Source organism: Desulforegula conservatrix Mb1Pa (assembly GCF_000426225.1).
In the GTDB taxonomy this organism is placed as follows: domain Bacteria; phylum Desulfobacterota; class Desulfobacteria; order Desulfobacterales; family Desulforegulaceae; genus Desulforegula; species Desulforegula conservatrix.
The window spans coordinates 1-57671 of the sequence record NZ_AUEY01000021.1; the positions used below are offsets into that span (position 1 = coordinate 1).

Annotated in this window: 45 protein-coding genes (1 of these 45 running past the window's edge); 20 read left to right on the forward strand and 25 right to left on the reverse strand. The window is 43.2% G+C overall.

Annotation, left to right across the window (positions count from 1 at the left end; translation table 11 throughout):
* A partial coding sequence (locus K245_RS23815; protein ID WP_035276903.1) for a transposase occupies positions 1–204 on the forward strand: 204 nt, incomplete at its 5' end.
* Positions 205–239: 35 nt separating this feature from the next.
* On the opposite strand, the gene K245_RS0109595 is transcribed toward K245_RS23815, so the two are convergent.
* The 6 genes from K245_RS0109595 to K245_RS0109630 form a co-directional block, all read right to left on the reverse strand.
* A complete protein-coding gene (locus tag K245_RS0109595) occupies positions 240–1259 on the reverse strand; it encodes a hypothetical protein (RefSeq protein ID WP_027359118.1) in 1020 nt (339 codons plus the stop codon).
* Between the two features lie 553 nt (positions 1260–1812).
* On the reverse strand, positions 1813–5247 hold the full coding sequence (locus K245_RS23820; protein ID WP_051284016.1) for a DEAD/DEAH box helicase family protein: 3435 nt from the start codon (positions 5245–5247) through the stop codon (positions 1813–1815).
* Positions 5248–5484: 237 nt separating this feature from the next.
* Entirely contained in the window at positions 5485–6627 is a 1143-nt protein-coding gene (locus K245_RS23825; RefSeq protein WP_027359119.1) for a restriction endonuclease subunit S, read from the reverse strand.
* Between the two features lie 235 nt (positions 6628–6862).
* The gene (locus K245_RS0109615) at positions 6863–7141 is read right to left on the reverse strand and encodes a DUF1016 N-terminal domain-containing protein (protein ID WP_027359121.1); all 279 of its coding nucleotides are present in this window, start codon (positions 7139–7141) and stop codon (positions 6863–6865) included.
* A complete protein-coding gene (locus tag K245_RS23830) occupies positions 7138–8787 on the reverse strand; it encodes a type I restriction-modification system subunit M (protein ID WP_084156191.1) in 1650 nt (549 codons plus the stop codon). Before K245_RS23830 ends, K245_RS0109615 begins: the two co-directional genes overlap by 4 nt.
* 565 nt (positions 8788–9352) lie before the next feature.
* A complete protein-coding gene (locus K245_RS0109630) occupies positions 9353–9841 on the reverse strand; it encodes a GNAT family N-acetyltransferase (protein ID WP_027359122.1) in 489 nt (162 codons plus the stop codon).
* Positions 9842–10470: 629 nt separating this feature from the next.
* On the opposite strand from K245_RS0109630, the gene rsgA reads away from it, so the two are divergent.
* From rsgA to K245_RS0109660, 3 genes are all read left to right on the forward strand, one after another.
* Positions 10471–11577: a ribosome small subunit-dependent GTPase A gene (gene rsgA / locus K245_RS0109640; protein WP_027359123.1), complete on the forward strand. Its 1107-nt coding sequence runs from the start codon at positions 10471–10473 to the stop codon at positions 11575–11577.
* Between the two features lie 827 nt (positions 11578–12404).
* A complete protein-coding gene (locus tag K245_RS0109655) occupies positions 12405–12878 on the forward strand; it encodes a GNAT family N-acetyltransferase (protein WP_027359124.1) in 474 nt (157 codons plus the stop codon).
* A 107-nt stretch (positions 12879–12985) separates the two neighbouring features.
* Entirely contained in the window at positions 12986–13795 is an 810-nt protein-coding gene (locus K245_RS0109660; protein ID WP_027359125.1) for a 4Fe-4S binding protein, read from the forward strand.
* A 698-nt stretch (positions 13796–14493) separates the two neighbouring features.
* Here the strand turns inward: K245_RS0109660 and K245_RS0109665 are convergent.
* Positions 14494–15366, reverse strand: a complete 873-nt coding sequence (locus tag K245_RS0109665; RefSeq protein ID WP_027359126.1) for a restriction endonuclease — start codon at positions 15364–15366, stop codon at positions 14494–14496.
* 483 nt (positions 15367–15849) lie between these two features.
* Here K245_RS0109665 and mqnE point away from each other — a divergent pair, with 483 nt between their 5' ends.
* Genes mqnE through K245_RS0109685 form a run of 4 tightly spaced genes read left to right on the forward strand, consistent with a single transcriptional unit; the run spans position 15850 to position 20069 of the window.
* Positions 15850–16956, forward strand: a complete 1107-nt coding sequence (gene mqnE / locus K245_RS0109670) for an aminofutalosine synthase MqnE (RefSeq protein WP_027359127.1) — start codon at positions 15850–15852, stop codon at positions 16954–16956.
* Positions 16956–18026 (forward strand): cyclic dehypoxanthinyl futalosine synthase, encoded by a 1071-nt coding sequence (gene mqnC / locus K245_RS0109675; RefSeq protein ID WP_027359128.1) that lies wholly within the window; start codon positions 16956–16958, stop codon positions 18024–18026. Before mqnE ends, mqnC begins: the two co-directional genes overlap by 1 nt.
* Positions 18026–19204 (forward strand): amidohydrolase family protein, encoded by a 1179-nt coding sequence (locus K245_RS0109680; protein WP_027359129.1) that lies wholly within the window; start codon positions 18026–18028, stop codon positions 19202–19204. The genes mqnC and K245_RS0109680 overlap by 1 nt, the downstream gene beginning before the upstream one ends.
* Positions 19205–19217: 13 nt before the next feature.
* On the forward strand, positions 19218–20069 hold the full coding sequence (locus tag K245_RS0109685; protein WP_027359130.1) for a menaquinone biosynthetic enzyme MqnA/MqnD family protein: 852 nt from the start codon (positions 19218–19220) through the stop codon (positions 20067–20069).
* Between the two features lie 253 nt (positions 20070–20322).
* On the opposite strand, the gene K245_RS26535 is transcribed toward K245_RS0109685, so the two are convergent.
* On the reverse strand, positions 20323–20877 hold the full coding sequence (locus tag K245_RS26535) for a hypothetical protein (RefSeq protein WP_027359131.1): 555 nt from the start codon (positions 20875–20877) through the stop codon (positions 20323–20325).
* A 331-nt stretch (positions 20878–21208) separates the two neighbouring features.
* On the opposite strand from K245_RS26535, the gene K245_RS0109695 reads away from it, so the two are divergent.
* Positions 21209–21973, forward strand: coding sequence for a glucose 1-dehydrogenase (locus K245_RS0109695; RefSeq protein WP_027359132.1), 765 nt, complete (start codon positions 21209–21211; stop codon positions 21971–21973).
* Between the two features lie 238 nt (positions 21974–22211).
* Here K245_RS0109695 and K245_RS0109700 read toward each other — a convergent pair whose 3' ends face one another.
* The 5 genes from K245_RS0109700 to K245_RS0109725 form a co-directional block, all read right to left on the reverse strand.
* A complete protein-coding gene (locus K245_RS0109700; RefSeq protein ID WP_027359133.1) occupies positions 22212–23318 on the reverse strand; it encodes an amidohydrolase in 1107 nt (368 codons plus the stop codon).
* A gap of 84 nt (positions 23319–23402) precedes the next feature.
* Complete coding sequence (locus K245_RS26540; RefSeq protein WP_027359134.1) at positions 23403–24032, reverse strand: TetR/AcrR family transcriptional regulator; 630 nt, start codon at positions 24030–24032, stop codon at positions 23403–23405.
* Positions 24033–24457: 425 nt separating this feature from the next.
* Entirely contained in the window at positions 24458–25588 is a 1131-nt protein-coding gene (locus tag K245_RS0109710; RefSeq protein WP_084156192.1) for a GGDEF domain-containing protein, read from the reverse strand.
* Positions 25589–25955: 367 nt separating this feature from the next.
* The gene (locus K245_RS0109720; RefSeq protein ID WP_027359136.1) at positions 25956–27659 is read right to left on the reverse strand and encodes an FAD-binding oxidoreductase; all 1704 of its coding nucleotides are present in this window, start codon (positions 27657–27659) and stop codon (positions 25956–25958) included.
* A 9-nt stretch (positions 27660–27668) separates the two neighbouring features.
* Complete coding sequence (locus K245_RS0109725) at positions 27669–29225, reverse strand: FGGY-family carbohydrate kinase (protein WP_027359137.1); 1557 nt, start codon at positions 29223–29225, stop codon at positions 27669–27671.
* Positions 29226–29498: 273 nt separating this feature from the next.
* Here K245_RS0109725 and K245_RS26545 point away from each other — a divergent pair, with 273 nt between their 5' ends.
* The 3 genes from K245_RS26545 to ychF all read left to right on the forward strand — a co-directional run bounded on the left by K245_RS26545 (position 29499) and on the right by ychF (position 32204).
* Positions 29499–30260, forward strand: a complete 762-nt coding sequence (locus K245_RS26545; protein WP_051284017.1) for a DUF1573 domain-containing protein — start codon at positions 29499–29501, stop codon at positions 30258–30260.
* Positions 30257–30880: an HAD family hydrolase gene (locus K245_RS0109735; RefSeq protein WP_027359138.1), complete on the forward strand. Its 624-nt coding sequence runs from the start codon at positions 30257–30259 to the stop codon at positions 30878–30880. The genes K245_RS26545 and K245_RS0109735 overlap by 4 nt, the downstream gene beginning before the upstream one ends.
* A 256-nt stretch (positions 30881–31136) precedes the next feature.
* Positions 31137–32204, forward strand: coding sequence for a redox-regulated ATPase YchF (ychF, locus tag K245_RS0109740; protein WP_027359139.1), 1068 nt, complete (start codon positions 31137–31139; stop codon positions 32202–32204).
* A 251-nt stretch (positions 32205–32455) separates the two neighbouring features.
* Here ychF and K245_RS0109745 read toward each other — a convergent pair whose 3' ends face one another.
* From K245_RS0109745 to K245_RS0109775, 6 genes are all read right to left on the reverse strand, one after another.
* Positions 32456–34006 carry a DHA2 family efflux MFS transporter permease subunit gene (locus K245_RS0109745; RefSeq protein WP_035276908.1) on the reverse strand — a complete coding sequence of 517 codons (1551 nt, stop codon included), beginning with the start codon at positions 34004–34006 and terminating at the stop codon, positions 32456–32458.
* A 309-nt stretch (positions 34007–34315) separates the two neighbouring features.
* Positions 34316–35329, reverse strand: coding sequence for an HlyD family secretion protein (locus K245_RS23850; RefSeq protein ID WP_035276910.1), 1014 nt, complete (start codon positions 35327–35329; stop codon positions 34316–34318).
* A 100-nt stretch (positions 35330–35429) separates the two neighbouring features.
* Positions 35430–36698 carry a TolC family protein gene (locus tag K245_RS0109755; protein WP_027359141.1) on the reverse strand — a complete coding sequence of 423 codons (1269 nt, stop codon included), beginning with the start codon at positions 36696–36698 and terminating at the stop codon, positions 35430–35432.
* A 152-nt stretch (positions 36699–36850) separates the two neighbouring features.
* Positions 36851–37315: a MarR family winged helix-turn-helix transcriptional regulator gene (locus tag K245_RS0109760; RefSeq protein ID WP_198013867.1), complete on the reverse strand. Its 465-nt coding sequence runs from the start codon at positions 37313–37315 to the stop codon at positions 36851–36853.
* A 480-nt stretch (positions 37316–37795) separates the two neighbouring features.
* A complete protein-coding gene (locus K245_RS0109770; RefSeq protein WP_027359144.1) occupies positions 37796–38026 on the reverse strand; it encodes a hypothetical protein in 231 nt (76 codons plus the stop codon).
* Entirely contained in the window at positions 38007–38429 is a 423-nt protein-coding gene (locus K245_RS0109775) for a CoA-binding protein (RefSeq protein ID WP_035276911.1), read from the reverse strand. The genes K245_RS0109770 and K245_RS0109775 overlap by 20 nt, the downstream gene beginning before the upstream one ends.
* A 139-nt stretch (positions 38430–38568) precedes the next feature.
* Between K245_RS0109775 and polA the strand changes: the two genes are divergently transcribed.
* From polA to K245_RS27700, 3 genes are all read left to right on the forward strand, one after another.
* Positions 38569–41244, forward strand: coding sequence for a DNA polymerase I (polA, locus tag K245_RS0109780; RefSeq protein ID WP_027359146.1), 2676 nt, complete (start codon positions 38569–38571; stop codon positions 41242–41244).
* A gap of 506 nt (positions 41245–41750) precedes the next feature.
* Positions 41751–43103 carry an acetyl-CoA hydrolase/transferase family protein gene (locus K245_RS0109785; RefSeq protein ID WP_035276912.1) on the forward strand — a complete coding sequence of 451 codons (1353 nt, stop codon included), beginning with the start codon at positions 41751–41753 and terminating at the stop codon, positions 43101–43103.
* 70 nt (positions 43104–43173) lie between these two features.
* Positions 43174–43329, forward strand: a complete 156-nt coding sequence (locus K245_RS27700; RefSeq protein WP_156906760.1) for a hypothetical protein — start codon at positions 43174–43176, stop codon at positions 43327–43329.
* Between the two features lie 68 nt (positions 43330–43397).
* Here K245_RS27700 and K245_RS0109795 read toward each other — a convergent pair whose 3' ends face one another.
* From K245_RS0109795 to K245_RS0109810, 3 genes are all read right to left on the reverse strand, one after another.
* Positions 43398–44513 carry a DUF3617 domain-containing protein gene (locus tag K245_RS0109795; protein ID WP_027359148.1) on the reverse strand — a complete coding sequence of 372 codons (1116 nt, stop codon included), beginning with the start codon at positions 44511–44513 and terminating at the stop codon, positions 43398–43400.
* Between the two features lie 872 nt (positions 44514–45385).
* Entirely contained in the window at positions 45386–45853 is a 468-nt protein-coding gene (locus K245_RS0109805; RefSeq protein ID WP_027359150.1) for a thioesterase family protein, read from the reverse strand.
* Positions 45854–46216: 363 nt separating this feature from the next.
* Complete coding sequence (locus K245_RS0109810) at positions 46217–46399, reverse strand: hypothetical protein (protein ID WP_035276913.1); 183 nt, start codon at positions 46397–46399, stop codon at positions 46217–46219.
* 383 nt (positions 46400–46782) lie between these two features.
* Here K245_RS0109810 and K245_RS0109815 point away from each other — a divergent pair, with 383 nt between their 5' ends.
* The 4 genes from K245_RS0109815 (at position 46783) to K245_RS23855 (ending at position 51186) form a co-directional block, all read left to right on the forward strand.
* Entirely contained in the window at positions 46783–47181 is a 399-nt protein-coding gene (locus K245_RS0109815; RefSeq protein WP_027359152.1) for a response regulator, read from the forward strand.
* A 62-nt stretch (positions 47182–47243) separates the two neighbouring features.
* The gene (locus K245_RS0109820) at positions 47244–49250 is read left to right on the forward strand and encodes an ATP-binding response regulator (protein WP_027359153.1); all 2007 of its coding nucleotides are present in this window, start codon (positions 47244–47246) and stop codon (positions 49248–49250) included.
* A gap of 982 nt (positions 49251–50232) precedes the next feature.
* Positions 50233–50880, forward strand: coding sequence for a flagellar brake protein (locus K245_RS0109835; protein ID WP_027359155.1), 648 nt, complete (start codon positions 50233–50235; stop codon positions 50878–50880).
* A 33-nt stretch (positions 50881–50913) separates the two neighbouring features.
* A complete protein-coding gene (locus K245_RS23855; RefSeq protein WP_035276914.1) occupies positions 50914–51186 on the forward strand; it encodes a hypothetical protein in 273 nt (90 codons plus the stop codon).
* 156 nt (positions 51187–51342) lie between these two features.
* Here K245_RS23855 and K245_RS26550 read toward each other — a convergent pair whose 3' ends face one another.
* Both K245_RS26550 and K245_RS0109850 read right to left on the reverse strand, forming a co-directional pair.
* Positions 51343–54873, reverse strand: a complete 3531-nt coding sequence (locus K245_RS26550; RefSeq protein WP_027359157.1) for a PAS domain-containing hybrid sensor histidine kinase/response regulator — start codon at positions 54871–54873, stop codon at positions 51343–51345.
* Between the two features lie 26 nt (positions 54874–54899).
* Positions 54900–56027: an HD domain-containing phosphohydrolase gene (locus K245_RS0109850; protein ID WP_035276915.1), complete on the reverse strand. Its 1128-nt coding sequence runs from the start codon at positions 56025–56027 to the stop codon at positions 54900–54902.
* Between the two features lie 555 nt (positions 56028–56582).
* Between K245_RS0109850 and K245_RS0109860 the strand changes: the two genes are divergently transcribed.
* A complete protein-coding gene (locus tag K245_RS0109860; protein ID WP_027359160.1) occupies positions 56583–57245 on the forward strand; it encodes a nitroreductase in 663 nt (220 codons plus the stop codon).
* 195 nt (positions 57246–57440) lie between these two features.
* Here the strand turns inward: K245_RS0109860 and K245_RS0109865 are convergent, their stop codons facing one another.
* Positions 57441–57671 carry the 3' end of a PAS domain-containing hybrid sensor histidine kinase/response regulator gene (locus tag K245_RS0109865; RefSeq protein WP_027359161.1) on the reverse strand. Its footprint extends 2220 nt past the window's final position, so 231 of the gene's 2451 nt are visible here — the last part of the coding sequence; its start codon lies off the right edge, out of view; its stop codon occupies positions 57441–57443.

Here is a 57671-nt window from a genome sequence, read left to right on the forward strand (position 1 = left end):
ATACTTGGTAACTTAAAAAATGCGCTCAAAGGTACTTATCATGCAATTAATCGCAAGCATGTTCCGCGGTACCTGGCAGAATTTCAGTACAGATTCAATCGCCGATATGATCTGCCGTCCATGATTCACAGACTGATTTATGTTGCTCTTAGGACTCCACCCATGCCATCAACCATGCTTTCTATGGCTGAAGCAGAGTGGTAATCAGATTACATTTTAGCCTTTACGGCGACTATACTTTAATTGAAGACAATAGTGGCATCTCCAAGAAGCCGGGTACTTCTCCCTGAAACTACATGCTGGGAAGCCACCACACTGGCACCCTTGGGAAATCCTGAAGCACCTGCGTATATGGAAACCGACAAGGCCGATTTAAATCCAGCAGGAAGAGTAACCTCTGTACTGGTCGAAAACTCGCTGCCAGTGACGTGAGTCTTCGGAATAGCTACTGCTGCTCCATCAGAACCTCCGCTTAAAGAAACATAAGATCCTGACGGCAGGCCCGAACTCGTAATTTTGAAAAGAAACCGAGAGTCTTTCTGATCAGGATTCGAAAAATTAAATGTTTCCATGACAACGGGCGCCGTAGTCGCTGCATTCACCATGGTGCGAAATGCAATTTTTGATTGTGCGGCAAAGCTGATGTATTCATCAGAGGTTAAAGGATCAATAATAGAACCCGGATGTTCTGGATCCACAAGGAAAGCGACGAGACTTAGATGCCCTGATGATTCCGGCGGAATGAAATAAAAAGGTTCGTCTGTAACCGCTATTCCACCTTGAGAGGACGCGCTCAGAGATATATGGTCGCTGCCACTTACGGTTGTAATAAGGTTGTTTTTCCATTGGTCAGGGGTAAGAACAAGCCCTGCCGGAGCGTAGTAAAGATAAACATTTGCCCTGACAGGAAAAGAGCTTAAATTTTTAGCGCGGACGTAGATATAATTAATCTGTCCATTTATAAGGGATGCTCCCGGGGAACCGCTTTCGTAGGAAGAATTTGTACCGAACTCGCCCGAAGGATCTGAAACCGGATGATTTCCACTCAGGATAATATCAGGGGACTGTGCCGAAGTCGCCAGGGAAGCATTATACTGCCCGTTATCAGAAGGAGTTCGGCGCAGATAAATACCAGAAAAGCTGGAAGCACCTAAATCATCCTGGGAATTGGCAACAGATGAGGAATCATCATCACAACCTGACACAAAAAGCACCAAGCCAATAAATAGCAGAACCTTTCCCAAACCTCTAATAGACATATCTTCTCCCCCGGATTACCGATTCTTCAAAATAGGATTGATGGACTCGCAAAAAGCAAAAAAAATGTAGCTCTGCCTGATTTTCAGTCAAGCATTGCCTTGTATGTTTAAATTGCCGTCAAAAAAGGCCAATTCGTAGGTCGGATTAGAGCGTCCTTTGCTCGTAATCCGACGTTAAACAGGGTGCCTTGTATGGTTAATTTGCGTTTAAAAACCAATTCGTAGGGTGCTCAAGCTCTAAGGCTTGCGCACCAGATTCGTGTGCCGATCGTGTCGCTTTTTGGAAAAAGCTCCGCAAAAACTTCATGGTTTTGTTATTTGGCAAAAACATTGATATTTTAAGAGTTTAAAAAATGATCGGGCCATGACTTTTAAAATATCACTGGGAGTTGAGCATAACCACAAAAAAATGACTTCGGCGTCATGCCGGGCTTGAATCATACCTGACTTAATCCGGCATCCAGTATTTTCAGGTAGTTCTGGATTCAGCCTGCGCCGGAATGACGGGAATCGTACTTTTTACGACTTTCCCAAGCATAAAGGCATCAAAAATTCACCCTGCCTCTTTTCCAAGCCATGAATGAACGGTCTCAAGCGTATCAAATATGCCTTCTATGACATTTTCCCTGCCGACAAAAAGAGCATCAGGCCCACCAGCGTGCAGACTTGTGAAAGGAGCCTCGTAAAGCGCAGATGCCTCCATTACACCCCTTGAGGTGAGTTGATCTATTATCAGCTCAACGAAACGGATCTGCTGGGGCGTAAGACTGCGGTCATTTAGAAATCTGGAAAAAGCTTCATATGCCGCGCTGCGATCCATACCCACAAGACTTCTCACAAACCAGGGCACAGATGGGGAGCCACTCCTTTCAATCAGACTTCCAAGAAGGGTCTCGCCTTCATCTTCTCCTATCTCCGCAAGGGTCTGCCCAAGTCCCTTTAGGTCGATTTCCGTAAGAGGCTGGTTGCTCCTCAGACGGTGAATGACGATGTGATCCAGATGGCTTTTCAGATAGTCCTTCACCTTTTTCTCATACTGGGTTCCTGTCATCTTAGGCATATATATGCCGCTTTCCTCGCGCACTCCCAGAACCTCATCCTTGAAGTCAGTGTAAACGATTTTTCGTTTCGTCCTGTCCAGAAAAGCAACAAGGCCGCGCAATCTAAGCCTCATTTCTTCAAGCCCGTCAAGATTGATCCCTTCCCAGAATCCTGTCTCCTCCATTGCTGAAAGATAAGCAAGCTGATCCCTTACAGAAGGAATTGCCGCCTTCTCACCCAGAAGCATGGCAATATCCACCACCTGCTGCCTCAGCCTTTCAAGCAGTGCAGACTCATTTTCCACAAGCGCCAGCTGCATGCGAAGGGCAGTATTGTCAAACTGGCGGGCCTCGATGTCGTCCGTCTCTATTTCACTCGGAAGACCAGCGACCTCCCTCTGAAGAATCGCCCTGTCGTCCTCGCCCAGACTCTCCCATGCCTCACGCTTCTTAAAACGCTCCACAGTCTCAAGATGCATTCTCACAATGAAATTTTCTGGATTCATTGCGCTGACTTCCCTAAAAAGCTCTGTGGTCAAAGCGTCCCGCAATCCCGAGTCTTTGGAAATATCAGGTGCAGCCTGAAGATAGCCAAGCAGCTTAACCCTCGATCTGAAAAGCCTTGTTCCAAGCGAGACTCCGCCTCCGGCCTCTATGCCTTTGGGATTTTCCCTGAAAAAGTCGAAGTTGAAGCAAAAATCAAATATGCGGAAATCTTCCTTGTCCTGTCCAGGCCCGAAAAGATCAGGACACAGACGTGTACCGCGCCCGATCATCTGCCAGAATTTAATCTTTGAAAAAACCGGCTTGAAAAAGACCAGATTGGCAACTTCGGGCACGTCTATGCCCGTATCCATCATATCAACTGAAATGGCTATGTGCGGAGCCTTGTCTTTTATGGAAAAATCATCGATCAGGCTCTGGGGATATTTGGCGTAATTGTCTATGATCCTTGCAAAATGCCCTGCGTAATGAGGATAATGGTGATTGAACCGCTCTTCCAGAAATTTGGCGTGTTCATGGTTTCTTGCAAAGATAATGGTCTTTCCGAGCCTGTCTCCGCCTTCCACCTTATGCCCGTTTTCCATCAGATGCCGAAGAACCATGTCCACAGTATTCTTGTTGAACAGCCAGTTGTTTATGGCAGATGCATTTACCTGGGACGGCAGGCCGTTCTCATCCGCATCATCGCCCCAGTCCAGGCTTTCCCACTGCTCTTTTTCCTCGTCGCTCAAAGATTCGTAGTCTATGCCCTCTCGCGGGAACTTAAGATCCACCTGCTGAACCTTCGGAGGAACAAGAAAGCCGTCCAAAATAGCCTTTTCAAGTTCGTATGCGTCGGTCGGCACTCCAGGCTCAAGCTCGAAAAGATCGTATGTATTCCTGTCAACTTCCTCGCTCGGTGTTGCTGTAAGCCCTACAAGAAGGGAATCGAAATACCTGAAAATGGCCCCGTATTTCTGATAAACGGATCTGTGGGCCTCGTCTATTATCACAAGGTCGAAATAGCCGGAACCGAAACGGGCCTCGCCCCCGTCTGTCTGGTCTATCAGATTGAGCATAGTGGGATATGTGCATACATAGACCCTTGCGTCAGCATCTTTTTCAGTCACAAGATTCACAGGGCTTGATTCAGGAAGATGGGCCTTGAAAGCGCTGGCAGCCTGCTTGACAAGGGATACTCTGTCAGCCAGAAAAAGCGCCCTTTTCACCCAGCCAGACCTTTGAAGAACATCCACGAGCGAAATAGCGGTTCTGGTCTTGCCTGTTCCCGTAGCCATCACAAGAAGAGCCTTTCGCCTTCCAGAAGCAAAATGGGAAAATATGCTGCCAATGGCGCGTTTCTGGTAATAGCGCCCTGAGATTGCATCCTTTATCTGGGCAACGTCCAGTTTTGATCTTTGTGAACGCCTGATTATAAGGCGGTGAAGCTCGTCCTTTTTATAAAAGCCACTAACCCTTCTCTGCGGATAGAAAACATCGTCCCAGAGCCAGGTCTCATACCCGTTTGTCATAAAAATAATAGGCCTCTGGCCGTGCATATTCTCAAGGCAGTCTGCGTAAAGTTTGGCCTGCTGCTTGCCAACCGCAGGGTCAGCAGTCGTTTTCTTGGCCTCAAGCACTGCAAGAGGCCTGCCATCATCCCCCCAGAGAACATAGTCAGCATAGCCAATACCCTTTTCATTGGGCATGCCCCTTACTTCGTATTCCCTGTCCCTCTCATCTTCCAGAGACCAGCCAGCCCTTCTAAGGTCAACGTCTATGAGATAATGCCTTGTATCTGCCTCTGAATAGTCGTGGGTGTCAGGAACAGCCTCAGCCTTTGCCCTTGCTTCAGCAAGCTGGGCCTTAAGCTTCTGAAGTTCCGCGTCGAGGGCGTCCTTCTCCTGCTGTTCCTTCAGTCTGGCCCTGCTCTCTTCGGCAAGCTCTGTCTTTAGTGCCTCAAGATCCTTTCTCGCCACAGCCTCGGCAGGGTGAACAGATTTTGGAACAAGCCCGTCCTGCCATTCCGAAAGCGTCGCTCCGCCAGAATAAGTCCTAACCAGCCAGTAGCAGATATGGTGAAGCTCCTTGACCACCTGCATCGCGTCGTACTGGAGAACAGGCTTCTGGCTGTGAACCGCCTGGTTCCCGAGTTTCTGGATCACCCTCGCCTTCTGGAAAACAGCCTGGGGAAGATGATTCTGGAAGCTCGGCTCGTGCAGAAGAGCGCCAAGGCTGGTGTCGTAGGGCATGCGAAGAGCCGGATCATGGCGGTAAAGCCAGTGAACCAGAGACTCGAGCGAGAATCTGGCATGGAAACACGCGGCCCTGGGATCACCCATTATATAGCCTTCGGCCCTGATTGCAGACTCCGATATCGTATCGAATCCCCTGGGAAGAAAGGAGAAATTGGAAGAACGCTCTTTTTTGAAACCTGAACCAGGAAAACCTGTATCTTGAGCCATGTTTATCCTTTTCTGCAAAGTCATGCCTGACTGCCAAAATGCTGAAACAAGAAAAAACTGGTCTGGCGTTTAATCTGAAACATCCCTATTCTTAAGGAGATTTTCGTGAAATGACATATTCTGCCAAAAAAGGCGATAAGTAATACGTCTTAAATCTGCTAAGAGGTCGCTTTTTGAAAAAAGCTCAGCAAAAACTTCATGATTTTGGAAAAACTATCTAAAGCCCCAGTTCCTATATCACAGCTCTCCATTAAAAGCCCTCGACTGCAAGGACGCGAACAAAGCATCCAGCTCGACAAGATGCGCCCCCACCTTCTCCTTCTGCTTCTCCACAGATTCGACGATACTGGCGAAGCGGCGTTGGAGGCTTATGGGAGCACATGGGAATGGCAAAATTTTCAAACTTACACCGGTTAAATGAGCAATAGTTGCAGAATTTATAAAATCTTTAAATCCTCCATTTGAAGCCATGAACCACATGTAGTACAGAACATATTCTGGAATTGCAAAGTCAGGATATAGGCGAACACGATGAAGAGCCTTTTGGAAGTATATGGAATTATGTTCATCTTGCCAGATTGCGGCTCTTCCTACTTCACCTCCTTCACAAATAAGCAAATCACCTTTCTGAAGCTCAAATTCTTTTCTGTCAGCTTCAGTAAAATCCATATAACGCAGCTCTTTTAATTCAATTTTAAACCACTGAACGTTAAAGTTTGCAAGGTAAGGGAATAGACAATCTCCTTTTTGTTTACCTTTGTCGAGCATTTTGCCTAACCGACTCTTACCTATTTTTTGAAATTGAATTACCTCCCACCCCTTCGGATTGGTTACAGGATCACCAAACATGTCAAGGAAGGTGGATTGGAGCAAGTTGTCGAGCTGGGCAAGCGACTCGCGGCGCTTGGCCCTCAAAGCATCCGCCGCATCCAGAATCTCCGCAATCCGCTTCTGCTCGGCGAGGGGTGGGAGGGGGATTTCGAGGGACTCAATATCTTTCCTGTTTACCTGTAAAAAAGTTGCCCCTCTGGCATTTGACAAAAGAATGTGTTTTGCAGAATCAAGCCAATGCCACAAGTATTGTGGATGAAGTTCTGATTTCGGACGGAGCCCTACAACACCTCGGCCTAAACAATACGCGCGATCACTCCAGACTTTTTCTCCTATGGAAGCTCTTATCCCGAGAATAATGTCTCCAGGTGTTGATATTTTAGAAGGAGACGTTGTAAATTTTTTTACATTTGGAATGTTTCCATCAAAGTCACCTGCCCCGGCAATCAAAGGAACACCTTCCCCAATTTCGTTGTATGATTTTCCTGGTGGAGCTTGACCCATTTCAATGTTGCAAACAGTAATTAATGAATTCAATTGCCATTTCATTTAACTCCCCCCTCCAACACATGCTGCCGCTCCAGTTCCCGAGCCAGTTCCGCCTCGTTGGGCAGCACCGGAAGATACTTGGAGGCAAAAAGCTGCCCGTTCAATTCGCTATGCAGTGCGTAGTTTTTTTCAAGTCGCTGAAATGGCATGTAAATTGACGTAAATTTACCAACTTGGGTAATAAAAACCCCTTGTTCTGGCTCCACACAATTTACAACACAGTGTGTAGCATTTTTCAAAATCCGGCCAAGGCAGGTAGAACTGTCTGAAATTCCGAAGGTTTTGCATAGGAAAACCCTTTTCCGAACTCATCGGTCAGGGCGCGGGGCAGACATAGAAGCAGGCCTTCGCCATACCCGGCCTTAATGCTTCCCTTCTGTTCCTCTTCCACAATGCGCCGCCCGATTTTCCAGTAAGCCTCGACCATCACCCGGTTTACCTGGGAATAGGCGTGCTTCCGGGCTTCCCTTAAAATGCCGCGCACCGAATCATGAAAACCCACCGTCACAGTCATTCCGCGTTCTCCGTTCCGAGTTCCGAGATCCCAGCTCCGCGTTCCCCTCTCTCCGTTCCGCGTTCCGAGCTCCCAGTTCCGAGTTTCCCCTTCTCCGTTCCGAGTTCCGAGCTCCCAGTTCCGAGTTTCCCCTTCTCCGTTCCGAGTTCCCCGTTAAGCAGCGCCTCAAGTGTCTTCCGTCCCTCGGCAATCTCATCTTCCAGCTTCCCAAGCCGTTCCAGAATCACCCTGGGCGGATCATACGCCACTGCCTCGTATTCCACTTCCTTGTACCTGTTTATGGAAAGGTCGTAATCGTTTCCCCTTATTTCTGAAACAGGCACATAAAAAGACTGGTCAGTGCGTTTGCGATCAGCCTCGTTATCAAGATTCCGCCAGCGTTCGAGTATGTCCTTGAGATCGCTTTTATCCGGCTGGGGCGTGCGTTTGTCATCCAGGCTGTAACCGTCGGCCTTCATGTCGTAGAACCAGACTCTGTCTGTTCCGCCTGAATCTGTCTTTGTGAAAAATAATATGGCCGTGCTCACCCCGGCGTATGGTTTGAAAACACCGGACGGCATGGATATGATGGCGTCTAATTTCTGATCATCCACAATAATTTTTCTTATGGACTTGTGGGCATTGCTGGAGCCGAAGAGAACGCCGTCGGGCACGATTACGGCAGCGCGGCCGCCGCTCGAAAGAAGTCGCAGGAAAAGGGCTATAAAAAGCAGTTCTGTCTTTTTGGTCTTTACGGTTCTCTGGAGATCCCTGGCTGTGGATTCATGGTCAAGGCTTCCGGCAAAGGGCGGATTCGCCAGGATAAGGGTGTACTTCTTGCTGATGTATTTCCCTCTGTCGTCGCCGGAGTCTTCGGCAAGGGAATCCCTGTATCTGATGTCAGGATTCTCGACGCCGTGGAGCAGCATGTTCATGCTTCCTATGCGGAGCATGGTGGAATCGAAATCATAGCCGTGGAAGGTGTGGTCGTTGAATCTGCGGCGGGCCTCTTCGCTCCTGTATATTTCCTCGCCGTGGTTCCTGACCAGATATTCCGAGGCTGCGATAAGAAACCCGGCTGTACCGCAGGCAGGGTCGCAGATCAAATCCTTCGGAGTTGGGGCGGTCATCTCAACCATGAGTTTTATGATATGGCGAGGCGTGCGGAACTGGCCGTTCTGTCCTGATTGGGAAATCTTGTCCAGCATGTATTCATAGAGATCGCCCTTGGTGTCAGAGTCTGACATGTCTATGCCGTCGAGCTGATCCACCACGTTTGCAAGAACGCGGGGAGTCGGCATCATGAAGATGGCGTCCTTCATGTGGTGGGTGTAGGTGGAATCTTCCGGGTCTCCATTTTCGTCGCTGCTTCCAAGGGATTTTATGAAAGGGAAAACCCCGTCCTTCACAGTATTATACATCTGCTCAGGGGCAGTCTCTTTGAAACGCGACCAGCGAAGATGCTCCTGATCCTTGCCAAATATGGGTTTCTCTATTGGCTTCCCGCTTCTTGCGGCCTTTTTCTCCATGAGATTTTGCAGCTCGTCCAGCCGCTTTATGAAAAGAAGATAGGTCAGCTGCTCTATGACGGACAGAGGGTTTGATATTCCGCCAGACCACATCGTGTCCCAGATGCGGTCGACCTTTGGTCTGAATTCCTGAAACATGGTTTGAAATGATTCCTTTTGGATATTATAGCTGCTGCCAAGATAATGTTCAGGTTGGAGATCGCGCTCTTGGCCACAGTTAAAGCACTCTTGACAAGGTCGTAAAAAGTCCGACTACCGTCATTCCGGCGCAGGCCGAAATCCAGAAGTTGCTGAAATTCCTGGATGCCGGATCAAGTCCGGCATGACGCCGTCGCTTTTATTTGCTTTTTTGCGAGTCCATCACTCTTAAATCCCTGGGATTTCCAAAAAAAACGAAATACTAAAGTTTTTTGCTAAGCTTTTTTACAAAAAAGCGACCCGTCATCATCAATTTTTAATTTATAATCGATGATTTTTGAAATATCTTGTTGGTTCAATCAATCATGACAAAGTCGCAAAAAGTCCGATTTCCGTCATTCCGGCGCAGGCCGGAATCCAGAAGTATCTGAAATTCCTGGATGCCAGATCAAGTCCGGCATGACACCGTCGCTTTTATTTGCATTTTTGCGAGTCCATCAATCATAAATCCAAATTCCAAAATTCTTATGCCTGATTACAAACCCATCGTATCATAATCAAATGTTCATTGATCCAGCCATTTAAACATGACAAAAGCTTCTATATAGCCAAGCTTGGGATGGTTGAACGCTTTTGGAAGGCGCCCGACAGTCTCGTAGCCAAGCCTGTTCCAGAGCCTGACCGCTATTTCATTGCTTGAAGCCACAAAATTGAACTGCATGGCCTTATATCCGAGTTCGAGTGCCCTTTTCTGGGAATGGAGGCACATCATGGTGGCAAAACCCATTCCCCGCGCTGTTGACGCTACCATGTATCCGCAGTTGCAGACGTGCTCTCCAGGGCCTGGATGGTTGGTCTTGATGTAATATGTTCCCATAATGCTGCCGTTTTCGATCAGAACATAAGTCTCTCTGGGAGCTTCCATCCAGTAACGCCGGGCATCTTCCTTTGTAATGTCCATTGGATAGGCATAGGTTTCGCCTGAGGTTACAATCTCGGAAAAAATTGGCCAGATATTCTCAAAATCCTGTTTTTCAGCTTTTCTTATAATCATAAAACCACCTGTTCAAATCTGACAGATAATATACAAAAAGGCCTGCCTGAAATGGCGGCGCAGAACATTGCAGAAGCCATTCTAATCATTCAGAAGACTCATAGCACTTAGGCCGTGCCAATTGCCAACAAAATCTTGGAAAATGCCGGATAAGAATCCGTGAAAGCCAGAGCGCCTGATAACGATGGGGACGGCATAAAATCTGGTCTGATGAACCACTAATAGTGCATAAGGGTTATTATTGACATACCCCGGAACTATCGCATATTAATGCATGAGGTTATAGATTCTCTTTAACAAATATATGAAAGAGGTTTTTATGTTTATGAAATCAATGGATATTGTTTCTAAAGTTGCCGACAAGCGGAGCGACATGCTGGCAGCTGATTGATACGGCTCTGAAGTATTCCTGAAAAAGCTGTTCCATCTTAAAGACAGGCTGTTTTATTAATGTCTGTCCCCCAGCAGATCTCATACTGAGAATCCGTCACCATAGTTGCATCCTCTGTCAGCAACGCATCCTGCACTTATCGATAACAAAATCACCGGAGACTTGCGTGCCTGCTTTATGCATCACCATTCACCGGCTTATATAGCTTAAATTACAGATAAAAACAGGTAGGACTCTAATGATGAACACCAGTAAAGATAATAATATTAGCAACCTTTTACTGATGGGATGGACTTCACATTTTCAGGAACAGCTTGAAAATTTTTCAAATAAAGACATAACACCCGCACGAGTGATAGGAGTAAGAAAAAACAGCTTTCTCGTAAGCGACGGAAATAACGAATGGCTCGCCACAGTGGCAGGCAGGCTGAGGATTGACACAGGCTCCATGTATCCTGTCACAGGAGATTGGGTGATAATGAATGGGTCTGTTATTTCAAGGGTGCTGGTACGCAGAAACACTCTGTCAAGAGGCGCTTCAGGCACACGCAACAAACAGGATGCCCAGCCCCAAAAGGAACAGGTAATCGCGGCAAACCTTGATACCGTATTTATAGTTACCGGCCTTGACCGGGATTATAACCTGCGCCGCATAGAAAGGTATCTGACGCTTATCTGGAACTGCGGCATAAATCCTGTAATCATTCTGACAAAAGCGGATCTCCACCAGGAGCCCTTGAATTTTGTAAATGAAGTCGAGTCAGTGGCCTTCGGCGTTCCGGTATATCTGATTTCTGCATATGAAGACACATGCCTTAAATCTCTTGAGCCATACCTCGCAAAAGGCCAGACTACAACAATGGTTGGATCTTCAGGTGCAGGAAAATCAACACTGCTGAACAGGCTTTACAGCAAGGAAATTCAGCTTACCAGTCCCATCAGCATTCATGATGGCAAGGGTAAACATACCACCACCTCCAGACACATGGCAGTGATGCCCCAGGGCGGAATGCTGATCGACAACCCCGGCATCCGGGAAATAGCATTCTGGGAAGTGGACAAAGGTATGGGAAGCGCGTTTCCTGAGATTGAAGCGATAGGTAAGGAATGCCGTTTCACAAATTGCAGCCACACCCACGAGCCAGGCTGCATGGTGCTTGGGGCGGTAGAAGAGGGGAAAATCTCAATAGACAGACTGGAAAACTTTCGCAAAATGAAACGTGAAATGGAGTATCTGTCAGATCGCCAGCACAAAAGCGCTGACCGGGTCGAAAAGGAGAGATGGAAAGACATCACCATGCAAATCAAAACCATAAAAAAAAGGAATTCAGGCTTCAAACATTAGTGTTTTGAACACGCCATACCCAAATAAGGTGCTGAAAACCAAACAACTAACATTATATATACTTCACATCGTCATAATTAGAACTCTTCTGTTAAATGAAAGATCAAAGGCCGCTTTTTGAAAAAAGCTTGGCAAAAACTTTTCGGTTATGGATTCTTTTGCTTGAAAAACATATGTTATCAACTAAACCATAAAAGTTTTGGGAAAGGCCTGGGAAACCCTTTTTCAAAAGGGTTTTCCAGTAATGATGCAACAACAGCCTTGCCATTCAAACGGCCTGACTCATTTCAAATATTCGAACTGTGACATTGATGAGTATAGAACGACTCATTCCGGGGATCTTTTTGTAAAAGGGTTCCCCGGAAAATATAAGTCCTAAATGGTTTGTTCATTACAGGATCGCAAAAAGTCAAAAAAAGGCTTCGGCGTATTACCGAACTGGATTCCGGCGAAACGTAAAATATTGTTGAATTAACGAGCATCGGTAGACTTTGAAGAAAACCGCATATGCCATGCTTAAAAAAATCAATCGCCTCTCATTTACCTATTTTTCTTTTTATGTAGCCGATTCGAATAAAGAAATGATAGAAAATGCGGAGCTGTTTATGCCGTGATATCAAAAAAACAGCGCAAAACATGAAAGTTTTATAGTTATTGAGAAGGTCGCAAAAAGTCCAATCCTCGTCATTCCGGCGCAGGCCGGAATCCAGAAGTGGTTGAAATTACTGGATGCCGGATCAAGTCCGGCATGACGCAGGAGCCTTTTTGGGGCTTTTTGCGAGTCCATCAATTATTAATTTAATAGCCGTTTTGATCGGAATTCTTATATGAAAATACGCAAACTCAGCATGGAACAATATCCGAAAGCATATGCGTTACTTAAGCAGGCATTTCCCAAAAGCAAATATGAAATGGAGCTTATTGGTAAATTGCATAAAAATGGCAAAACATTGCATGAATGGGTATGTATTCATACAAACATAATCATAGCCTATATTGCGTTTTCAAAAGCCTTTAACGGCCCTGATGTCTGTGGATTGCATTTGGCGCCGGTGGCCGTTAATCCTGATTTTCAAAGGCAAGGTATAGGATCTGAATTGCTTCGTTTTGCTTTGAGGCAACCTGAAATAAAGGCTAATACCATTTTTGTTCTGGGTGATCCGAATTTTTACGGAAAATTTGGGTTTGAACCTTGTACAAATCCAGCCTGCCCATTTGACAAAGGCAATGCCCATTTTCTGGGTATAAGAAATAGCTCGAACCTTAAATATACTATAGGATATGAGCCTGAGTTTTATTAAAGGCATATTCTCAGCATACTGAAGCCTAATTCCGTTCCTCTTTCAAAGGATCATTATTTATATTCCCGTTTTAGAGGTGTCCATAATACGAGAAAGGAGAAATAATATTGGAAGTTAAACAGGTAAGACTCATCTATTTTTCACCTACTGGAACCACTCAAAAAGTATTGGAAAATATTGCTAAAGGCATGAATTGTGAGAATATCGAGCATGTTAACCTGACACTGCCGGAGGGCGCCAGGCAAAAAATCCAAACCTTTTCAGATGAACTCGTAATTATAGGTGCTCCTGTTTACGGTGGTCGTCTGCCAGCTGACGCAATCAATCGGTTCAAACAGATAAAAGCAAACAAAACCATGGCGATTCCCATAGTTGTATATGGCAACCGTGAGTTTGAAGATGCATTGTTAGAATTAAAAAATCTTGCAGCCGAGTTAGGCTTTAATCCTGTTGCAGATGGTGCATTCATTGGGGAGCATTCTTTTGCAACAAAGGATGTTCCCATCGCAAATGGACGTCCGGATAGCCTGGATATTCAAAAGGCAATTGATTTTGGAGCAAAAATCAAAGAAAAAATCACAGCCTTGAAATCATGTGATGCACAAATGGATCTGAAAATCCCAGGCAGATTCCCGTATGAAGGCGGAGTGCGATCTATGGTTGTTTCACCTGTGACCAGAGAGGACATATGCACAGTTTGTGGTTTATGTGCCAGCGTATGTCCAACCGAAGCCATTTCAATTAATGGGAAAGTGGTAACAAAAACAGAGCTGTGCATTCGCTGTTCCAGTTGTATTAAAAACTGTCCCACAGGCGCAAGAATTTGGGAGGACAGCGCAATGAAAAATATCGCAAGCTGGTTAAATGAGAATTGCAGTATACGGAAAGAGCCCATGCTTTTTGGGATAGATGAGTAGAATCCGGTCACAGACCACCGGCAAAGCCGGTGGCATGGATTCGCTCCAATTATATGGGCTTTAAAGGACCATTTTATAGGTTTTGTCAGTCTTGATGACGCACTTACAGATATAATAATATCTTCATGCTGGGATAGTGTAAAAATATAGTTTTTTTTGTGGCTTTGCCTGATTTTCAGTTAAAAAGTGCCTTGTAGGTTAATTTGCCATCAAAACAAGGGTGATACTTAGGTCGGATTAGGACATCCTTTGTCCGTAATCCGACGTTAAGCAGGGTGCCTCCGGCGGGTCGCTTTTTGGAAAAAGCTCCGCAAAAACTTTGTGGTTTTGTTAGTAGACAAAAATACTGATATTTTTAGAGTCTTACAAATGTTGAGGGTCTCGCAAAAAGTCAAAAAAGGCGTCGGCGTTATGCCGGACTTAATCCGGCATCCAGTTTTTTCAGCTACTTCTGGATTCCGGCCTACGCCGGAATGACGGAAACCGAACTTTTTGCGACCTTGTCAAATGTTCAGGCCATGACCTTTTCAAATATTACTGAGAATTGAGCATAGCCACATTTTTTTGGGGAGGGGGATTCCGGGATCTTAATTCAAAAAGGGCTTATGCCCTGTAAGGGAATGAGATTGCGATTCCGGCAGAAATCCTGATCACTCTGTGAATACTGAATGGTTGAGTGCAGCCGCTTAAAAAACTCATCAAAAAGACTTTGCTGATTGCATATATTCGTCAAAAAAATCATGGTTTACAGTAAAACTTTTCACAGGATTCAGGTCAAGTTCAAGGCGTTCGAACATTTCAATCAAGGACTGTCCATCAACAAGTTCAATTGGAGGAACCCCATCTCTCCGCGCTTCTTTTTTTGCTTCAAGAGTGAATCTTCCTGTGGTCAGAAAAATACCCTTTTCTGCCCTTCCTTGCATTGCGCCTCTTAAATCCCTGATCTGGGGAGCAGACACTGCGTCTTTATAACGTTTGCACTGAAAAATAACATTGAAACTCACAAAGGGATTTACCTCAAGAACGCCCTGTCCATCTATGCCACCATCGTTGCTTTTGCCAGTAACCACAACCTGTTTAAATCCTGCTTCTCTGAGAAGCCGCTGGCAGAGTCTTTCAAATCCTGATGGAGGCATGGATTTAAGTAATGCAAGCAATTCAGTCTGATGAGGTTGAATATCGACAGATTCATCAATAATTCCGGGTTTCGAAGCATCATCTTTTGAAGTGGCATTACTTTCAGATTTGGTTCTTGCAGCTTTTATAATTTCGTTCAGGTCAATTAAGGAAAGGTCTGCATTCAAGCCTTTTTCTGTCAGAGACCAGACTCCTCTTATGGAAGAGTCTAAAAAACCTGAGTTAACAAGATACATTCGAGCCCATGCCACCTGATTTCTAATTTTTGAGGCTCCGTTTTTAAGTGTTTCGGATAGTTCGCTGTCGCTTATATTAAGCTTCTCAATTACAAGATCAGTAACTTCGCCAGCAGCTCCACTTCCTGACAAGTTCCTTATAACCTCGATAACAGGTATTAAAAATCTGGTGAATTCAGACTTGGCTTTTTTGCTCATGGTTATCCTTATTTTTTAGACGCCATTTTTGTTCAATCCGGAAAGATTTCAAACTTTTATAATGTTGGGCATCTCTAATAATTGCCTTTTTGCGCGTTAGCAGCGTCAGCGTCGTACTCGAATGCTCATTTATAACCTATAAACTCCGGTTCTCCATGCGCCGCTTCCTTGCTACCACATCAAAAATTCTAATTTTTTGAAGTACCCTATATTCATAAAAAATAAAACTCTCTGTTCAGAATTTCAGATTTTTTTTGCTACGATTATATACAAAAAGAATGCCCTTCCGAATTAATACTGCCGCAAATATTTGTTAATACTGCACACAATTATTTAAAAATTGATTAAAAATTCATTTATCTGGGCTGGATAATCATAAACTATTCCCTTGCCTAACAATATTGCCTCATATTATAGGTGTCGTTTGTTTCGGGCGGATCTTTTATATTATTAATCCTGATTATTGTAATTCCGGAGAAGAATATGGCCCTTTATTTTTCTGATAAAAGGCTTTCAGACATCGAAAAAAAGGTTGTTGAAGGCATCCGTCTCAGTTTTGCTGATGCCGCCTTGCTTTATGAATCATCGGATCTGACAGGAGTTGGCCAGCTTGCCGACATGGTCAGAAGGAAAAAGCACGGTAAAAAAGCCTTTTTTATTTATAACCAGCACCTCAATTATTCCAACGTATGCAGAAACCGTTGCGTTTTCTGCGCCTACGCCCGGGATGACGGAGAAAACGGAGCATACACTTACTCCCTCGATGATGTCAGGAAAAGGCTTCTTGAAAAAATCGACGAGCCGATCAGGGAAATCCATATGGTCGGTGGATTGAACCCAAAGCTTGATTTTGATTATTATATCGGACTTCTCAAGGTCATAAAGGAAGTCAGGCCAGATGCCGTAATCAAAGCCTTCACAGCCGTTGAAATTGATTACCTTTCGAACATTTCCGGTCTTTCCATAAATGATGTAATTGCTAAGCTTAAAGAAGCCGGACTTTCCATGATGCCCGGAGGCGGAGCAGAGGTCATGAGCGAGAGGGTATGGAAAGAGCTTTTTCCGAAGAAAATAGGCGGAAAACGCTGGCTCGAGATAATTGAAGCGGTTCATAAAGCAGGAATCACGACAAATGCCACAATGCTTTACGGCCACATAGAAACAATGGAAGAAAGAATAAATCATCTGATCCAGCTTCGTGAACTACAGGACAGGACAGGCGGATTTTCTGCATTCATTCCCCTTGCTTTTCATTCACAGAATACAAAACTGTCAAAACTCCCTGAAACAAATGGTATTGATGATCTCAAGACCGTTGCTGTAAGCCGTCTCATGCTGGACAATTTCGATCATATAAAAGCTTACTGGGTAATGCTTGGCGAAAAAACTGCACAGATAGCGCTTTCTTTCGGAGCTGATGATCTGGATGGAACGATAATGGAAGAAAAGATAACCCATATGGCCGGAGCATCTTCACCAAAAGGGTTAACCCGCCAGAGCCTTGAGAACCTCATTGTGTCCGCCGGTTTTACTCCGGTTGAAAGGGATTCTTTTTATAATGCGGTATCAGAAATAAAAGGAGGCTGCTGATGCAGAAGATCCTCGAAAAAGCGGCAGCCCATGAAAGAATTTCCGAACAGGAAGCACTGAAACTTTTTCTTGAAGCTGATATGCTTGAGCTTGGTGCTGTTGCCGATGCAAGAAGAAGGCATCTTCATCCTGAAAACCGTGTGTCCTTTGTTATTGATCGAAATATCAATTATACAAATGTATGCTCATCGGGCTGCCTTTTCTGTGCTTTTTACTGCAAGCCTGAAAACGGTGACGGTTATGTTCTTACCAAAGAAGAGCTGAGCCTTAAAATTGAAGAGACAATAGCACTCGGAGGGACCCAGATACTTCTCCAGGGAGGGATGAATCCTGAGCTTGGCCTTGATTATTATATTGATCTCCTTTCATTCATTAAAAAGAATTTCAGGATTCACATACACGGTTTTTCGCCTCCTGAAGTTTCATGGCTTGCCTCAAAAAGTAATTTTTCGGTCAGGACAACCATAGAAAAGTTGATCGAAGCAGGCCTTGACTCGATTCCGGGCGGCGGTGCTGAAATTCTTGTTGATGAAATAAGGAAGCAGGTTTCACCAAATAAATGCACAGCCTCGGAATGGCTCGGCGTTATGAGGGATGCCCATAATCTTGGCCTAAGGACAACTGCTACAATGATGTTCGGTCATTATGAAAAACCTGAACACATCATAAAACATCTTGCAGTGCTTCGAGAGCTCCAGGATGAAACAGGCGGGTTTACAGCTTTCATCCCTTGGACATTCCAGCCAGGAAACACAAAAATGCCCAGGCTTCCTGCCACTTCTGCCGAATATCTCAAGGTTCTTTCACTCAGCCGGATTTTTCTTGATAATTTTAACGGTATCCAGGCTTCATGGGTTACGCAGGGTGGAAAAATTGCCCAGACCTCGCTTTTCTTTGGCGCAAATGACATGGGCAGCACAATGATAGAGGAAAATGTAGTTGCTGCTGCGGGTGTGAAGTTCAGACTGCCGATGGATGAAATGATCAGGATAATCAAGACCGCAGGATTTGAGGCATGTCAGCGTGATTGCCACTATAATATTCTGAGGACTTTTAGGGATGATGCCTGATGTTTCCGGTTTCATATTCAGATAGCCATGAAAGAATTATCAGGGCTGGCTGGGTGGTCGTTTCATCTTCTGAAATTATTCGGAACGGTTATGTGCGGACTCGAAACGGAAAGGTTATTGAAACAGGGAGCTTTTCAGGATTATCAGCCGGAATGTCTGAAGTTGTTGATCTCGGACCAGGAATAATCTTTCCTGGACTCATCAACTGTCATACCCATCTTGAGCTTTCATTCCTAAAAGGCAAGCTTGAAACATCCAAAGGTTTCAGGGAGTGGGTTCAGAATCTGATTGCTATTAGAAGCTCGGCATCAGAAGATGTTATGATCAAAGCTGCCAGGGAGAGTCTTTCTGATGCTCATTATTCAGGAACGGTTTTTGTGGCCGACATTTCTACTCTTGGATTATCCCCTCAAATATTTGCAGGACTTCAGATGCCGGGAATCGGTTTTCATGAATTTCTTGGCAGTTTGAAAAGCGGAACATCGCTGATTCCTTTTCCAGGCAATTCGGCTCAGAGCTATTCATTTGCAGCACATGCTCCGCACACGACTTCTCCTGATCTGATGTGTTTTCTTAAAAAAGAAACTATAAAACAAAACCTGCCTTTCAGTATTCACATAGGCGAATCAGATGATGAGAGAGAGTTCATAAAAAAAGGAAAAGGTGCATGGGCGGAATTCCTTTTATCAAGAGGCATTGATTATTCTGCATGGCCCATACCTTCAGAAAGTCCTGTGGTCTATGCAGAAAAAACAGGTATTCTTGATTCATCCACTCTTTGTGTTCATCTTTGTGGGGCAACAGAAAAAGATCTTGATATTATAAGAAAAAGAGATGCAAAAGTATGTCTTTGTCCAAGAAGCAACATGAATCTTCACGGAATTCTGCCTGATGTGGAAAAAATGATCTCCAAGGGAATTATGCCTTGTATCGGTACTGACAGCCTGGCTTCGGTTGACAGTCTATCTGTTTTAGACGAGATTCGATTTCTTTCTGAAAAATTTCCTGGGATTGATTCTGTCACACTTTTTGAAATGGCTACCTTAAACGGGGCACTGGCTCTTGGGGTTGCTAATTCATTCGGAACGCTTGAGCCAGGGAAATCTGCCTTTATGGTTTATACGGATCATTCTCCATTTTCCACATCCGAAGTTTTTGATTTTTTGTTGTTTCAATAAATACAGAGGTTTTATGAGAATTACTGAAAGCGGTCTTCCTGAAATAAGTATAGGCCACATAAAATACATGAATGTGGCTCCTGTTAATTTTGCTTTTGATTCTGGGAAGTTGTCTGAAAAGGCTGTGTGGAGAAATGTTGTGGCTCCACCTGCTGAGCTTAATAGAAGAATGGAGGCAGGAGAGCTGGACATAAGTTCTGTCTCGGCTGCTGCGTATGCATTCAATTCAGAGGACTGGCTGATTATTCCGGGGCTTTCCATAGGCTGTACGTCAGAGGTCATGAGCGTAATTCTCGCCAGTGAATGCCCCATAGAAGATCTTGATGAAAAAAAAGTGGCTCTTACACTGGAATCGGACAGCGCTGCAAATCTTATGAAGATCATTTTTGCTGAAAAAGGCGTCGTTCCTGTAATTGAGAGAAAGTCCCTGAAACGAATAGAAGACGCTGGATCAGAGTATTCTGCTGCCCTCATCATAGGTGATTCTGCACTGACTGTTCCATGGGAGAACAGATTCAGATATGTTTTTGATCTTTGCACCTTATGGCACGAATTAAGAAATCTTCCGTTTGTTTTCGGGGTTTGGACAGTCAGAAAAACTGTTGCCGAAAAATACCCCGACCTTGTTGAAGAAGTTGCTTCAATGCTGAGAAAATCACTTGAAGACGGACTTTTAAACCTTGATATTATCTCCCAGTCTTCTGCCAGGGAAAGCGGCCTCAGTTATGAAAAATGCAGAAAATATTTTTCACTGCTTGATTACAGGCTGCCAGAGGAACAGGTAAAAGGTCTGGGAAGGTTTTATGACGACATGTACTCAAACGGACTTGTTAACAAAAAAATCAAGATTAGCATGTTCGGGTAGAAAAATGGTTGGTTTTTAGTGTCTTTTAGAGATGGTAAGGCTTTGACAACATCGTAAAAAGTCCGATTACCGGCATTCCGGCGCAGATCGGAATCAAGAAGTGTCTAAAAATATAAAGATGGTGAGAGTAGGCATTAGAGATATTGCAGCATTTTTTTCAGGGCCTTGATTTTAAAGAGGTGGCTTTTATTCATGCAGCATGGAGTTACCACGCTGCATGAATAATTCGACACTAAAATGCTTTTTTAATCAACTATTTTGCTGCCCCATTTGCCGGTTTTTCAGGCTCTTTGGGCATTTCAAGCGGCTGAACAGCTTCTGGTGATTTTACTGGCTCTGGTGCTTGGACTGCCGGTGCTTCAGGGGCAGAAGGCGCGGGAGCAGCTTCAGGTGCCTTTGGTGCCTCAGGAGCTACGGCCGGTGCTGCATCTGCAGGCATTGCTGCTTCAGGAGCTTTCGGAGCTTCCGGAGTTACAGCCGGTGCTGCTGCATCTGCAGGAGCAGCTGCTTCTGGAGTTGCGACCGGAGCTTGTGGTGCCGCCGCATCTGTCGGCATGGCAGCTTCCGGAGCCTTAGGCGCTTCTGGTGTTACAGCAGGAGCTGCAGCCTCAGGAGCCACAGGAGGTGCTGGTGGCTGAACAGCTTCCGGAGCCTTTGGAGGCTCAGCAGGAGGTGGAGGTGTTGTGGCCTGGGGCGCTTGAGCCTTAGGCTCTTCTTTCTTTGGAGAATCTCCGCAACCCACAAATACTGACGCACAAATTGCCACTAATCCAATGGCTGATGTGATTAATACGAATGGTCTTTTCATTGTTTATTTCCTTTCTTGATTTTGACTGCTTCATGAAAAATCTGTCTGGTCCCATATTAAAAAGATAAAAACGCTTAATCTTTTTAATGAAATTTAAAATCCTCTCTTCGATACAACATTATCAGCATGTTTTCAAGAAAGATGAGTCTCTTCAAGTTGCTATCAAAAAATGTTCAAATGCAAAAAAGATTGATATTCTGCCCTAAGCAATAGTTTGTTTTAATGAATAAATTTCAGTTTGTGCCGTTTTTTCAGAATGTTGGGCCATTGATCTTGAAATGGGTTTCAGACACTTCCCAATTATAATCATGAGCAAATTAAAGGAATAATCATGGTAAATATTATTAAAACTGCTGTAATTACCGGTGGCGCAAAGGGAATAGGACTCGGAATCGCTGATTATTTTCTGAATTCAGGCATGAATGTGGTTGCAATTGATATTGATTCAGAAGCAGGGAGCGAATGCGAGGCAGCATATTCTTCCTCAGGCCGTTTCATGTTTGTTCAGGCGGATGTATCAGATGAGGATTCGGTTCGGGGTAGTGTTCAGAATGTGGCGACAAAGTTTGGCGGGATAGATTTTCTCATTAATAATGCAGGGATTGCGAATCCTGTCAGAAAGCCTTTGACAGAACTTAGTCTGGCGGAATGGAATCAAATCATATCTGTCAATCTTACCGGCGTGTTTCTTATGTCCAAATACTGCGCGCCATATTTAGAGAAAAGCTCCGGAGCCATAATAAACATTGCCTCCACAAGAGCCCTGCAATCAGAAGAAAATACAGAGCCATACTCGGCATCAAAGGGAGGAATCTTGTCATTGACACATTCACTCGCAGTAAGCTTTAGCGGCAGAATAAGGGTTAACTGCATCAGTCCGGGCTGGATAGAAGTCTGTCAATGGCAAAAAATGAAAGACAGGGTTGAGCCAGCGCACTCACGCTTGGATTGCGAACAACATCCGGCAGGAAGGGTCGGAACTCCTGAGGACATCGCATCCCTTGCGGCATTTCTTGTTTCAGATTCAGCCGGATTTATAACAGGACAGAATTTTGTTATTGACGGGGGTATGACAAAAAAGATGATCTATGAGTGATGTTCAATGAATGCGGAACTTCTTTAAAAGCTGAAATAAAAATGACGGAGATCTGCCTGTTCCGGGTGCAAAAAATATGTTTGATCTTTCAAAATTGACGAGGTCGCAAAAAGTCCGATTTTCGTCTTTCCGGCACAGACCCAAACCTATAAGCGACTGAAAACATAAAAAATATCTAATCAAGTCCGGCATGACTACGATGCCTTTTTTGACTTTTTACGAGTTCATCAAAATCAGATTAAAATGACAGATTCTCCTTCAAAATTGACAAAAAAAGATCAACGCCAACGCCTATGAGCCTGTCAGGAAACACATATGTTGGAGTATGGAGTTCCGGGCAATGAACGCCGGCGCCTATGCAGAAAAGAGCACCCTGGTATTTTGCTGTGAAATGTCCGAAATCCTCTGACCATCTGAAAGGAGTTTCCGGGACCACAACTTCCAGACCGAGTGAGGATGCAGCTTCTGCGACACTACGGGCAGCCTCCCTGTCATTATAAAGAGCAGGAAAAACGTCATCCCAACTTATTCTGCAGGAAATTTCCTGCTGAACGCAAATTTCGGAAATACACATAAGAGCTTCGGAAACAAGTTTTTCCATGTCTTCGTCAGCATGGGTTCGTAAGGTAGCCATAATTTTTGCGTGTCCTGGCGAAACCCCGAAAGAAGGTTCGCCCATGCATGCGTGGACAATTGTAATCATGCTGAAAAAACTGTTTTTTTCACAAATAGAAGGCAATTTCTGAATAATTTCTGCCAGTGCTCTGACAGGGTTTTTTCCCTTCTCAGGACTCGACGCATGCGAGGGACTTCCCATAAGCTCGATGATGATCCCACGGGATGCACAGCAGAAAGCACCCGGTTTTACAATTACAGATGTTGATGGCCATCCAGGAAGATTATGAAGAGAAAAAACAACATCAGGATTAATATCATTAAAGATTGAAGAATTAAGGATGCTCAAGGCACCTTTCCCCGTCTCCTCAGCTGGCTGGAATAAAAGAACGACTCTGCCATCAAATGGCCTCTGCATATGAAGCGCTGCTGCCACACCGGCAAGGATGGCCATATGACCGTCGTGCCCGCAGGAATGGGAATAACGGCTGTTTCCGGTGTTGCCGATCCCAAGCGATACTGCGTCCATTTCAGCCCTTAAAAGAACTGTCTTCCTTGGATTATCACCAAAAATTGCGGCAAATCCGGTTTCGCCTATTGGATCTATGAGTACATCAGGCTTAAATTTTTCAAGAAAAGATAACAATACTTCCCTGGTCTGTTTTTCCTTGCCTGATTCTTCAGGATATTCGTGCAGCTTTTTTCTAAGCTCAACAAGTATATCTTTCATAAAACCTCTTGCATCATTGCGGGATAAAAAGACTCTCTGCCCTTATTTTAGGCGACGCAAACAGAAAATGCAGAATCTGAAAGCCTATATAAGGCCTGCTTGCTGCAAAGCCTTTTCTGTGAAAAGTCCGCGCACAAAAATATCAATAATATCCTGGGTGGCTTTTTCAGTATCGAGGGGTTTTTTTCTCTTGTATGGTCCGAAATAGTATGAAGCGGTTCTTAGAACTGAGCCTGCAAGCAGATTTGCAGTGAACTCCACGTTTAGATCATCCCTTATGTTACCGCTTTTTATTCCGAAACGTAGATCTCTCATGATGAATTCAAGAACATGCAGCTCGAATCTCTTGATTGTGGTAGCCAGATCGCCTGGAACCCCAAGCCCTACCCTGAGAATGATATTACTGAGATAACGGTCATTGGCAAAGAAATCCAGGGTTTTGCGTATCTGGCTCTTAAAGAAATCCACGGCTGTTATTTTTTCAAGGTCAATATCAGCCTTCTTCATTGTCATGTCTTCCTGCCAAGCCTTGTAATAATCATCAAGCAGGGTCATGTAGATTATGTCTTTGTTCTCGAAATACTGATAGATTGTACCTCTGGCTATTTTAGCCGCTTTTGCTATATCTGAAATCTGAGTCTTGTAAAATCCGTTCTTAGAGAAAAGCCTCTTAGCACAATTCAGAATTTTCTTTTTTCTTTCTTCCGACCTCATCGCCTTTATATTCCCCAGCTTTATTAAACACGGTGTTCAAATTTTTTTAAACCCTATACTTATGATAGCAGAAAATATCAACAAAAAGATATTCCTGATATCCTAATTAATGTGATGAACAGGTTTATGAAAAACAGAGATTTTTTTTGAAATGCCATTGAAAACATGAAGCACTGGAACTTAGATTCAAGGGGTATATTTGATGGATTCGCAAAAAGTCAAAAATTGGCTTTAGCGTCATGCCGGACTTTATCCGGCATCTTTGTATTATCATACATTTCTGGATTCAGGCCTTCACCGGAATGACGAAAATCGGACTCTTTGCGACCTTGTCATATTTAAAATTAACCATCCAGGTGCCAAATGGCAAAATTGTAAAAAAATAAGATGGTTATGAAGACAGCACTATGAAGATATTACAGAAACTAAAAATTCCTTCCAGGGAAAATTCCCACAACAGGTCCCTCAACCCTGTTTCCGCCAAACTTGCCTGCTCTTGCCGCTCTTTCGTCAGCAATTCTTATTGATCCGTCAATCCCGTCGGAAGGATCAAAAAGACTCAGACCAATGCTGAGGGTAAGGTTCAGTCTTTTATTTTTCCAGCCCCATGATGAATCCTCAATGCTTTTCCTCAATCTGTCTCCAACTGTCAAACCTCTTTCAGCTGTTGTTTCTGTCAGAAGAATCAGGTATTCGCTCCCGCCCCATCTTGCAGCGAGATCTGTTTCCCTGAGCATGGCGTTCATCTTGTCTGCAACGGCCTTAAGCATACTGTCTCCACAGTCAAAGCCGTATTTTTCATTGATAATGCCAAAACAGTCAATATTACATCTTAAAAAACAAAAAGGCCTCTGAAAACGGTCATATCTTGCAGCCTCCTGATTCGCCCTTTCCCTCAACTGCACTCCGGTCATGAGCCCGGTAAGAAGGTCATGCTCAGCAGATCTGGAATTCATCTGGATATTCGCATCTATAAGTTTTTCCCTGGCATCCTGTCTTGCCGCTTCATAAGTCAGTGCGAGTACACAGCATGATACATATATTGCAAGAAAGCAGAACTTTGCCTCAAAACCGTTTATTCCGCTCAAAGGTACTGGCCCCGAAGATGTAATCATGGTTATTAAGCCAATCAAAGCCACGCAAAATGAATAAATTGATCCGTTTTTTATTCCCGCAAGAAAATAAGCGGCGTATGGAAAGAGAAAAAGCCAGAGGAACCCTGTATACCCGCCCTTGGTGAAAAAAACGACTGAAGATGCTGCGGCAAGCAAAATAACACCTTTTTCGTAAAGGCCGGACCTTTTTGTGGCAAGAAAAAGCAGATAATTGATAAGTGCCAGAAAAGAATACCCGAGAAAAATAAGACCGCTCTCTGAAATACCCACAGAGGCTGCAAAAGCAAGAGCTACAAGAACAGATATGACGGAAAAAATATTTGCAAATATGATTTTTTGTTTATCCCTGATGTCCGGGACACCAACAAAGGCTGAAGCGGGTTTCTTGTCGTCCAATATATTAATCTGGCCACTGATACTGTTATCAATGCTCTCCATCATGAAATCCTTAAAATATTAGGTGGGCAAAGCTTTTGGGGAGTCGAGACTTTGCAAATACAATAACCGATATGAGGCTCCATATCAATACTTCTTCTAAAACATGGGCCAAAAAAAATCTTCACAGACTCACAAATTATGGGCCTGTGAAGATTGATATTTGATGGACTCGCAAAGAGACATAAAATGGCTTCAGCGTCATGCAGGACTTGTGATCCGGCGCTTTATATTTTTGGAAATTTCTGGATTCCGGCCTTCGCCGGAATGACTGAAATTGGATTCTTTGCAATCTTGCCAATAACCAACTAATGCTTTTAATTAAAAAGCGGCCTTAGCGGATCGCTTTTTGAAAAAAGCTCCGCAAAAACCATCAGGTAATTGACATCTGTCCACCAGGATTCATAATATTTTCAGGATCGAAATGTCTTTTCAGGGCTTTAAGTATATCTATCTGCTCTTTTCCAAGATGGCTCTCCATCCAAGGCCCTATCATTTTCCCAACTCCATGATGATGACTCAAAGATCCGCCTGAGGCATTTATTCTTTCAATTATCCCGGTCTGAAAGTTCTTGTATTCCTGCATGGAAGAAAATCTTCCGATAAAAATAAAATACAGATTAGTGCCTTGCGGATAAAAATGAGAACAATGGGTCATGCATACTGTTGCGGGTCTTTTCTTTATAAACTCCCGGACACTCTTATGCACATGATGGAGATTATCCCATTTTACCGAGGTCTCCAAGGTATCAATTATAATGTCATAATCGTTAAGATCCTCACGCATATAAGGATCATTGAAGCGGCCATGCTCCCATTTTGAAGTCGGGTAGCCGGTGAGAGTCATGCCGCCATTGGCCCTGGCAATTTTTGAGAGTTTTCTTTTTACATGGGACGAAAGCCCCTTTTCTCCTTCAGTATGACCGATGCACAGACAGCGCCGTCCCTTTTCGAAACCCTTCAGTTCCATCATTTTATCAAGAACCGTTCCTTCGACACCGTAAAGCTTGAGTGCGACGTCTGTTTCTTCAGCGTCGGATATTCTTAAAACAGAAGGAAGGCCGAATTCTCCCTGGGAAATTTCCCTCGTGGCTGAAACAGCCTTGTCCCAGTCTGGGAAAATATATCCGAACCTTTTTCTGTTTTCAGGCATGTGTCTGAAAATTTTCATGGTCACGCTGGTCAAGACACCGAAGCACCCTTCACTTCCCATCATTATCCAGTTTATATTTGGCCCGGTTGCTGTGGCAGGATAATCAACGGTTTTAAAAGTTCCTGCCGGAGTGACATATTCCTGGGATATTACAAGGTCGCAGGCGTCTCCATAATATGTTGAAGACTGGCCCGAGCCAAGCGCGGCTACCCATCCTCCAACTGATGAATACTCAAATGACTGAGGAAAGTGGCCACAGGTATATCGTCTTCTGGCAGAGAGCTTTTCAGGAGCTTTATTCAGAAGCTTTTCAAAATCAGGCCCCATCATCCCGGCTTCAACCGTGGCTGTCTGATTTTCCTCATTCAGCTCAATCAGCCTTTTCATATGGGTGCTCATTACAAGGGTAATTCCTCCCCTTGAAGGCCTCAGCCCCAAATTCACGGAACTGCCGCCACCAAAAACGTAAACTGGTATTTTATGCTCACTGCAATAGGTTATTACCTTCTGAACATCTTCCTTGGTTCTTGGATGAAGAACAGCATCAGAAACATCAACAGGACATCCATCCCTAAGCTCAAGAGCCTCCTCCACTGTCTTCCCGCTCGAAAACTTGACCCTGCTAAAATCATCTGTTTCGACATTCTCTTTTCCAAGAATAGATATGAAACTTTTTAAGTCTTCTTCAGTAAGGACTCTTAATGATTTTTTATCGGATGGAAGACAAACCTGCTCATTGCCTTCCTTAACCTTTTTTACAAAATCATTATCAGTCATGCCGAATACTTCTTTCAGCATATTATAAAGCCTGGCGTTGGGATGTTTGAATCTTTCAGGAGCGCCCCATTTGAATATTGATCTGTAAGAACCTTTGGGCGGCTGGTTTTCTGTCCATGAGGGTTCAAATTTTTTGCTGAAAATCATCTTTTTCTCCTATCTTATTTTTTCAGGGTAACCTGTTATTTCTCTGATTTCTTCATAAAGAGGCTTTAGTGCCTTGAATATATTCTTATAAACTCTTCTGTACAGTTTATCATATATTTTTGCCCTTGCCGGATCAGGAACAAAGACTCTGTCCCTTACAGACATGGAAGTAATTGCGTCTTCAAAGGATTTATAGAAACCAAGCCCGACAGCCGTAATCATGGCGGCTCCAAGACCGGAAGCTTCTGTGGTTCTGCCCCTGGCAAGCTTGAGATTAAAGATATCTGCGGTTGTCTGACAGATCTCGTCACTCTGGGAAGCCCCGCCAGATACAGCCAGATAAGTTACTTTTCTTCCGGACGCCTTCTCGATCTTGTGCAGGCCATCGAGCAGACCGTAACCCAGTCCTTCTATGACTGCCCTGTAGACATGAGGCTTTTTATGAACATCTCCAAATCCGATCATGGAGCCTTTAGCAACAGGATGCTCGAGACCCGGCCCCCAATAAGGCTGAAGCATCAGACCCATTGCTCCGGGAGGCGATTCATGAAGCAGATCATTCAAAATGATCTCAGGCGCAACTCCAAGTTCTTCTGCTTTTTCCATTTCCTTGTGGCCGAACTCGTTTTTGAACCAGGTTATCATCCAGTAACCCCTGAAGATTTCCACCTCTGGATTGTATTTGCCTGGAATCGGCGCTGGATAAGGAGGCATGAATCTTATGGATTCAAAATATTTATCGGTTGTGGTCTGAACAGTGGCTGTAGTTCCGAAACTCAGGCTGGCCATGGTTGTATCAAGAACACCTACTCCTATTGTCTCACAACCTTTATCAGATCCGCATGCGACAACCGGAATTCCTGCAGGAATACCCGTTACCAGAGACGCCTCGTTTGTAATTTCACCAATCAGCTCACCAGGAAGAACCACCTCCGGAAGCTTTGACCTTTCTATTGGGAACAGCTTGAAATTAAGAGAGCTTTCCGAGGCCCAGGCCGCCTTTCTGTAGTTGAAAGGAGCATGGCCTATCTGTGAAGCTGTGGAATCTTTGAACTTGCCAGTAAGTCTTCTGTTAAGAAATCCTGAAACCTGCATATAACAAGCTGTTTTTTCCCATATTTCAGGCTCGTTCTGCATGATCCAGTTGCATTTCGCATCTGCCTGGAGCTTTCTTAAAGCATTGTTTACTCCCACGCATTTGAAAACAAAATTCAAAAATGAATTGGGTTCATATACAGGCATGGCCTTGCGCTGGTCCAGCCATGTAATTACAGGTCTCAAAGGATTGCCGTCTATATCTACATTGACCATGCTGTCTCTCTGGGTTGTAACGCCAACACCGGCAATCCTTTCAAAATATTCAGGACACCTTTTTTTAAGCAGATTAGTTGCTTCGCAAAGACTGTCCCAGAATATTTCGGGTTTCTGCTCAGCCCATCCAGGTTTTGGGCTGCTGTATGCTTCATAATGAATCTGCACCTTATCGAGCAATAGTCCCTGCCTGGAAAAAAGAAGAGCTCTCAGACTCTGGGTGCCACAATCTATTGAAAGTAAAATATCCCTCAAAATACACCTTTGCCTTTATTTTCATCAGCTCTGATCAAGCTCAAGTATCCCATGTTTGTTACAAAATTTTTAGAGTCTTTATACGTCACACGACTGATTGTGGTATGACCTCTTACCATATTAAAGCATAAAATACTTTTCCACAAAAAATGTCAAAAACTTTTTCACATAAAAGCAACGCCCCTATTGACTTTCGAGGCATTCAAAATTAGATTGTAGCCGCTCAATTTCATATTATCCATTTCAATAAAATCCCTTTGCCCGGAGGAAAAAATGCACAACAGAAAAACTGTGGTTTCTGTACTTCTTATTGCTGTTTTTGTAATGGCTCTCTGTGCCGTAGGCCAGACTGCAGAAACAAAATCAGCTGAGACAAAAAAACCTAAAATTGTCGTGGACAATGAAGTATTTGTCTTCCCCAACACAGTTGAAGGTACACAGGTCACCCACGATTATAAAGTAACAAACAAGGGCGATGAGATCCTTAAAATTGAGAACGTAAAACCTGGCTGCGGATGTACTGCGGCTAATTTCACGAAAGAGATCCCACCAGGCGGAGAAGGCAAGATAAGCATAAAATTTGACACCACGGGATACGGCGGCAAAGCTCCTGAAAAGCCAGTGACAGTAATGTCAAATGACCCTGATAGACCATCGATAGAACTAAAGATAAAGGGAGTAGTCGAAAGCTTTGCCGATGTTTCAAAAGACAAGGTAACATTCAAGGGCAAACCCGGAGATAACCTTTCAGAGGTTATAACCATTACGCCAAAGGAAAAATTCCCTTTCAAGATCGTTGAAGTCACCTCAGCTTACGGCCAGCACATGACCACAAAGCTTGAAACAGAAACCAAAGACAATAAGCCTGTTTACAAGCTCACCATAATAAACATCAAAAAAGATCCGGGCAGATATTATGACAGAATCAGCATTAAGACCGATTCAGAGGCCCAAAAATTCATAGCAATAGGAGTCTACGGAGTAATAGAAGATCCGGCTGAAGCCCCAAAAGCTTCTGGGACACCGGCTCAATGAAAAAAATACGGGCTGTAATTTTTGACTGTGATGGTGTCATGTTTGACACCCGTGAGGTCAACAGAATATATTACAACAGGATTCTAAAGCATTTCGGAATCCCGGACATGACCGAAGAACAGCTCGAAAAAGCCCATATGGACACTGCAAAAAATGCAATAAAAGACCTCCTCAACGGGCAGCACGATCTTGAGGAGGTCTATAAATATGCGGCAACGTTGTCTTATAATGATCTGGTTCCACATATGATCATGGAGCCTGACCTTAAAGATCTGCTTAAAGGGCTTAAAAAATCAGGATTTATCACAGCAATTGCCACAAACAGAACATCCACGATGCCTCTTGTTATAAGCCATCACGGGCTTGAAGGCCTGTTTGATCTTGTCGTGACAACAAAGGATGTTGAAAATCCAAAACCTGCGCCAGACCAGCTTTTCAAAATACTTGAACATTTCAACCTCGGGTCTGACGAAGCAATATATATAGGCGATTCAAAATTTGATCAGCTCGCTTCTGATTCGGCAGGAGTCATTTTTTTCTCTTTCAGAAACAGTGGCCTGAAGTCCGTCAAAAATCTCCGGAGTCTTTCGGAAATCCCTGAAATAGTCGGCTTGAATTAATCAGTATTATTTGAGTTTGCTGCCACCCATCAATCCCTAATCAACTTTGCAGTAACGCTGCAAGAATTAGAGCCGTAAACAAATCTCTATCAGACAGGATCTTTCAACCAATAAGCTATCTGTAAAGCTCTTCATTTGACGGCAATAAATCTGCGTGATAAAAGACGTTCAAAGAAAGCGTTCTTGAATCAATAGTTGGGTCAATAATTGGATCATCAATCTGTGCATATATAATAAATAGACAAAGAGGACAGTTATGAAAGTCGGAATAATCGGTCTGCCGCAAACAGGAAAAAAAGCCATGTTTACCGCGCTAACAGGTTCTGAAATACCTGAGCATGTTCAGATCACAAAACCAATGCCTGGCTCGGCTGATATTCTTGATCCAAGATTCGACGCACTTGTAGCAATGTATGAGCCCAAAAAGGAAGCACACGCAAAAATAGATTTTTCCCTTCTTCCAAAACTTGAAAAAGAAACAATAGCCAAGGGTACCATTTTTCAGGACATAGCCGACATGGATGCTATCTGCCACATAGTCAGGGCATTTGAAAATGAATCGGTTTTTCATATAGACGGAGACGTGAACCCGCTCAGGGACATTGAATCGATAAATTCAGAACTCATCCTCCATGATCTTGTTTTCATTGAAAAGCGCCTCGAAAGAGTCGAGGCGAACATGAAGAAAATCAAAGATGAAAACAACAAAAAAGAACATGCCCTTCTCACAAGAATGAGAGCCCATCTTGAAGCCGAAAAACCACTCAGGCACATGGAAATTTCAGACGAAGAATGGACATTCATCAGAAGCTATCCATTCATAACCCTGAAGGAAATGGTAATTGTTCTGAATGTAGGAGAAAATGAAGTTAAGACAGAGCCATCCCAGGCCATAAAAGATTTCTGTGAAAGGGAAAAAATCGCTCTTGTAAGCATCTGCGCAGGAATAGAATCCCAGATCGCATTGCTTGATGATCCTGAGGAAAAGCAGGTTTTCATGGATGATCTTGGAATTGAAGAACCTGCGCTTGGAGTTCTTACAAGAAGCTGCCTTAACGCCCTTGGCAAAATATCATTTTTTACCGTAGGAAAAGATGAAGTCCGTCAGTGGATTATGAGAAAAGGAGCTTCTGCGCCGAATGCGGCAGGCACCATCCACTCAGACCTTGAAAGAGGGTTCATTCGTGCAGAGACCATAAAATATGCTGAACTGATGGCTGCAGGCAGCGAAGCAGAACTTAAAAAGCTGGGCAAAATATATGTGAACGGCAAGGATTATATTGTCGAGGACGGAGATATCCTGAATATAAGATTCAAAGTCTGATCCGGTTCTGCGTTATTCTCCAGTCAAAGATATGGGGCTATTTGAAGAAGCCCCATTACCTCCAATAAAACATCATATTTTCATATAAATTAGTAAATCACAGGTCTCATACCATTTTCAAACCAAAGATGAAATCAAGGCGGCAAGGAGGAAGCAACTCAAACGTACGTGGTTTGTACGTTGAGGAGCTGATGACGATGCCAACATATATAGCGCTTTGATTTGGAATTGGTATCACATCCCAAAACCGTTTACTCAAGAGGCACATCCTCGACAGCGCTTTTCCCTGCTGTTCTGAGCAGAAATACAAGAGGGATGGTTATGACAAAAAGAAGTGAAACCAGGAAATAGACTCTGTTGAAAGAAAGCATATATGAGTGCTTATCCACAAATCTGCCCAATACTTTTATGGCCTGCTGATTTGCAGTGACAACGTCCGTGCCTTTTGAAATCATCAATTGCCTGATACCAGCAATCCATTTTGTGGACTCTGTACTGTAAGCTGAAATGTTTTCCATCAAATGTGTCCTGCTGGTCATATACCCCCTTGTCAGAAAAGTAGCTGAAAGGGCTATTCCAATACTTCCGCAGACCTGACGCACAACATTGTAAAGGCCTGTTGCAGCTGTCATCTGCTCTCTTAAAACAGTCGAAAGGGTTACAGTACTGACGGCAACAAAAGCAAGTCCAAGCCCAAATCCCTGAAAGATTTGCGGCAACAAAAGTACCCCGAATGTTGTGTCAGTAGTCAGAAAAGCCATTTGCCCAAAAGCGACAGCACTTATTAAAAGACCTGTTATTATAAGGGGTTTGGGGCCAATCTTGTTATAAAGCCTCCCGCCAAGCGGCATGGCAAAAGCCATGGCAAGGGCTCTCGGCATTATTATCAGGCCGGAATCATAAGCTGGATACCCAAGCAGCTGTTGAAGAAACATTGGCAGAAGAAAGAGACTGGCGTATAGTCCCATGCCAAGAGCTCCACCGATAACAGTTCCTGAAGCAAAGGAAAAATTTTTAAGAAGTCTCAGATCAACAGCCGGTTTTTCCGTGGTAAGTTCTCTCCTGACAAAAAGCAAAAGTCCTGAAATGGATATTATCGCAAGCCAGATTATGAATCTTGAGCTGAACCAGTCCTTTTCCTGCCCTTTTTCAAGCATGAGCTGAAGCGCTCCAAGCCCTATTACCATAAATCCAAGACCTGGCCAGTCAATTTTCCCTTTTTCCCTGACAAGATAAGGCGGATCTTCAAGGTAACGGATAACCATGATAAGATTAATAATTCCAAGCGGAATATTGATGTAAAAAATCCAGGGCCATGAATAATGGTCAGTGAGCCATCCGCCAAGCGTTGGGCCAAATGCAGGGCCCAAAATCACCCCAAGGCCAAAAATCCCCATCGCTGTCCCCTGCTCTTCTGGTTTGAAGTTTTCCCTGAGAATTGCCTGGGAAAGCGGAGTGATCGCACCTCCGCCTATTCCCTGCAAAACTCTGAAAAAAACGAGGGAATGAAGACTTCCTGCCAGTCCGCAAAGCAGTGAAGTTAATGTAAAAAGGGAAACCGAAAAAAAATAGAAATTTCTGCGTCCGAATCTGGCACTGAGCAAAGCGATGATCGGCATAATTATAACATTGGAAAGGATAAACCCAGTGGAAACCCATGTAATTTCTTCAACTGATGCTCCAAGATTCCCCCTCATATATGGCAGGGCAACATTGACAATGCTTGTATCAATGGCATTCATCATTGTCGCAAGCATTACTGTGATGGTTATCATCCACTTGTTCGGAGAAATACTATTCATTACAGCCCCTGATAAGAATCATAAAGATTGCGTTTAATCCGATTTTTAATTTTAGACTTTGGTTTCATGATTGATGTAGCCGGACCAATATTTCAAAAATCATGTGCCTTGTATGGTTAAATCGCCGTAAAAAAAGCCGATTCGTAGGGTGCTCAAGCTCTAAGGCTTGCGCACCAGATTCGTGTGCCTCCGGCGGGTCGCTTTTTTGGAAAAAAGCTCCGCAAAAAACTCATGGATAATTGATGGTCTAAAAAAGTTCCCCGCAAAAAACAAATCATCCAAAGCAACATAACAGGCCATGGCATCAACCTATCTCGTAAGTATTGTAGGAACAACGCTCATACCGACCCTTAGGATATGCTCGGTCTGGGCCGCTGAATCTATGACTATTTTAACCGGGATTCTCTGAACAACCTTTACAAAATTCCCTGACGCGTTTTCAGGAGGAAGGAGGGCAAACGCAGATCCCGTGCCTGCCATCAGGCTATCAACCTTACCTTTGAATCTCTTCCCAGGAAAAGTATCGACTTCAAATTCGACATTTTGTCCAGGCTTGACATCTGTAAGCTGGCTTTCCTTGAAGTTTGCGGTAATCCAGATATTGCCAAGATCAACAATGCTCATGAGAGCCTGCCCTGGCTGAACAAAATTACCTGGCTCAACAGTCTTTTTTGTTATGTATCCATCTGATGTGGCATAAATCTTTGTGTGTGAAAGATTAAGCTTGGCCTGGGCGAGCTTTGCCTCTCTCTGGGCAATTTTGGCTTCTTTGCTTCCGTTTTTTGCAAGTCCCAGATTGGCCTCTTCCCTGTTCAGGCGTCCCTGGATTTCATCAACCTTAGCCTCTGCCACTTTGCAAGCTGTAGAAAGCCTGTCAAGCTGTTCCTTTGGGATAACTTCCTTTTCATACAATGACTGCCCACGTTTTAAATCAAGCCTGGCCTGTTCAAATGCAACTTTTGCCTGATCAACGCCTGCCTTTGCGACTTCAATCTGGGCGTATTCACCAGATGTCTCGTTTTTGGCCATGAGCAGACTTGCCTCAGCTTCCTTGACCTGAACCTCATAATCAGAAGGATCGAGGGCCAGAAGCAACTCACCTTTTTTTACTTGTCTGTTGTCATTCACAAAAACATCCAAAACCCTTCCAGGAACACGCGGGGAAACGGTAAATGAATGACTGTCGACAAAAGCATCGTCCGTGCTTACACGGTTTCGGCTGTATGTCCACCACCAGATCCCGCCTGAACATCCAACTATTATCAATACTAAAAAAATGACGCCTGCTTTTCCGTTTTTATCCAGCCCGTTTTTATCCAGCATGATTACCTCCACCTTTTTTTGACTTTTCAACATTCAAAAGTATTCTGAGATCATCCGACAATTTTTTGAAAATCCATTGTGATGATCATTTGTTTTAATTTTACAGATTCCCAGTGGCTTTTTTGATCCTTGCCAAAGCAATTTCCTTATCAAATAAGGCCCTGTAATATTCAGTTCTCGTATTGGTTAAAAGGGTCTGGGCATCGAGCACATTTGTGGCTGTGCCTGCCTGTTCCTTATATTTATTTACGTTAATTCGAAGATTCTCCTCTCCCTGCGCAATTGCCCTCGATATTGCATCAATTCTTTTATCCGCAACCTTTGAATCATTGACGGCTGTCTGATATTCAAGTCTCAGACGTTTTTGAAGCTCCCTCAGGGCTTCCTCATGTTTGAGCAGATTCTTTAAAGCCTGGCTGGTTCTTGAGGTTGTTGCGTAACCATCAAAAAGATTAACTTTCATTCCCACAGAAGCTGAAAGAATCCCCTGCTCCTCCACTTCCTTGTTCTGCAAATAATCAGCCTGAAGACGGCCAAATACTTCAGGTTTGTAATGGGCTCTGCTCTCCTCTACTGATCGTCTGTCAGCCTCAATCATACTTTTCATGGCCATGATTTCGGAATGCTTTGAGAAATCAGCGTCAGCAGGATCAGATACAGTTTTACCAGGACGCATCGGATCCTCTTCCAGCTCGCCCCTACGACCAGAATCACTCCCTGTAAGAAAATTCATCTGCAACCATCTGTTTTCATGTCTATTTACGACAGAAAGCCTTCTTTGTCTGCTATTGGCAAGCTGAACATCTGCCTGGAGCACATCATTTTTTGTAGCTACTCCCTGTTCATAAAGGGTTTTTGCTATCTTCAAATGCTGCTCCATCTGAATAATTTCCTGATCAGCTGCTTTAAGAACTTTTTCGGACTCAAGTATGCCGTAGTAAGACTCAACTACCTTTATAAACAGATCCTGTTCCTTTGATTTATAACCGAAGGCAGCGGCATCCTTTAAAGCTTCGGCGCGTTTTTTTCTCGAATCAGTTCTTCCGAAATCATAAAGTACCTGGGTCATGGATACGCTTCCAGAAGCATATCTTGGCTCCTGCATATCGAGTCCCATTGGGCCGACCTTAATTGACTGGGCTTCGTTCTGGACAGTGTAAGCACTCTGCATATCTACCCTGGGAAGGTATGTGCTGCCTGCAATCCCGATTTCGTCATCCGCAATACTTTCGTTATAGGCAACAACTTTCAGGGATGGATTGTTTTCAGATGCGGCTTTAAGACATGAGGAAAGATTGAGTTTTTCTGCATTTGCGGAAAAGGGAAAAATCATCAGATGTAAAATCGCCAGGGTCAGTATTTTTTTCATTTCAATTCTCCGATTTAATAAACAGGAACACATCCATGAACCACGTTCAAAACAAGCTGCTAAAAACCATTTCATGCCAGAAAAAAGCCTTTAACTTAACATAGACAATGATTGTCATGACAAGTTTAAAGGTAAATTTTTTTTGTGAAATTCTATTCCAGATTAGCCCAGATTCTATCGAGCATTCCCATAAAAAGGGACATTTCTTCCTCGCTGAAACCCTTCCACGTGTCATCCCTTAGATTAAGGACAAAGGGATAAAGACAGTCGCGCATTTTCCTGCCTTCTTCTGTGAGATATATCAAAAAAGCCCGCCTGTCCTCGGCATTATCTACCCTTTTGATAAGGCCTTTGCTTTCAAGCTTGTCAAGAATTCTAGTGGTATTTGGCTGGTCTTTGTAAAGCCTTGATGACAGCTCTTTCTGGGTGATTCCATCCTCATCCCAAAGCATTGCAATGACACCCCACTGCTCAGGGGTGACATCAAAGGACTTAAGGCGCCTGCTCATCTGCCCTTTAAAACGGAGTGCGGTCATGCAGATTACAAAACCGGGGGATCTATCCAGATCAAACTTTTTGTCATTTTCATTATTCATTGCATATGAATAAATTGTCATGACAATCATTGTCAACATAAAAAAATAGAGACTAATGAATGATGGCCTCGCAAAAAGTCCAAAAAAAGCATCGACGTCATGCCGGACTTAATCAGGTATCCAATAATTTAAATTACTTATAGACTCAAGCCTTCGCCGGAATGACAGGAATTGAACTTTTTGCGACATTATCATGAATAATTCTGGAAATTACATCATTCAGTTGCTTTATGATTTGCAGATAAATCGAAGGGGACAAATTTGTTTCTAAAAAAATCCATAAAGTTTTTGCCGAGCTTTTTTCCAAAAAGCGACCCGGCTGAGGTATTTTCAGATTTATGAAATACTGATCTGCTACAATCAATCAAAAATCCAAATTCTAAAATAAAAATTATGGTGTCGGATTACGAGCAAAAACGCTCTAATCCGACCTACTAATTGGCCTTATTTACGGCAATTTAATCATACAATAATCATCTTTTTTAAAAAGTCTCAAATATTTCACTGGTTTCCATACCCATTCTGCTCACCGCAGTCAGGGCAAACCCATGTAATGCCGTTGCATGAAAGTCCCCATGCGGTTTCCTTCATGCAATCCTGGCAAATGGTAAAACCGCATCTGCAATACCAGCTGAAAGAGGATATCACCTTGCAGCAGTGACACGATCTTGTCTTTTGTCTTTCTTTTTTTTCCCTGTAGGACAATTTTTTGTTATCCGAAGTATTTTGCATATTCAATCTTGATACATTTGTTCATTATTACGTCAATGCCAGCCGCTACAAGCTTCTCTGCTGCAGCCATGTTTTCGACTCCGAGCTGCATCCAGAAAACCCTGGGCTTAAGCTTGATGGCCTCTTCAACATGCTCCATCACCTGATCAGAACTTCTGAAAATATCAAGAACATCAACCTGTTCTGTAATTTCAGCCGCATTCGGAATTGTCCTTTCTCCAAGAATCTCGATATTCTCAGGCCTGACAGGAATGATCCTGAATCCGTGATTCTGAAGAAACCTTGCGACTATGAAAGAATCCCTGTCCTGCTTTGGACTTATGCCGACAATCGCAACTGTTTTGGCATCCTCAATTATTTTTTTGATCCTGTCCGGACTTGTAATTATTTCACCCTTTTTCATAACGTCTCCTTCAGGCAAGCTGCTTGCCACATTAAAGACTAAATGGTATTAGTTTTCCAACTTGTAATTCAACATTATTGTCATGTCAATTTTTTGAACTGAACATGACACCACAATCATCCAACAAGGCGGAAATCCGGTGACTGAAAAAACATTCTATATAATCGACGGAACAGCTTATATTTACAGAGCATATCATGCCATTAGAGAACTCAGGGCATCATCCGGTTTCCCCACAAACGCCATTTTCGGATTCACAAGAACCATTCTGAAACTTGTTGAAGACAGAAAACCGGAAAAGGCGGTAATGCTTTTTGATACAAAAGGCCCCAATTTCAGACATGAATTATATCCGGAATATAAGGCAAACAGGCCGCCTGCGCCAGAAGAACTTGTGATGCAGATCCCAAAAATCAAAGAAATATCTGCACTCCTTGGATTCCCGATCCTCGAGATGCAGGGATTTGAGGCTGATGACCTTGCCGGAACCCTCGCAAAAAAAGCCGAGGCAGATGGTTATAATGTTGTGCTTGTCACCGGAGACAAGGATTTTGTCCAGCTCGTTTCAGAACAAACCATCATATGGGACCCCATGAAAGAGGAAACCATTGACCTTGCCTCAGTTCGGGAGAAATTCGGAGTAGAGCCAGATAAAATAATTGAGGCTATGGGCCTTGCTGGTGACACGTCCGACAATATTCCCGGAGTTCCGGGGATAGGCATGAAGACAGCTCTCAATCTGATCAAGGAATTCGGGGATCTTGAGACCATATATGAAAAGATAGACAAGGTTTCAGGCAAAAAATCAAAGGAAGGCCTTATAAATAACAAAGACAAAGCTTTTTTAAGCAGAAAACTTGTCACCATCGACACTGAAGTCCCCGTCAGTTCAGATATAGAAAGCTTTATCCTGGCCGAGGCGAATAAATCAGAACTTGCTGAAATTTTCAAGGAGCTGGAATTCAGGCAGCTCCATCAGACATTCCATTCCGTTGCCGAATCTGTTGAGACTGAATGGATTCTGATAAACGACGAAAAAAGCCTTACAGAAATTGTAGAAGAGATTAAAAAGGCCGGAGAGTTTGCGATTGATACTGAAACGACCTCCACAAATCCCATGATTGCGGATCTTGTGGGCATATCTTTGGGTTTTTCAGATGAGAAGGCCTACTACATCCCTTGCGGTCATGATTATGAAGACGCTCCCAAACAGATGTCCATAGAAACCATCAAGAATATTATCACCCCAATATTGACTGATCCTTCTTTAAGAAAGACGGGACAGAACATCAAATATGATCTCATTATTCTTGAACGCCATGGGTTCGAACTTGCTGGGCCAATCTTTGATACAATGGTCGCGTCTTATCTGATAAGCCCTGACAGCAGATCTCACGGGCTTGACCAGCTGAGCCTCGATTATCTCAATCATAAAAACATCACTTTTGAAGAAGTGGCTGGCAAAGGCAAAAGCCAGATTCTTTTCTCAAAGGTTCATCTTGACAAGGCTGTTCCATACGCTTGCGAAGATGCATGGGCAACATTCATGCTTAGAAACAAATTAAAACCTCTGATGGAAAAAGATGATCTTGTCCCGCTTTTTGAAAATATCGAAATGAACCTCCTCCCTGTCCTTAAAGACATGGAAAAAAAAGGGATAAGAATAGACACGGACAGGCTTGAATCCCTTGGTCTTGAAATGGGGACAGAACTTTCTGCCCTGGAAGAAACAATATACGAACTTGCAGGATCTGAATTCAATATCAAATCCAGCCAGCAGCTTGGAGAAATTCTTTTTGAAAGGCTCAAGCTTCCTGTACAGAAAAAAACCGTAAAAAAGACGGGCTTTTCAACAGACGCTGATGTTCTTGAAATTCTTTCTGAGTATCATGATCTCCCAAAACAAATCCTCAGACACAGAACCCTCAGCAAACTGAAATCAACATATATTTCAGCTCTTCTTGAAATAATGCTCCCTGAAACCGGCAGGATTCACACATCATTCAACCAGACAGCCGCAGCCACAGGCAGGCTCAGCAGCTCTGAGCCAAATCTTCAGAATATCCCGATAAGGGGCGAGGACGGCAAAAAAATCAGGGAAGCATTTATTCCAAGAGAAGGCTGGACATTCATCTCGGCTGACTATTCCCAGATAGAACTAAGAATGCTGGCCCATCTATCAGGTGACGAAATTCTCATAGAGGCTTTTGAAAAAGAAGAGGACATCCATTCAAGGACAGCTGCCGAAGTGTTTCAGGTTTTCCCTGAAATGATGACACCTGAACTTAGGCAGCAGGCAAAAGCCATAAATTTCGGAATAATATACGGAATGGGCGCTTTCAAGCTTTCAAAGGAACTCGGAATAAGCCAGAAAATGGCCGCAACCTATATCGAGCATTATTTTGCGAGATATAAAAAGGTCAGGGAATTCATTGACACCAACACAGCTCTTGTCAGGGAAACCGGGAAAATAAGAACAATATCAGGCAGAATAAGAAAATTCCCGGACATAAACAGCAGCAACAAAAATATCCGCGCCATGGCTGAAAGAGCTGCCATAAACACCATAATTCAGGGAAGCTCGGCAGATCTTATAAAAATCGCCATGATCAACATGGATCGTATGCTCAAGGAAAAGGGCCTGAAGACAACAATGCTTCTGACAGTTCATGACGAACTTTTATTCGAATCCCCTCCGGAAGAAACAGAAACAGCCCTGAAGCTTATTGCAGAAATTATGGAAACTGTATTTGACCTGAAAGTGCCGTTAAAAGTCAATATCAGTACTGGCAAAAGCTGGGCAGAGGCTCATTAGCGAGACATTCACATAATACTGGTGGTGTCGCAAAAACTCAAAAAATGGCAACGGCGTCATGACGGACTTTATCCGCCATCCCTTAATTTCAGCTAATTCTGAATTCCGGTATGCGCCGGAATGACGGAAATAAGACTTCTTGCGGTCTTGCCAATATTGGGATTCTTACTGATCTTTCATCACAAACTGTCCAATTTAATCAGTCTATTCTGTTTTATTGAGAGACGATTTCCCCACTGATTTATGTTCCATAATCAAAAACACCATTCCTGAATGCAACCAAAAAAGAGAAACCAAGTTCCTATTACTAATCAATACTTAAGCTACGTCAAATTGTTTATCTATATATTATCTTTTAGTAATAAAAAACATCTTAATTATCAGTAAGTTAATAAAACATTTGATTTTTATAGGCATTAGAAATATAGAACCATTCTACTATATCAATATATAAATATTTCTTTTTTTCATAATAACTTATTGATTTAAATCAAATAGGTGATCACATGAAAGTTTTGGACAGTTGGCAGTATCAGCAAAAACTGATTACTCCTGATGAAGCGGCTAAAATCGTAAAATCAGGCGACAATATCTTCTATAGTGAATTTGCTCTTTTTCCCGAGGCACTCGATGCTGCGCTTGCCAAAAGACTGGATGAACTCGATGGCATAGAAGTTTCAAGCATTTGTGTCACAAGGGTTCCAAAGGTTGTTGAGGCTGACCCTGAAAGAAAAAAAGTGATATTCAATGACTGGCATTTTGGGGGGACTTCAAGAAAACTGCACGACAAGGGATTATGCAATTACATTCCCTTCACCTATCATCAGGGGCCAAGGGTTGTAAAAAAATACATAGACTACGATGTCGCATTTATTGCTGTCAGCCCTATGGATCCGAGGGGTTATTTCAACTTTGGACTGTCAAATTCCATAACATCTGGAGTGATCAACAAAAGCAAAAAGATTATTCTTGAGGTTAACAGAAACATACCTCACTGTCTTGGCGGAAATCAGGAATCCATACATATTTCCAGGGTGAATTATATTGTTGAGGGCAACCATAATCCAATGCCCCAGCTTCCTCCTTCAAAATCCACTGATACAGAAGTACAGATCGCGGAACATATAATGAAAGAGATTGAAGATGGTGCCTGTCTTCAGCTTGGGATTGGCGGACTACCTAATGTAATAGGCGGCATGATTGCGGACAGCGATTTAAAGGATATCGGGATTCATACAGAAATGCTTGTGGATTCATTTGTAGATCTATACACAGCAGGAAGAGTTACCGGAGCCAAAAAAAATATAGACAAATACAAGATGACCTACACCTTTGCACTCGGCACAAACAAACTCTACGACTTCCTGCATCACAACCCGACATGCGCGTCATATCCGGTAAGCTATACAAATGACCCCAAGATAATCGCAATCAATGAAAAGGTTGTAGCTGTAAACAACGCTATTGAAGTGGATCTTTTTAGCCAGGTCTGCTCGGAATCAGCAGGAACAAGACATATATCAGGTACAGGCGGCCAGTTTGACTTCATATTCGGGGCTTTCGGATCCAAGGGCGGCAAAGGAATAATCGGAATCAACTCAACATATACGGACAAGAACGGCAATTTGAAATCCCGTATTGTGCCGACTCTGACCCCAGGATCAATCGTCACCCTTCCGAGATCAATAGTTCAGTATGTTGCCACAGAATTCGGAATAGTTCAGCTTAAAGGAAAATCCACCTGGAAAAGAGCCGAGGCTCTTATCAGCATTGCCCATCCTGATTTCAGGGATAACCTTATAAAAGAAGCTGAAAAAATGAATATATGGGTAAGCAGCAATAAAAAGGACGGAGAATAAGAGCGCATCTTCCATCTTTTGATGAACATCAAAGCCTTTTCCCCACAAAAGAGGAAATAATGCCCAAAACATGTATTCCCTCTTAAAAGAAGGAGAAGCCATGATACTCATGGCTTCTCCTTATAAACATTTCTATGCCGTGATCATCCCTATGGGGAATTTCAAAATGGAACAGAGCTTTGAAATAGCTACGCCCAGGCTCAAAATAGTCACGGTTCAGATTTAGGAGACTTTCTGCTTCCTATATCTGTCAAAATCCGCGTGTCCACCGGCAAGACCTGCGAACAGCCTAAATTAACTGCAAGCGCCGATGCGTCGTCCGCTCATCTGGATGGTATAATTGCCGCAACTGCTTTCGATGGTCAAATTTCCTGAAAAAGTATCGCCACTGTAAGTAACTGTTCCATTATACGTGGACTGGCCGCAGTCCTCACTTTGGCAAACAGAACTCCAGGTAATCGTATTTCCGTTTACAACAGGAGTCGTCGAAGTACAGGTCGAATCTCCTGTATCAGGAGTGGAATCATTTTGTGTAAGGCATTGAGTGGTGGTTCTTGTAATAGGAGGCATACCAGGAACACCCTGCATGGTCGTGGTAATCTCCCACATACCGTCATTCATATCAACAGACGTTTGTCCGCCGCTTCCGCTTTCGGCAACAGACACAGCCGTGCCTATAATCGGAAGAGCAGCAGGTTCGCTGTTCGGATCTGAGACAGCCCTTGCAACCACCACGTAGCTGCCTGCAGATGGAAAGACAAACTTGCAGGAGTTTGCGGTGGAATAATCCTTAACCATTGTCCATGGCGAAGTCGAATAGGAAGATGTTCCGTAATTCGGGCAGTAATAGAACCTGTAGTATACAGGCGCTCCGGTAAGAGTTGACGCCGAGGCTGTGAATGTGACCTCCTCACCTGCCCTTGGCGTAGATGAGCTTGAGGATAATGCGGTAATATTTACCTGACCCAATTCAGAAACGGTTACAGCCTGGCCAACTATGGGCAATGCATCTGGTTCGTTATTAGGATCAACGACCGCCCTTACAACCAATATATAATTGCCGGCCTGGGGAAATGAATACTGGGCGCTGCTATCAGTCGAATATTCCTTAACAACTGTCCAGGGTGTCGTATCATAGGAAGAGGATCCATAATTGGCGCAGTAATAATATTTATAATAAACTGTTTTTCCACTGGCGCAGGAACCACTTACATTTACTGTCAAAGGTAGACCGACCTGCGGAGGTATGGCTGGCGAAAGACTGAACTGGGTGACATTAACCACATCTTCTGATGGAACTGATCTCGCAGAAGATTTTTGGTCAATTCTGCGGTCATTATCCGATTCCGCATAAGCTGTTAAAGCCGGCAGAACAAAGCATAAAAATAACAAAATCATTCTTTTTTTCATAACGCCTCCTTGTTTTGTTTTAAATGTGGAAAACGACAGCTTTTTCATATTCTAACGAACTTGCAAAAAGACAAATAAAAGTGCCTGCGTCATGCCGGACTTGATCCGGCATCTTTGTATTTTCAGATGATTCTCAGGATTCCGACTCCCGATTTTCACAGGGACAGGCCCCGCCGGAATGACTGAAATCTGAGTTTTTTCGACCTTGTCAAAATTGTCTCTTTAAAACCAGGGGCTGGAATTAGAAAGAACCTGACTAAGGATCAAATACTGCCCGGTGGTTTGAGGTCTTTAGCTGCGATGCACGATCATAAACAACCATGTTTTGGGCTATGTTTCCCTTAGAGGGAAACCGAAAAAATGAATCTTTTCGTCGTTCTTGATCCTGGGGAACTTTTTGTAAAAAAGTACTTAACTCCCCCCTCAAAAGCTTTATGAATATTTAACAAGATGGCGTCGCAAAAACTCAAAAAAGGCAATGGTGTCATGCCGGGTTTGATTCGGCATCTGTGTATTTTAAGATACTTCTGGATTCCGGCCTGCACCGGAAAGACGAAAATTGGACTTTTTGCGACCTTGTCAACAATAACAAGCTGATACCATATTTTAGTATTCATAGTTCTTGTTATTTAAAAGTATTTGCGGAGCTTTTTTAGGCATTAATATCATATATGTTATTCTATAAAATGCCTTTCCACACTTATAAGGTAACATAGCCATATTTTTTTCAGGTGAGAGGGTTATATTATCCGGGCAGGGATAAAGTCAACAACGACGTCACTAAAATAATATACTTTTACTACGAATTAAGCATCATGAACAACCGCAGAATGTTGCAGAAAATAGATTTTCCAAGCTTATAGGCTCTTATATCAAGCCACCATATATGTACCAGTACCAGCTGCAATCAGCTGATTCTTATCATTATGCAATTCAATCCTGGTAACAGCAATCTTCTTGCCAGTTCTCAGCACATATCCCGTTGCTACGAACCAGTCGCCAATACCGGGACGCAAAAAATCAACACGCATGTCAATTGTGCTGACCCTGCCAAATCGCTCAAGCCTTCCTTCTACAGTCCCTCCCTGCATTTTTTGCTGAACTCCCATGAATGAGGCCAGGCCGCCTGCAACATCAATGACAGTTGATATGGCACCGCCATGCAGCATCCCTCTCTTATAATGCCCCATCAGTTCATCACGCATGCGGATCGAAACCTTTGCATGCTCATAACTGATCGTTTCAACCTTAAGCCCCAGAATTTTATTAAATGGAATTTGTTCGTTGAATAATTCATTGATGGCAGAAACAAATTCCTCATCATTTATGCAACTATCCATTTCCCTGTCCCTTATTCACAGTCTATGTTCCAGACAGATGCTGACAATAGTTAACAAAGCATCTTGAACTATATATTGAATTATGATGATCCCGCAAAAAGTCATAAAATGGCTTCGGCGTCATGACCAACTTTATCCGGCATCTGTGTCTTTCCAGATATTTCTGGATTCCGGCTCCCGCTTTTCACTTAGGCAGGCCCCGACTGAATGACGGAAACCTGACTTTATTCGGCTTTGCAAATTATACAAGGAGGCTGTGACCGTTTTAGTCAAAATACCAATAAGTTAATTTCATTCGCCTAACAGAAACAAAAACCTCTTTAAAAAAGCCCGGAAGATCAGATACCGGTCAATACACAGACATCATTTGTCTGTATTTTCCTGGCTCTCTGGTTTTCCCTCACCCTTCACCGCCGAATCAATAGCGTTGAATATATTTCTGAAAGACTCGCCGAAACCTGCCGGGGACACACGCCCAACCTCTATGAATTTAACTACTATTTCCTTGGCAGCCCTTAAAACCTGCTCATCCATTGATGATGCCATAAAATCCTCCCACAAAAAGGCTATATTACGGTTAAGTATCGAAATATGAAGAACAAATCACTTTTTAGTTTAATTTCTTAGGTGAAGTTTTTGAAAAAAACTCCCCCAAATAATGAAACAGAATAATGGAATTGGATTATTCAGCAACTTAAATCAGCCCTTTTTTTAAATTTAAGAGTTGCAGAGCATTAAAAAAAACAATTTTATAAACTTAAGCTTGAATATTAGGCTGATACTGTTATAAATTAACTAAAAACCGCAAGCAACTCATACAGCTTTTCAAATCTGATCTTTCCATGGAAATACTAATAGCCAGAACATAGAATCGGCCTGAATTGGGTTTCAAGAACAGAATTGACTTCTCGATAAGGATAATAACCGGAATGAGAATACTGATCGCAGAAGATGATTTTATCAGCAGAACAATCATGAAAAAATATCTTACTCAATATGGTGAGTGTGATGTGGCCATTGACGGAGAAGAAGCGGTTGCTCTTTTTCGGCTGGCAATGGACGAAGGTCGGCCCTATGGACTTATCACCCTTGATATCATGATGCCCAAAATGGATGGCCAGAATGTCCTGAAGGAAATCAGAAGCATGGAATCAGACAATAAAATATATGGTGGAGATGGAGTTAAAGTCATAATGACCACTGCGCTTTCAGACAAGAAGAATGTTCTGAGTGCCTTCAAATCACAATGTGAAGCCTACCTGATAAAGCCTATAGACAAGAACAAAATCATTACTGAACTAAAAAAACTCAGACTTATTGAGACTTAAGCCAAGATAAAACTATTAGGCATATCTCTGCGGCCTCAAAAAAAATTAAAGAAGCCTGAGCTATGAACTGCAATATCACTAAAATTCTTATAGTAGATGATGTTATGATTAACCTCGTCATCCTTGAGGCCATGCTTAAAAGCCAGGATGTGGAGATCCATAAGGCCACGTCCGGTGAACAGGCCATAAACCTCATCGCAAGGAATGATTTTGCGCTCATGCTGCTTGATGTCCATATGCCTGAAATGGACGGATTTGATACACTTGAAAAAATCAGTAATTTTTATCCCCAAAAAATAATACCGACAATTCTTGTGACTGCAACAATCACAGATATACTCTCAGTTGTAAAAGGATATGAAAAAGGCGCGGTGGATTATCTGGTCAAACCTTTAAATCCTGTAATTGTCAAAAAAAAGGTACAGGTATTCATAGACCTCCACAAACAGAAAAAACATCAGGAAAACCTCGCAACAGAACTTCAAAAGGAGATCATAATCAGGGAAAAGACTGAACAGGAACTTAGAAAAAGCAAGCACCAGTTCGAATCATTGAGCCAAAATTCTCCTGATATCATTTACACTTTAGACAAAAATGGCAGAATAAACTATGTCAATCCTGCCTGGACAGAGATACTTGGACACTCAAAATCTGAAATCATGGGCAGGGATTTCACGGATTTTGCCAAGCCCAAAGACATACAGAGATACAGAAGACTGTTCAGGCAAATCAGGGACGAAGGAAAGACATTCAGGGATATTTCAGGAGAACTCATACACAAGGACGGAACCATAAGGCACTTTATCCTGAGCGGGGCACAAAACCAGAATGACAAAGACTCTGCGCCCGGCATGGTTGGTCTTTTAAAGGACACAACGACCCAGCAGAAGCTCCAGGCTCAGCTTCTTCACTCCCAGAAGATGGAAGCCATAGGTAATATGGCAGGCGGCATAGCCCATGATTTCAATAATCTGCTCCAGGCGATACAGGGATACGCTGAACTTCTGCTGATAACAAAGGCTTCGGGAAAAAAACAGAACCAGGAAATATCCGAAATAAAAAAAGCTGCCCAAAGAGGCGCTGCATTGACCCAGCAGCTTCTGACTTTCAGCAGAAAGGCGGAAATCAACTTCAGGCCTGTCAATCTTAATCTTGAAGTTGAAAGCGTACACAAGCTTCTCCTTAGAACAATACCCAAGATGATCGAAATAAAACTCGATCTCCAGAAGGACATTTCATACATAAGCGCCGATCCAGGCAGAATTGAACAAATCATCATGAATCTCGGGGTAAACGCAAGGGATGCCGTGAATGATGAAGGAACCATAAACATACTGACAAGCAACGTGATTCTTGATGACAAATTCTGCCGTGAAAATACTGGCAGCGTGCCCGGAGAATATGTTCTTTTTGAGATCTCAGATTCAGGGGAAGGAATTCCTGAGGAAGTGGTGGAGCATATATTCGAGCCATTCTTCACAACCAAAGAAGCCGGCAAAGGAACAGGACTCGGACTTGCAATAGTATACGGTATTGTTAAAAATCATCAGGGATATATTACGTGCCAAAGCCGCCTTGGCGTCGGCACAACATTCAGAATTTACTTCCCGACTATAAAATGTACAGAGGCTTTTGAAGAAAAGCCCAGGGAACTCCAGACCAAGGGCGGCACAGAAACCATCCTTCTTGTGGATGATGAAGAACAGGTTCTCCAGATTGGCTCAAGGGTGCTGAGTAAATTCGGGTATAATGTTTTGCAGGCTTCAAATGGAGACGAGGCAATAGAGATTTACAAAAACAAATTCAGCGAGATCAAAATAATAATTCTTGACATGATAATGCCCAAAATGGGCGGCAGACAGTGCCTCAACGAAATACTAAAAATCAATCCCGAAGCAAAGGTGATAATAAGCAGCGGTTTTTCGGCTGACAAGACAGACGAATCTGATATTTCGAGACTGATCAAGGGCTTTATCCATAAACCATATGAAGTTAAATACCTTCTTGCGACCATAAGAGAGGTGCTTGACGGCCCAGTCTGCTCTGAATCCGATTCCCTTTACAACTGATGAAACAGCAATAAGCTCCGGGCATTGAAACAAAATGGTATCGGAAAAAGGCACCAGTGTCATACAGGTCTTGATCCGGCATTTTTTTTATTTTCAAATACTTCTGGACTCAGGCGCCCGGTTTTCATAGGAACAGGCCTTGCCGGAATGATTATAATCGAACTTTCTGCGACCTTGTGAGACAAAAAGCAATTAAACAACCAGCTATTCTTCACATCGTCATAATTTGAACTCTTCTGTTAAATGAAAGATCAAAGGTCGCTTTTTGAAAAAAGCTTGGCAAAAACTTTTCGGTTATGGATTCTTTTGCTTTAAAAATATATGTTCTCAACTCCATAAAAGTTTTGGGAAAGGTCTGGAAAACCCTTTTTCAAAAGGATTTTCCAGAAATTATGCAACAACAGGCTTGCCATTTAAACTGCCTGACTCATTTCAAATGTTCAAGCTGTGACATTGATGAGTATAACAATCTAATGTCACCAATTCCGCTTACGTAACTGTTTCTTGACAGATCCTTTCCTATTAATCTAAATATCAAAAAATAGTATTTTAAGAATATAAGGACTTTACTTCGGCAAATTAAATCACTTCATAATCAAAAAACAGGTTTCTCTTTGGGGCCAAAGCAATCAAAGCTAAAACGGATCCTTCAACTTTGATGGACTAGCAAAAAGTCAAAATAAGGCGACTGCGTCATGCCGGGCTTGATCCAGCATCTTTGTATTTTCAGACACTTCTGGATTCCGGCTCCCGGTTTTCACTTAGGCATGCCTCGCCCGAATGACGGGAATCGAACTTTTTGCTATTTTGTCAACTTTCATAAGGATCTAACAGATTGATCTAAAGCCCTGAATCTTTCTTATAAATATTAATGCAATCCATCTTGCGGCTTGATCGCTGATCAATGTCACAGTTTTGGGAAGCCTCGAAATCTATTTTTCTAAAAAAGCCTCTTGATTTTGAAATGTGATAAGGAAAAATAATGAAAGCAAATGAATCAGAAACAGTTCCGTTTAATATTGAACTGGGCTGCCAGCTGTTTCTTCAAACCCAGGCCATAAACGAACGGGTTCCTACTTTTCTCATTGGGATAATCCCCCAATCCGGCCTGATAATAAAGACGCCATATGTCCAGGGAGTTGAAAATGTGGTTTTGACAGGGGATGAAATTGTCATTCGCTATGTTTTCATGGGAGAAGTTTTTGGATTCAAATCCAAAATACTCACTTCCATAGCGTTCCCTTTCAAACTTACCTTCACAACCTACCCTGAAAAAATTGAAAAAATGTCTCTGAGGAAAAAATCCAGAATTTTATGCAATATCCCCACCTCTCTGCATTTTTCCAGCTTTGAAATGAAAGGAGTCGTTGTTGATATGAGCTCTGACGGGGTTCTTTTCAGCGCCAAAATGCCTGATGACTCTTCCCCGATGCCCTTAAAAATCAACACGGCAATAATCCTAATGATGCCCCTGATGGGAATTGAAGGCAGGACAAAGATCGAGGGAATAATTAAAAACATTAGGCAGAACGATAAAGGATTGCAGCTTGGGATAGCTTTTAATGGGCTTTCAGAGGATCTGATTCAAAAACTTGACAAATACGTTCAAACGATCATGGATCATTCTTGATCACAAAAAAACAGGTTGCAAGGGAAAATAATCATGCCATGCTACTGTCAAGAACGATTAAACAACCCAAAAGTGGCCGAGCTTATGAAGGATATTCCCGAAGGTTTCTGCGGACTATGCGATATTTGCGATAGACCTGGACACACAAGAGCTCATCCTAATCTTCCGACATCAGGGGCCTGGTGCGACGAGCACTGGAAAGAACTTTTGGCCCGCCCCTCAATTACGATTGACAGCATTCTAAAAACAATCATCATTGCCATTTCATTTGTTATGATTGCCCTGGCGATATACAGACTTATATAAGTTATTCCAATTTTGATAAACTCGAAAAAAGTCAAAAATAGGCGTCTGCGTCATGCCGGACTTGATCCGGCATCCAGTAATTTCTGTCACTTATGGATTCCGGCCTGCGCCGGAATGACGACAACCGGTCCTTTTTGGCCTCGTCAAAAAAATGAACTATACCTCTTCCAGAACCTGCATTATGACCTCGTAATTATATGACATCACCTGATTTTTTAGGTATTGGCTTGCAGTCCTGTTATGAGTCTCGGCTTCGTCGACAAGCTCGATAAGCCTGTCATAGTCGGCAGAAATAGTTGCGTCTTTTATTTTTTCCAGAAGGTCTCCCGGAAGATTCTTGAGAAACAGTGCATTTTCACGGCTTGTGGTACTGCTTTCCCTTGCTTCCCCAGGCTCATCCTCCTTATATATGTACTCTATCCCAAGAACAGACCGTACTGTTTCAAGAAGCTCGCCTATATTGAAAGGTTTTCTAATGTAGCCATCTGATCCGATTTCAAGAATTCTGTTTTTTTCTTCTTCAAAAGCACTGGCCGTGACTGCAATAACAGCAATGGAAGAAGTATCCTCGGAGGTTTTAAGAATCTTGGTCGCGGTATACCCGTCCATTACTGGCATGAGCATATCCATGAGAACTATATCAGGCTTTATTACCTTGATTTTTTCAAGCGCCTCGGCTCCGTTGACAGATTCGCTGTAGTCAAAACCCTTGGGCTCAAGTATGCTTTTAAGAAGAAATCTGTTGGCATCCATATCATCAACGACATGAACCTTCACAGGCATGGAGGATGGTTTTAAGGATATGACTTTTTTAAAGGAATCCCTTGAGTCAGCTGTCCTGCTAAGCTTTGCTCGTATAACCGCATTAAATATCGTACCCTGACCATAAGTGCTTCGAGCAACGATATCCCCATCCATAAGTCTTGCGAACTCACGGCTTATTGCTAGGCCAAGGCCTGTTCCGCCCTTGCCCTTTGCAGAGCTTTGCGCCTGTTCAAAATATTTGAATATTTTATCGACTTCTTCATTTAAAATACCTGAGCCAGTATCCTCCACTTCAAAAAGTATGGAATACATATCAGGATCTTCTTCATTTTTTTCTGCTTTAATGCTGAACCTTATTCTGCCATGGTCAGTAAATTTAAGTGCATTTCCAAGAAGATTGGTCAGTATCTGCCTAAGTTTAGTATCATCGGATATTATATAATGGGGCAGATCATCGGCCATATCGAACTCGAAATCCAGATTCTTTGCTTCGGCCCTTGCCCTGAAAACAATATCAAGATCGCGAACGATTCCGTGCAAGTCAATCGGGGTGATGTCAAGATGAACCGTCCCTGCCTCTATTTTTGACATTTCAAGTACGCTGTTGATGAGAGAAAGAAGATGCTCACCACTTTTATTTATTATGTTTAGCTGTTTCTGCTGAAGAGGATTAAGTCCATCATCCTTGCCAAGAAGCTGGGAAAAACCAAGAATTGCGTTCAGAGGCGTTCTTATTTCATGGGACATGTTGGCAAGAAAAAGGCTCTTGGCCCTGTTTGCGTTTTCGGCTGCGTTTTTTGCCTTCTCAAGTTCAAACGCGGCATTCTTCCTGTCAGTAATATCTTCATTAATAAAAATATGATGGGTAATCTTCCCATTATGATCCCTTATCGGAGAAAGCGTGGCGTGGGCCCAGTAAAAGCCACCATGTTTTTTTACATGACGTATTTCTCCATGCCATTCTGCTCCTGTATCCAGAGAATGCTTGATATTTTGAAAAAATTCGGGGTTATCGGAATCAAAATTCAGACGATCAAGTGATTTGTCTTTTATCTCGTCCGCCGCAAAATCAGTAAGTCTTGTGAACTTGGGATTCACGTACTGGATATTGCCTTTTCTGTCCGTAATTATCACAGAAGCAGGACTTTGCTCAATGGCATTGGACAGAATCCTTAAGTCGTCCTCCACCCTTTTTCTTTCTGTTATATCCCTGACAGTTGCAACAATAACGGGACGGTCAGCAAGATTCATGCGGCAGAGATAAACGTCCACATCAAACTCATGTCCATCACCAGGCCTTATGGTCCTCCATTCAAAAAACTGGTCGCCCTCTCTTACCGCCTTTTTCCAGATGGCTCTGAAATCATTTGCGCTCTGCTGGCTCACAGTCAGATCTTTTGTAACAGAAAGTTTTTTCAGTGTTTCTGCATCAAGATTGTAAAGATCAAGCATCCTGTTATTGACATCAATTATCTCACCGTTAATTGCATGGACAGAAATGGCGTCATGGACATGATCCAGTACATCCCTCAGGGTTTTTTCCGAATTCTTCAGGGCTTCCTTAACAGCTTCGCTCTGGATCTGTACCGTGAAAAACATTATTATGAGACATGAAACAAGCAGGGTAATAAAGATTGGAAGCCTTCTCGATTTAGCGATCATCAGACGCCATTTTTTAGCATCCAGATCAATGCCGACAATGGCGATAGGCTTTTTCTGTCCATCCCTGAATATTGGAACAAGCCCTGATATCCATACGCCCCATTCATCTGGCAGGGGACCTTCAACAAACTGGTGGCCGTCTTCAAATGCAGCGAGGAATTCATCCGTGGAATCAGGATAAACCTCTCCTGGTTCAGCAAAGCTTGAGGTCTCCAGAAGCCTTGTAGGACAGGCATCTACATAGAAAAAGGCTTTCCCGTCCTTATTTTTGCCCATTATATAAAGGTACCTGATATTGTTCTGGGAATCACCAAATCTGGTAAGAATGTTTCTAAGGTATTTATGCTGGGGAAGATCCTTATCAGTCGGATCAGCCTTAAACCCTGCGACAATCTCAGGATCAACTGCGGAGGCGACAAGGGCAGCAATTTTAAGGACATGATCCCTTTCGTCCCTGTCTGTCCGCCTTGCACCTGACTCAGTGATAATCCAGCCGGCGCCGACAACAAGTGCTATCCCCAGATATACCATCTGCTGATATGACTTCATATGCCTGTAAGATGATGAAAATTTCTCATTTTTCCATACGCAGTAGTACCTCCATATAAAAATCGAGATACTGATAGCTGCCATGGCCCTGAATATCTGAACAGGCATATGAAACAATCCCATGAAAGCATCCTGGTTGATAATATTTCCAGGGGAAAAGCCTGTTTTTGAAGTCACGAGACCCGAAAGCAAGGTGTAAACAGCCATTGAAGCAGAAGCTGAAATAATATCATTACCAAGCCCTCTGCGCTTTAAACTCAATCCATAGCGAATCAGTACAGCCGTACTCAATAAGCCTGCTGAAAGCCCGCAGATGATTCTGACCGCAGCTGATACGCCTGTCATTCCTGAAGGGAAAGCAGTTAAGGGAATAAGAATGAACGGGATATAAAAATACGCTGAAAAAGGTTTTGACCTGAAAACAGAAAAACTTGACCTGGCGAATTCAAAAAGGAACAAAAAGGAAACCAGCAAAAGGGATGTACTAAAAACAACAAAATAAATACCAGTCGTGTCCATGCTGAATTTCAGCATTTCAAGCCACTCGTTTACGCCATGAATGACCCCAAAAAACCCCAGAAATTTCCACTTCGGAGCTTCCGTGGAATCGGCCTTCATATTATAAGTGACTGCGGCCAGAAGGATAAAGGCCAGACCATAAATAAAAAAAACATAATCCATCTGACTTTCAAAAAAGCTGAATACAGGCATAAGTCTCCTAAATTATTATCAGTGAATTATGAATTATCCATGATCAGTAAATCAGGATGATCGCCCATTGCGTCCCGCACGGCCCTGAACTCTTCGGCCGCATCAATAAAAGCCTTCACAATATCAGGATCAAATTGAGTGCCACTGCCTTCTGATATGATTTCAACGGCTTTTTCATGGGAAAATGGAGGCTTGTAGCATCTCTCCGATCTTAGAGCGTCATAGACGTCAACAAGAGACATGATTCTTGCCGACAAGGGAATTGAAGTCCCGGACAAGCCGTCAGGGTATCCTTTTCCATCCCATCTTTCATGATGATGTCTTGCAATCGAACGTCCCATATTTATAAAAGCATTGCCCGGATACAGAACATAAACTTCGGAAAGGGTTTCAAACCCAACCACAGTATGCCTTTTCATAATATCAAATTCTTCGGATGTCAGGGGGCCTGGCTTCATGAGGATACTGTCTGGTATGGCGACTTTGCCAATATCATGCATGGGACTAGCGTGGAATATATTCTCTGTATAGCATTCGCTTATATGAGTCCTGTATTGGGGAAGAAAAGCGAGTCTGTCGGCAAGCATCCTGCAAAGAATCTGGACACGCTCCAAATGCTTGCCTGTGGAGTCATCCCTCTGCTCAGCGAGTTTTGATAAAGCAAGAATTGTAGCGAGCTGGGAGTTTGTGATTTCCCGAACCTGATCCTTAACCAACTTCTGGAGGCTGTTGTTCTGGATTTCGAGTTGAGCTTGAAAAAAATGCAGGGCAAGATGGGTTTCAACACGGGCATAAACTTCTTCCATCTGAAAAGGCTTTGTTATGTAGTCAACCGCTCCTACACTGAAAGCCTTGACCTTATCAAGGGTATCGTTCATCGCGCTGATGAATATTACCGGAATCGGATAAAGCTCAGGATCTGATTTAAGGTGCTGGCAAACCTCGTATCCATTCATTCCAGGCATATTAATATCAAGAAGAATCAAATCGGGCAGTTCCTTTTTTGCAGCCTGTATTCCAAGCTTGCCATTTGGAACAGGTCTCACTCTGTAGCCTCTGTCCTTTAGCATGCCTGCAAGCAGCTGCAAATTGGCAGGAGTGTCGTCAATTGCCAGTATGTCGGGTGTTTTTTGAAACTGTATGATTTTTCTCATTTTTCTATCAGTCTCATATTATTCAGATAAAATTTAATTTATACGGCTGATTCCGCAAAGCTGATCAGCTGAAGGAATAGAAGCCGGTTTTGACGCCGCCGGTGTTAAATCTGGCGGTATTAAATCTGACAACGTCACAAAAAATCCAATTTCAGTTATTCCGGCGAAGGCCGGAATCCAGTCTCCTTCATACCGGCGATGCCTGCCTGAGTGAAAAATGGGAGCCGGAATTCGGAAGCATCTGGAAATACACAAATGCCTGATAAAGTCCGGCATGACGCCGGCGTCTTTTTTTGACTTTTTGCGAGTCCATCAAATCTGATTAATGAAGATTAAAAGAAACGCTCGGAACAGACCAGGTACATATTGTAAAGACAGGTAAGATGTTTTATCCAAACTGATTTAAATTAGCATAACACAGGATAGTTTTAACAGAAAAAAAGCTGGTATCCAAAATCAAATACTGTGATATGTCTTACGAGTTGACTCATTAAGCATACTTCAACAATATACATTCCCAATATATAGCCGAATATAAAAGGAGGACTTCCAGCAATGTCAGTATCAGAAGCACTAAAAAACCGTGTCTCAATCCGCGCTTTTCTTGACAAACCTGTTCCAGAGGAAACCCTTAAAAAAATTTTCACTGATGCCCAGCTGTCACCTTCAAACTGTAATGTTCAGCCATGGCAGGTATATGTAGTTTCAGGAGCCAAGAAAGATGAAATTAAAAACAAAATGGTTGCGGCGGTTATGAGCGGACAGGCACCAAATCCTGATTTTGACTGGAAAGTAAAATACGAAGGAGTTCATCGTGATCGTCAATTCGGCTCAGCGCACGCCCTTTACAGTTCAATGGGAATTGAGCGCAGCGACAAGGAAGGCAGAATGCTTGCCATGCTAAGAAACTGGACTTTTTTTGACGCACCCCACGCTGTCTTTTTCACAATGGACAAATACCTGAACATCATGGGAGCCGTAGACATCGGAATTTACGCTCAAACCCTTTCCCTGCTCATGACTGAGAACGGAATTTCAAGCTGCATGCAGGGGGCGCTCGGTCAATTTCCTGATCCTGTGCGCGAAGCACTGGGCATCCCTGATGAGCGCGGGATTTTATTTGGAATGTCATTCGGATACGCGGATGAAAACGCTCCTGTAAACAAAACCAGAACAGAACGCGAGCCTGTCGAAAACTCAGTGATTTTTCTCGGCTGATAAAATGACCGCGTCTTGGAAACATGCGATTAAATTTATATAGGTCGCGCTGAGGCGTCCTTTGCCGAAGCTCGACAGGAGATGACAAATCATAAGGATTCTCCTTCTTATGTTGGGCTGCGCTGAAGCTCAGCACGACCTACATGTTCTTTTATTTTGCCAACAATGAAAGACTCTTGTTTATTAGGCCACCCATTATTGCCCAAGAGCCTTATCCACCGCGTCTATAAGATCATTAAGCCTGTATGGTTTGCTTAAAAAAACCTGGGGCTGTTCAGGATGCTCGCCTTCCATTGCCTGATCTCTGTCATAGCCGCTGGCCAGAATTACAGGAACATCAGGTCTGAGCTTGCGCAGGGCAATAATCGTTTCCCAGCCATCCATATTAGGCATGGTCAGGTCGCAGATCACCAGACGGATTTTGTC

Coding starts and splice junctions, on each gene's coding strand:
- K245_RS0109595 (WP_027359118.1), bottom strand. CDS start 1,259: ATGTCTATTAGAGGTTTGGGAAAGGTTCTGCTATTTATTGGCTTGGTG.
- K245_RS23820 (WP_051284016.1), bottom strand. CDS start 5,247: ATGGCTCAAGATACAGGTTTTCCTGGTTCAGGTTTCAAAAAAGAGCGT.
- K245_RS23825 (WP_027359119.1), bottom strand. CDS start 6,627: ATGAAATGGCAATTGAATTCATTAATTACTGTTTGCAACATTGAAATG.
- K245_RS0109615 (WP_027359121.1), bottom strand. CDS start 7,141: ATGACTGTGACGGTGGGTTTTCATGATTCGGTGCGCGGCATTTTAAGG.
- K245_RS23830 (WP_084156191.1), bottom strand. CDS start 8,787: ATGTTTCAGGAATTCAGACCAAAGGTCGACCGCATCTGGGACACGATG.
- K245_RS0109630 (WP_027359122.1), bottom strand. CDS start 9,841: ATGATTATAAGAAAAGCTGAAAAACAGGATTTTGAGAATATCTGGCCA.
- rsgA (WP_027359123.1), top strand. CDS start 10,471: ATGATGAACACCAGTAAAGATAATAATATTAGCAACCTTTTACTGATG.
- K245_RS0109655 (WP_027359124.1), top strand. CDS start 12,405: ATGAAAATACGCAAACTCAGCATGGAACAATATCCGAAAGCATATGCG.
- K245_RS0109665 (WP_027359126.1), bottom strand. CDS start 15,366: ATGAGCAAAAAAGCCAAGTCTGAATTCACCAGATTTTTAATACCTGTT.
- mqnE (WP_027359127.1), top strand. CDS start 15,850: ATGGCCCTTTATTTTTCTGATAAAAGGCTTTCAGACATCGAAAAAAAG.
- mqnC (WP_027359128.1), top strand. CDS start 16,956: ATGCAGAAGATCCTCGAAAAAGCGGCAGCCCATGAAAGAATTTCCGAA.
- K245_RS0109680 (WP_027359129.1), top strand. CDS start 18,026: ATGTTTCCGGTTTCATATTCAGATAGCCATGAAAGAATTATCAGGGCT.
- K245_RS0109685 (WP_027359130.1), top strand. CDS start 19,218: ATGAGAATTACTGAAAGCGGTCTTCCTGAAATAAGTATAGGCCACATA.
- K245_RS26535 (WP_027359131.1), bottom strand. CDS start 20,877: ATGAAAAGACCATTCGTATTAATCACATCAGCCATTGGATTAGTGGCA.
- K245_RS0109695 (WP_027359132.1), top strand. CDS start 21,209: ATGGTAAATATTATTAAAACTGCTGTAATTACCGGTGGCGCAAAGGGA.
- K245_RS0109700 (WP_027359133.1), bottom strand. CDS start 23,318: ATGAAAGATATACTTGTTGAGCTTAGAAAAAAGCTGCACGAATATCCT.
- K245_RS26540 (WP_027359134.1), bottom strand. CDS start 24,032: ATGAGGTCGGAAGAAAGAAAAAAGAAAATTCTGAATTGTGCTAAGAGG.
- K245_RS0109710 (WP_084156192.1), bottom strand. CDS start 25,588: ATGATGGAGAGCATTGATAACAGTATCAGTGGCCAGATTAATATATTG.
- K245_RS0109720 (WP_027359136.1), bottom strand. CDS start 27,659: ATGATTTTCAGCAAAAAATTTGAACCCTCATGGACAGAAAACCAGCCG.
- K245_RS26545 (WP_051284017.1), top strand. CDS start 29,499: ATGCACAACAGAAAAACTGTGGTTTCTGTACTTCTTATTGCTGTTTTT.
- K245_RS0109735 (WP_027359138.1), top strand. CDS start 30,257: ATGAAAAAAATACGGGCTGTAATTTTTGACTGTGATGGTGTCATGTTT.
- ychF (WP_027359139.1), top strand. CDS start 31,137: ATGAAAGTCGGAATAATCGGTCTGCCGCAAACAGGAAAAAAAGCCATG.
- K245_RS0109745 (WP_035276908.1), bottom strand. CDS start 34,006: ATGAATAGTATTTCTCCGAACAAGTGGATGATAACCATCACAGTAATG.
- K245_RS23850 (WP_035276910.1), bottom strand. CDS start 35,329: ATGCTGGATAAAAACGGGCTGGATAAAAACGGAAAAGCAGGCGTCATT.
- K245_RS0109755 (WP_027359141.1), bottom strand. CDS start 36,698: ATGAAAAAAATACTGACCCTGGCGATTTTACATCTGATGATTTTTCCC.
- K245_RS0109760 (WP_198013867.1), bottom strand. CDS start 37,315: ATGACAATTTATTCATATGCAATGAATAATGAAAATGACAAAAAGTTT.
- K245_RS0109770 (WP_027359144.1), bottom strand. CDS start 38,026: ATGCAAAATACTTCGGATAACAAAAAATTGTCCTACAGGGAAAAAAAA.
- K245_RS0109775 (WP_035276911.1), bottom strand. CDS start 38,429: ATGAAAAAGGGTGAAATAATTACAAGTCCGGACAGGATCAAAAAAATA.
- K245_RS0109785 (WP_035276912.1), top strand. CDS start 41,751: ATGAAAGTTTTGGACAGTTGGCAGTATCAGCAAAAACTGATTACTCCT.
- K245_RS27700 (WP_156906760.1), top strand. CDS start 43,174: ATGTATTCCCTCTTAAAAGAAGGAGAAGCCATGATACTCATGGCTTCT.
- K245_RS0109795 (WP_027359148.1), bottom strand. CDS start 44,513: ATGAAAAAAAGAATGATTTTGTTATTTTTATGCTTTGTTCTGCCGGCT.
- K245_RS0109805 (WP_027359150.1), bottom strand. CDS start 45,853: ATGGATAGTTGCATAAATGATGAGGAATTTGTTTCTGCCATCAATGAA.
- K245_RS0109810 (WP_035276913.1), bottom strand. CDS start 46,399: ATGGCATCATCAATGGATGAGCAGGTTTTAAGGGCTGCCAAGGAAATA.
- K245_RS0109815 (WP_027359152.1), top strand. CDS start 46,783: ATGAGAATACTGATCGCAGAAGATGATTTTATCAGCAGAACAATCATG.
- K245_RS0109820 (WP_027359153.1), top strand. CDS start 47,244: ATGAACTGCAATATCACTAAAATTCTTATAGTAGATGATGTTATGATT.
- K245_RS0109835 (WP_027359155.1), top strand. CDS start 50,233: ATGAAAGCAAATGAATCAGAAACAGTTCCGTTTAATATTGAACTGGGC.
- K245_RS23855 (WP_035276914.1), top strand. CDS start 50,914: ATGCCATGCTACTGTCAAGAACGATTAAACAACCCAAAAGTGGCCGAG.
- K245_RS26550 (WP_027359157.1), bottom strand. CDS start 54,873: ATGCCTGTATTCAGCTTTTTTGAAAGTCAGATGGATTATGTTTTTTTT.
- K245_RS0109850 (WP_035276915.1), bottom strand. CDS start 56,027: ATGAGAAAAATCATACAGTTTCAAAAAACACCCGACATACTGGCAATT.
- K245_RS0109860 (WP_027359160.1), top strand. CDS start 56,583: ATGTCAGTATCAGAAGCACTAAAAAACCGTGTCTCAATCCGCGCTTTT.